This is a genomic window from Curtobacterium sp. MCLR17_007 (genome assembly GCF_003234655.2).
In the GTDB taxonomy this organism is placed as follows: Bacteria; Actinomycetota; Actinomycetes; order Actinomycetales; family Microbacteriaceae; genus Curtobacterium.
Map to the genome: position 1 here is coordinate 3,424,281 of NZ_CP126271.1, position 55,120 is coordinate 3,479,400.

The following is a 55,120-nucleotide window of genomic DNA, read 5'->3' on the forward strand; positions in this document are numbered from 1 at the left end:
TCCCGCAGGTCACCGCCGTGTACGAGGCGTCCCTCGCCGCACGCGAGGCCGGGGTGCCGATCATCGCCGACGGCGGGCTGCAGTACTCGGGCGACATCGCCAAGGCCCTGGTCGCCGGTGCGGACACCGTGATGCTCGGCTCGCTGCTGGCGGGCACGGACGAGTCCCCCGGGGACCTCGTCTTCGTCAACGGCAAGCAGTTCAAGGCGTACCGCGGGATGGGCTCCCTGGGCGCACTGCAGACCCGCGGCAAGAAGACCTCGTACTCGAAGGACCGCTACTTCCAGGCGGACGTCCCGAACGACGACAAGCTGATCCCCGAGGGCATCGAGGGCCAGGTCCCCTACCGCGGCTCCGTCGGCAACGTCGTCTACCAGCTCACCGGCGGGCTGCGGCAGTCGATGTTCTACGTCGGCGGCCGCACGGTCCCCGAGCTCAAGGCGCGCGGCAAGTTCGTCCGCATCACCGCCGCCGGGCTCAAGGAGTCGCACCCGCACGACGTGCAGATGGTCGTCGAGGCGCCGAACTACACCCGGTAGCGCCCACACGGCACGAACGCCAGCGGCGGTCCTCGACGAGGGCCGCCGCTGTCGTGTTCCCGGGGCTCGGATCGTTCCGGAGTGCTTGCACAGCTTCGTCACGGCTCGGTAACGAAACGTCCAGGTTCTGATTTCGACACACGGGCGAAACACAATCGCCCTACTTTTGCTCGCATCCACACGGAGGCGTCGCACTCGACCCGATGCGACTTCGGCCTCCGTGCCGAGAAAGGGTTCCACGGATGATCAGAACCACCCGCGTCACCACGGCGCTGGCACTGGCGGGAGCGGCCGCAGTGCTGCTCGCGGCGTGCTCCACGGCAGGCAGCAGCTCCGACCCCTCGTCGTCGGCGTCCTCCGCCAAGAAGGACCCGGCATCGAGCTGCAAGGCTCCGTCGACCCCGGGTACCGACGCGCTGAAGATCGGGACGATCCTGCCCCTCACGGGCTCGCTCGCGTACCTGAACCCCCCGGCCGAGTCGGGCGTGGGCCTGGCCGTCGAGGACATCAACTCGGCGGGCGGTGTCCTCGACAAGGACGTCTCCATCGACCCGCAGACCGACTCCGGCGACAGCACGGACATGACCGTGTCGAGCGCCGCGGCGAACAAGCTCGTCAACGCCAAGGTCCCGGTCGCGATCGGCGCCGAGTCCTCCTCGGTCACGCTCAACGTCATCGACCAGCTCACGAGCAACTGCATCGTCGAGATCTCGCCCGCGAACACCGCGAGCGACCTGTCGGGCTACTCGTCGTACTACTACCGGACCGCTCCGCCGGACTCGGTGCAGGGTTCCGCGCTCGGTCAGCTCGTCACGGGTGACGGCAACGCCAAGGTCGCCTTCCTGGTCTTCAACGACACCTACGGCACCGGTCTGCGCAACTCGGTGCAGGCAGCGGTCGAGGCCTCCGGCGGCCAGGTCGTCTACGGCGGCAAGGGCAAGGGCCAGGAGTTCCCGCCCGGGCAGACCACGTTCTCGTCCGAGGTGACGGCCGCACTCGCGACCAAGCCCGACGCGATCGTCGTCCTGGCCTTCGACGAGACGAAGTCGATCGTCCCCGAACTGAAGTCGCAGAACGCGGACATGGCGAAGATCTACATGTCCGACGGCAACACGGCGGACTACTCGAAGGACTTCGACCCGGGCACGCTCGAGGGCGCGCAGGGCACTATCCCCGGTGCCTCGCCGAAGGACGAGCTGAAGCAGCGTCTGGCCGACTACTACAAGAAGTCGTCCGGTAAGGACCTCGCCGACTACTCGTACGCAGCCGAGTCCTACGACGCCACCACCCTGGCCGCGCTGGCCGCGGTGAAGGGCAAGGGCACCGACGCCGGCACCATCCAGGCGAACATGGACAAGGTCTCCGGTGCAGACGGAGGCACCGAGTGCTCGACCTTCGCCGACTGCAAGAAGCTCCTCGACGACGGCAAGGACGTCCACTACACGGGCCCGTCCGGCATCGGTCCGTTCGACTCGAACAACGACCCGTCGAGCGCCTACATCGGCATCTACAAGTTCGACGGCGACAACAAGCCGGTCTACCAGAGCGCCATCCAGGGCTCGGTCAAGAAGTAACGCAGCACCACCAGGACGGCCCCGGCAGCACTGCTGTCGGGGCCGTCCCGCGTCACGGCACCGAACGGCACCGGACGGCACCGGACGGCACCGGATGGCACCGGATGGCGCCGGACAGCGCCGGATGGCGCCGGACGGCACCGGACGGGAGGCCCGGGTCGGCTCCGTCAGACCACTGCGGCGGGCAGCGGCGTGCGCCTGGTACGCCGGGACGCCACGAACGAGTCGGTGGTCAGGACCAGCAGCGCGAGCCACACGATCGCGAACCCGACCCAGCGCGACGTGCTCATCGCCTCGTGCTGGACGACCACGCCGACGACGAGCTGCATCACCGGGGTCAGGTACTGCGTCAGCCCGAGGGTCGACAGCGAGAGCCGCCTGGCCGACGACGCGAACAACAGCAGCGGCACGGCCGTCGCCGGGCCCGCGGCGACCATGAGCAGGGCGTGCCCCCACCCGGCGGCCCCGAACGTGATCCCGCCGCCGAGCCCGGTCGCACCCATCGCCACGAGCGCCACGACGGCGACCGGGGTCAGCCACAGCGTCTCCATCGTCAGGCCGCTCAGGGCGTCGACCGTGCCGCCGACGCGCTTCTTCACGAGGCCGTAGAGCCCGAACGAGAACGCCAGCACCAGCGAGATCCACGGCATCTGCCCGTACCCGACCGCGATGACGACGACGGCCACGATGCTGATGCCGACGGCCGTCCACTGCGCCGGACGCAGCCGCTCGTGCAACAGCACGACGCCGAGCGCGATCGTGACGAGCGGGTTGATGAAGTAGCCGAGCGCGGCTTCGACCGTGTGGCCGGTCGTGGTCGCGAGGACGTACACGGTCCAGTTCACGACGATGAGCACGGCCGCGAGCGCCATGACCGCCATCACGCGGCGCTGTGCGACCAACGAGCGGGTCCGGAGCCACGACCGGGTGACGGCGATGCCGACCGCGCAGAACCCGAGGCCGAACACGATCCGCCAGGCGACGATCTCGAACGCACCGGCCGGGGCCATCGCCGTGAACAGCAGCGGCATCAGCCCCCAGAGCCCGTAGGCCACGACGGCCTGCAGGACCCCGACGGATGCTTCGCTCCTGGCCACGCGCTCACTCACCCGGCAATGCTACGGACGTGCGCCGACAGGCGGACGCGGCCAGGGCCTCCAGGACGGTCAGCGACCGGGACGGCGAACGCCCCGGCAGCACGAGGCTGCCGGGGCGTTCGACGAGTGGAGCTGGGGTCAGTGCTCGATGACCGCGAGGACGTCGCGCGCGGACAGGACCAGCAGGTCCTCGCCCGAGTACTTGACCTCGGTGCCGCCGTACTTCGAGTAGATGACCTTGTCGCCGACGGCGACGTCGAGCGGCACGCGGTTGCCGTTGTCGTCGATGCGACCCGGACCCACGGCCACGACCTCGCCCTCCTGCGGCTTCTCCTTCGCGGTGTCCGGGATGACGAGACCGGACGCGGTGGTCTGCTCCGCCTCGACCTGACGGATGACGATGCGATCTTCGAGCGGCTTGATGGTGACGGCCACGGTGACCTCTTCTTTCTCGGTACTGACTCGGTACAGATGAAAACCGGTTGGCACTAGACACACGAGAGTGCCAGGTCCAACTGTAGGGGGCTGCTGGCACTCGGTCAATCCGAGTGCCAGAGCTCCTGGTGATGGAAGGATCGTCTCATGGACGCCACGGAACTCGCTCAGCTGCTGACGCCGGACGGCATGGCGCTGCTCGACCGGACGCCGGCCGTGTCCGACGGCGGCGAGATCGTGCGGGTCGTCGCTCGGCTGCGCCGTGAGGGGCACGACCCCGCGCTGGTCGCGGCGGTCCTGACCCAGGCGAAGCTGCGGCAGAAGGCCCGGGGCAAGTTCGGTGACTTCGCGAGCCGGATGCTCTTCACCGAGGCCGGCCTCGAGCAGGCGACCCGGCTCGCCGTCGCCGCACAGCACGCCGGCCGCTTCGCCGCCGCGGGGCTGCGTCGCGTGGCCGACCTGGGGTGCGGCATCGGCGGGGACGCGATGGCGATGGCCGCGCTCGACCTCGCCGTGACGGCAGTCGACCGCGACGAGGTCACCGCGGCGGTCGCGACGCACAACCTGGCACTCTGGCCCGACGCCCGGGTCGAGCTCGGCGACGCAGCGGCGTTCGACCTGTCCCGCGTCGACGGGGTCTGGATGGACCCCGCGCGTCGGACGTCCGGCCACAGCGACACCCGACGGCTGGCGGACCCGGACGACTGGTCGCCGTCACTCGACACCGTCTTCGCAGCCGCCACGAGGACACCGACCGGCGTGAAGCTCGGTCCGGGCGTCGATCGCGACCTCATCCCCGACACCGCCGAGGCGCAGTGGACCTCGGTCGACCGCGAGGTCGTCGAGCTCGCGCTCTGGTTCGGCCCGCTCGCACGGCCCGGCATCCGTCGCGCCGCGACCGTCATCGGCTCCCACGGCATCGCGGAGCTGACGAGCGATGCTGACTCCGAGGACGTCGAGGTCGGCTCGATCGGCGACTACCTGTACGAGCCGGACGGGGCGGTCATCCGAGCACGTCTGATCGGGGACCTGGCGCGTTCGTTCGACGGCCGCATGCTCTCGGACGGGATCGCCTACGTCACCGCCGACCGTCCCGTGACGACGCCGTTCGCGCAGGGCTTCCGGGTCCTCGACACGTTGCCGCTCGACGTCAAGCAGCTGAGCGCACGCCTGGCAGCCGACGGTGTCGGCACGGTGGAGATCAAGAAGCGCGGGGTCGACGTGGACCCCGCGCAGTTCCGCAAGCGGTTGCGGCTGCGTGGCGGCAGTCGCCAGGCGACGCTGGTGCTCACCCGACTGGAGGGCCGCCACACCGCCGTCCTGTGTGAACGGCTCCCTCAGGCGGTCGTCTGAGGCGCGGGGCGCCGCGGGTCAGCCGACGAGGGCGCCGGTGCCCGACCCGGTCCCGGTGCCGTAGTCCGAGTAGTCGTTGGCGTGGGCGCCGATCCAGAACAGGAACGCCACCCAGAGGATCCAGACGCCGAGCATCACCCATCCGGCGATGATGCCGGTCAGCGCCAGGCCGCGGCCCTGCTCGCCGTTGTGCTTGAGCCTGCCGAGGGCCACGTGCCCGAGGATCGCACCGGCCGGGCCGAGCAGCACCGCCATGAAGAACAACGGGATCGCGCCGAGGCCGAACACGATCGACAGGATGGCGAGGATGTTCGTCTTCGGCCGCTGCGCGTAGGGCTGGTACCCGCCGGCGGCGTAGGGGTTGTACTGGCCCTGCTGGCCCTGCTGGCCCTGCTGGCCCTGCTGCTGGGCGTAGGGGTTCTGCTGGCCCTGCTGCTGGGCGTAGGGGTTCTGCTGGGCGTACGGGTTCTGCGGAGCGCCGTACTGGGGCTGCTGCGACTGGCCGTACGGCTGCTGGCCGTACTGCTGGCCGGAGGGCTGCTGGCCGTACTGCTGGCCGGAGGGCTGCTGGCCGTACTGCGGCGTCTGTCCGGCCTGCTGGCCGTACTGCGGCGGCTGCTGGCCGTACTGCGGCGGCTGCGGAGTGTCCTGGCCGTACCCGTTCGGCTCGGCGGCGGACCCGGGCGCGGGAGCCGATGCGTCCGGCCGCTGCCCGTCCGACTGCTGCTCGCCCGGCTTCGGCCACTGGTTCTGATCGGACACGTTGCACCCCTCCCGACAGCCCGTGCGGCCATCGACAGCGATCCTCCCACACGCCGTGGACGGCGGTTTCAGACCTGGACGGTCGTCACCGGCAGGGTGGAGTCCGCCGCGATGCCCAGGTCGCTCGGCGCGTGCCCCTCCGCGACCAGGCGGGCCCCGACGGCCGCGATCATCGCGCCGTTGTCGGTGCAGAGGTCGAGCGGTGGGATCCGGAGCGCGATCCCAGCGGCCGCACAGCGCTCGGCGGCGACGGCACGCAACCGCGCGTTCGCCACGACGCCGCCGCCGAGCAGCAGCCGGTGGACTCCGGTGTCACGACAGGCGTTGAGCGCCTTCGTGAGCAGGACGTCCACGACCGCCTCGCGGAACGACGCGGCCACGTCGGCCACGGGGACCTCGCGCCCCTCGTCGCGGCAGCGTTCCACCCAGCGGGCGACCGAGGTCTTGAGGCCGGAGAACGAGAAGTCGTACCGGTGCGCCGCCATGTCCTTGGGCAGCGTCAGCCCGCGGGGGAAGCGGATCGCCGTGGGGTCGCCGTCCGACGCGGCCCGGTCGATCTGCGGGCCGCCGGGGTAGGGCAGTCCGAGCAGCCGAGCGACCTTGTCGAAGGCCTCGCCCGCGGCGTCGTCGATCGTCTCGCCGAGCAGTTCGACGTCCCCGACCAGGTCCCGCACGAGCAGCAGCGACGTGTGGCCGCCGGACACGAGCAGCGCGACCGTCGGCAGCTCGATGCTGCTGCCGTCGGCGCGCAGGACGTCGGCCCCGACGTGGCCGACCAGGTGGTTCACGCCGTACAGCGGCTTGCCCGTGGCCACGGCGAGCGCCTTCGCGGCACCGACACCGACCATCAGGGCGCCGGCGAGTCCCGGACCGGCGGTGACGGCGACCGCGTCGAGCTCGTCGAGCGTCACGCCGGCCTCGGCCAGCGCCTGCGTCAGCGTCGGCGTCATCGCCTCGAGGTGCGCGCGTGCTGCCACCTCGGGCACGACCCCGCCGTAGCGGGCGTGCTCCTCCATGCTCGAGGCGATGACGTTGGCGAGCAGGGTGGTGCCGCGGACGATCCCGATGCCGGTCTCGTCGCAGGAGGTCTCGATGCCGAGCACCAGGGGTTCACGCATCGAGGGTCTCCTGTCCGACGGGTCCGGGGCCGCTCGGGTGTTCCGGGGCGAGCGCGGCACGCATCACCCACGCGTCGACCCCGTCCGGCTGGTAGTAGCGCGGACGGGTCGCGATGTGCACGAACCCGAAGCCGGTGTACATGGTCTGGGCCACCGGGTTGTCGGCCCGGACCTCGAGGAAGACCTCGTGCACGCGGCGTCGACGGGCCTCGTCGAGCAGCTCGGTGAACAGGGCGCGCCCGATGCCGGCACCCCGGTGCTCGGCCGCGACGGCGATGGTCTGCACGTCGGCGACGGGGTTGCCCGGCAGCGACGACAGCCCGGCGTACCCGACGACCGTCGGCGCCGACCCGTCGGTCGTCTCGACCACCACGTAGAAGCCGTGCGGGGAGTACAGCTCGCCCGACATCTGCGAGGCCGACCAGGCGTCGGTCGGGAACGCGGCGTGCTCGAGCCACATCACGTCGTCCAGGTCCTGCGGATGGGCGCGCCGCAGGCGCAGCCCGTCCGGCAGTGTCACCGAGCCACCCGCTTGGGTGCGCCCGGCATCGTGACGTCGGGGTCGCGGAGGTACAGGGGGGTGTCCTCGGCGAAGGGACTGCCGGAGGCGAGCCGGTCCGCGGCGAGCTGGCCGAGCCTCCCGCCCGGCACGGTGACGGCGGTGACCCGCCGGAACCCACTGGAGGCCCCCAGCACGTCGTCCAGGTCGGCCGGCCTGGCGAGACCGGGACCCGCGGTGCGCGTGCCGGCCAGGTCGTGGACGCTGAAGTACACCTCGCGGCGGCGGGCGTCCGTCAGGACGACGAACGGGGCACCGTCGCCGGATGCGACGACGTCGGCCGCGACGGCGTCGTGGCTGACGAGCGGGTGCACGGGGACTCCCCGTGCGGCGGCGAACGTGCGTGCTGCCGCGATGCCGACCCGCAGCCCCGTGAACGGTCCGGGTCCCATGCCGGCGACGACGCCCGTGACGTCGGTGGCCGTGATGCCGGCGTCGGTCAGGACGTCCCGCAGGAAGGGGCCGATCACCTCGGCGTGGCGACGGGAGTCGTCGGTCGACCGTTCGGCGAGGACGCGGTGCGTCGTGGGGTCGACCACGGCCACGGAGGTCCCGGCGGAGGTGTCGATCGCGAGCAGCACCCGTCCATCGTAGGCGCGCGTCGCGAGGCCGACCGCTGCCGGCCGGACGTCGGGTCCGACGTGCCGGGACCCGTCTTCCCCGCGAGGGGTACGGCGACCGGCCGATCGCGGACAGACCAGGGGGTTCGCCCACGTACTGGGGGCAAGTCGCTGCTGTCGGATGGCCCGTGCCGACCGAGAGGACCCCGTGCAGGCTCGTCGGGACGTCTGCACCCAAGGGAGTGACACACGATGCAGGAACGCACCACGAAGGCGGCTCTCGCGGCCGTCGTCCTCAGCGCAGCGCTCATCGCTGCCCCGCTCGGGACCGCGACCGCGACCGCCGCGACGACGAGCCCGTTCAAGCTCTCGTTCGCGCAGAACTTCACCACCGCGATGCCAGCGAACGGGCCGTTCGCGCAGAAGTACGTCGACTCGTGGCAGCCGTACCCGGACGGGATGGGTGGCGGCATGTACTGGTCGGGCTCGCAGGTCAGCACCCACGACGGGATGATGGACGTGACGCTGGACGGCAAGCGCGGTGCGGCGGGCACCTTCGGGTCGCGGGTCGGCGCGTGGGGTGCCGTCGGCGGCAAGTTCACCGTCCGAGCCCGTGCCACCGGCGGCGACGGCAACGGCGCGGCGTTCATCCTCTGGCCGACCTCGAACGTCTGGTCCGAGGGTGAGATCGACTTCCCGGAGAGCAACTTCGAGGACTCGCCGATGCTGCACCAGCACTCGATGACCCCCGGCAAGGAGGACCTCGCGACGAGCGTCTCGACCCGGGCGTCGTGGCGCGACTGGCACACCTACGCGGTCGAGTGGATCCCGGGCAAGTCGGTCAAGTACTACCTCGACGACAAGCTGCTGACGACCGTCACCCGCGACGTGCCACGGACACCGCACCGCTTCATGTTCCAGGTCGGCAACTGGGGCGCGAAGGGCCACCTCTACATCGACTCGGTGAGCACCTACGCGTACAAGCCCTGACGAGCCCTGGCGCCGGGCGGGGGCGTCGGTCGTCGGTCGTCGGTCGTCGGTCGTCGGGGGCTAGAGCACCACGCCGTCCCAGCGCGGGCCCGAGCCGGTCACCACGACACGGCGGGGTTCGTCGGGGACGTCGTCCGGGTCGAGGTCGTCGACCGCGGGGACGGCGTCGGCACCGGTCGCGCGGGAGATCTCCACGTCGAGGACGCTGTCGCTGATGCCGTCGACCATCCCCCGACCCCACTCCACGACGACGATCGCGCCGTCCCAGTCGAGGTCGAGGTCGTCGAGCTCGACCGGGTCGGACAACCGGTAGGCGTCGACGTGCACGAGGTCCGGGCCGGCCGTCGTCGGATGGGTCCGGGCCAGGACGAACGTCGGGCTCGACACCTGCCCGCGAGCCCCGAGCGCGGCCCCGAGCCCACGGGTCATGGTCGTCTTGCCGGCACCGAGCGGCCCCGTCAGCACGACGAGGTCACCGGCGCGCAGGACCCCGGCGAGCCGGGCACCGAGCTCCCCCATCGCGTCCGTGCTCGCGATCGTGGTGTCGAGCAGGACGCTCACGCGTGGTCCCCGCGCAGGTACTCCCCGACACGCCCCTCGACGGAGTGCCCCTCGTACACCCGCTGCACGCGGGCGCCGATGCGGCAGACGATCTCCTCGCCGATGGTGTCGAGCGCCGAGCCCCACTCGAGCACGGTCATCTCGTCGTGCTCGCCCGTTCCGAACAGCACGACCGTGTCGCCGACCCGCACGTCGTCGTCGCCGACGTCGACCAGGAACTGGTCCATCGCCACACGGCCGGCGACCGGGTACCGCGTGCCGCCGATCGCGACCTCGACGCGGCCCTGCGCGAGCCGCGGCACGCCGTCCGCGTAGCCGACCGGGACCAGGGCGAGCGTCGTCTCGCGGTCGGTCCGGTATGTGTAGTCGTACGAGACGCCCGTCCCGACCGGCACCCGCTTGGTCTTCGCGACCGAGGCCGTCAGGGTCATCACCGGCTCGAGCCCGAGGTCCGCCGCCGAGACGCCGTCCGCGCCCGGGATCCCGAACAGGTTCGCGCCCATCCGGACCATGTCCCTGCGGTACTCCTTGCGCTCGAGGCCCGCGAGCGACGCCGCGACGTGCTCCATCGGCAGGTCGAGCCCGAGGTGCTCGGCGCGTTCCACGGCCTGGTCGAACCGGGACACGGCCGTGGCGTCGTCCTGGTCCGAGGACTCGGCCAGGTGCGTGTAGGCCGCGACGACCTCGATCCGACCTTCGCGCTGCGCATCGCGGGCGAGCTCGACCAGCGCGGGCCAGTCGTCGAGCGACGCACCGTCACGGTGCAGCCCCGTGTCGACGCCGAGGTGCACGCGCGCCGGCCGCTGGTCGACCGCGTCGACGATGCGCTGCAGCTCGGCGACGTTCGAGACGCCGAGGTCGACGGCCGAGTCGATCGCGTCGCGGAAGTCGAGTCCGGGGTCGTGCTGCCACGTGAACAGGTGGACGTCCTCGCCCACACCGATCGCCCGCAACCGGAGCGCGGCGGGCACGGTCAGCACCCCGATCCAGCGGACACCGGCGTCCACCGCGGCGAGCGCGATCGGCTCGAGTCCGTGCCCGTACGCGTCGGCCTTCATGATCGCCATCACCTCGACGGGGTCCATCCAGTCGCGGACCAGGTCGAGGTTGGCGCGGTAGGCGTCCAGGTCGATGACCGCCTGGCGCAGGGGCGCGCTCACGTCGTCCTCCGTTCGATGCTCTGCCCGAGTCGGGCGACCACCTCGTAGTTGATCGTCCCGACCGCGGCGGCCCACTCCTCGACCGCCGGGTCGCCGTTCGCGGGGTCGCCCCACAGCACGACCTCGTCGCCCACGCTGACCTCGGCGTCACCGATGTCGACGTGCATCGCGTTCATCGCGACCCGGCCGACCACCGGGAACCGACGGTCACCGATGCGGACGGAGACGCGGTTGCCGAACGCACGGTCGAACCCGTCGGCGTACCCGAGCCCGATGACGGCCAGTCGTGTGTCGGTCTGGGCACGCCAGGTGTACCCGTAGCTGACGCCGTCACCGGCCGGCACCACGACCGTCCGGAGGACCGAGGCGGTCAGGCGCATCGCGGGGCGCAGGCCGAGGTCGGCGGACGTCCGGTCGGCGAACGGGCTGAGGCCGTACAGCGCGATGCCGACACGGGCCAGGTCACGGCGGGTCTCGGGCAGCGCGATGCCCGCGGCACTGGCAGCCAGGTGCACGACGTCGGGGCGGATGCCGCGCGCGGCCAGTCCGTCGAGTGCCCGCTGCAGCGCGGCGTCCTGGTCGAGGTCGTCGGTGCGCGAGGCGTTCGACAGGTGCGACATCAGCCCCTCGACCCGGGTCCGGGCACCGCTGCGGGCGAGGGCACCGGCGCGGTCGAAGAGCTCGGGCCACTCGGACTCGACGGCACCGTTCCGGCTGAGTCCCGTGTCGACGCAGACGTGCACGGCGGGGACCTCGGCGTCGGCCGCGCTCGAGAGCTGCTCGACGCTCGACACCGCCGGGGTGATGCCGTACTGCGCGGCGCGCCGGAAGTCCTCGTCCGGGGCGTGCAGCCAGGCGAGGATCCGCACGCCCTCGTCGATGCCGGCCTGCCGCAGCGCGATGCCCTCGTCGATGTCGGCGACGCCGAGCCACTCCGCGCCGGCGTCGACGAACGCCCGGGCGGCGTCAGCCGCACCGTGTCCGTACCCGTTCGCCTTGACGACCGCGACGACGCCGGACGGGGCCACCTGGTCGGCGACGGTCGCGTAGTTGGCGATCAGGGCCTCCCTGTCGACCGTGATGCCCGTGAACGCACTCACTTCGCCCTCCCCCCGACGATCAGGGACAGAACCGCCGCCTGGCGATCGACCGTGATGCCCGTGAACGCACTCAAACCCTGTCCCCTGTTCCTTCCAACACCACGAACGCCGTCGCGATCCCACCGTCATGCGAGAGCGACAGGTGCACCGAGGTGACCCCACGCGCTGTCGCGACCTGCTGTGCCTCGGCGTGGAGCGCCAGTGACGGGTTCCGCTGGTCGTCCGAGACGACCTCGAGGTCCTGCCAGCTCAGCCCCGCGCTCGACCCGAACGCCTTGATCAGCGCCTCTTTCGCGGCGAACCGCGCCGCGAGCGAGGCGACCGGGCGCGGCTCGCCGTCCCGCACCTGCTCGGACGGGGTGAACAGACGTGTCCGCATGGCCGGCGTGCGCGTCAGCACCCGCTCGAACCGTTCCAGGTCGACGACGTCGACCCCGATGCCGATGATCACGACGCGACTACTCGACGGTGACCGACTTCGCGAGGTTGCGTGGCTGGTCGACGTCCAGGCCCTTGGCGGCCGCGAGCTCCATGCCGAACATGTGCAGCGGCGCGACGGCGAGCAGCGGCTCGAACAGCGGCGTCGCGAGTGGGATCCGCAGGACCTCGTCGGCGAAGGGCAGCACGGCGGCGTCACCTTCTTCGGCGATGGCGATCACCCGGGCGCCGCGTGCGCGGATCTCCTGGATGTTCGACACGACCTTCGGGTGCAGCGATCGGGCGTCACGGGGCGACGGGACGATCACGAAGACGATCTGCCCCGGCTCGATCAGCGCGATCGGACCGTGCTTCAGCTCGCCGGCCGCGAAGCCCTCGGCGTGGATGTAGGCGAGCTCCTTGAGCTTGAGCGCACCCTCGAGGGCGATGGGGTACCCGACGTGGCGGCCGAGGAACAGCACGCTGCGGGTGTCCGCCATCCACTTCGCCAGCTCGGCGACCCCGGCGGCGTCCTCGATGGTCTGCTGCAGCTTGGCCGGCAGCCCCTCGAGCTCCGTGACCTGCTCGGCGATCTGCTCGGCCGTCATCGTGCCGCGCAGCGTCGCCAGGTGCAGCCCGAGCAGGTACAGCGCGACGCCCTGCGCCAGGAAGGCCTTGGTCGACGCGACGGCGACCTCGGGGCCAGCGTGGGTGTAGATGACCGCGTCGGACTCGCGCGGGATGGTCGCCCCCTGGGTGTTGCAGATCGAGAGGACCTGCGCGCCCTGCTCTCGCGCGTACTTGACGGCCATGAGCGTGTCCATGGTCTCGCCGGACTGGCTGATCGACACCACGAGCGTGTTCTCGTCGAGCACCGGGTCGCGGTACCGGAACTCGTGCGCCAGCTCGACCTCGACCGGCACGCGTGCCCACTGCTCGATGGCGTACTTGCCGAGCATGCCCGCGTACGCCGCAGTGCCGCACGCGATGACGATGACGCGGTCGACGTGCTGCAGGCGCTCGGCGATCGGCTCGAGGTCCGTCAGGGTCACGGCCCCCTCGTGCACGCGGCCGAGGATCGTCTTGGCGACCGCCTCGGGTTCCTCGCTGATCTCCTTCGCCATGAACGAGGACCAGCCGCCCTTGTCGGCGGCCGAGGCGTCCCAGTTGACCTCGAACTCGCTCGGGGTGGCCGGGGTGCCGTCGAAGTGGATGACGTCGACGCCGTCGGGGCGGATCGTGGCGATCTCGTCCTGTCCGATCGACAGCGCGCGCTGCGTGTGGGCGACGAACGCCGCCACGTCCGAGCCCATGAAGTTCTCGCCGTCGCCGAGTCCGACGACGAGGGGCGAGTTGCGACGGGCGCCCACGACGACACCCGGCTGGTCGGCGTGCACGACCAGCAGCGTGAACGCGCCGTCGAGTCGCTGGACGGCCTGCTGCATGGCGGCGGTCAGGTCACCGGTGTCGCGGAACGCGCGGGCGACGAGGTGTGCGGCGACCTCGGAGTCGGTCTCGCTGAGGAACTCGACGCCCTCGGCGACCAGCTCGTCCCGCAGCGAGGAGAAGTTCTCGATGATGCCGTTGTGGATGAGCGCGAGCTTGCCGCCGTCGGCCAGGTGCGGGTGCGCGTTCTCGTCGGTCGGGCCGCCGTGGGTCGCCCAGCGGGTGTGGCCGATGCCGGTGCCGCCGTCGGCGATGGGGTGCGCGTCGAGTTCGTCGACCAGGGCCTGGAGCTTGCCCGCCTTCTTCGCCGAGGTCAGGTCACCGGCGGGGTCGATGACCGCGATGCCGGCCGAGTCGTACCCGCGGTACTCCAGCCGACGCAGACCCCCCAGGAGCACGTCCGTGCTGCTGTTGCTGCCGACGTAGCCCACGATTCCACACATGGCGACGATCCTACGATGCGCCCGGCGCAACGCACTGCGAAGGAGCAGGCCCCGGGGATACCGTGACCCACATGGGACGTTTCGACGAGATCGCCATCACCACGCTGCACGGCGAGCAGACCACCTTCGGCGAGTACGGCGACAAGGCGGTGCTCGTGGTGAACGTCGCGTCGCGCTGCGGGCTCGCGCCGCAGTACGAGCAGCTCGAGGAGCTCCAGAAGACCTACGGACCGCGCGGCTTCACGGTCCTGGGGTTCCCGAGCAACCAGTTCCTGCAGGAGCTCGGTTCATCCGAGGCCATCGACGAGTACTGCTCCACCACGTGGGGCGTAACGTTCCCGATGTCCGAGAAGGTCAAGGTGAACGGCATGGGCGCCCACCCCCTCTACAAGGAGCTCAAGCAGACGCCGGACGCCAGCGGCAAGGCGGGGCGCGTCATCTGGAACTTCGAGAAGTTCCTGGTCGCCCCGGACGGCACCGTCTCCCGCTTCCGCCCGACGACCAAGCCGGACGCCCCCGAGGTCATCGCCGCCATCGAGGCGGCGCTGCCCGCCTGAGCGGTCGCGCCCAGCGCGACCACGGCACCGGACGGGAGGCTCCGGTCACCCGCGCCGGTCGGCGCACGTGATCCTCCCCATCGGGCACGGCCGGCCCGCCGCTGGCGCGTCGGTCCGGAACCGGCCGACGTGGGCCCCGCCTCCCGTCTGTACGCTCGATCCCATGCCGATCCCGGAGACCACCGTCGCGCACCCCACCCCCTTCGTGGAGATCCCGCGCGCGGAGTGGGCGCAGCTCGCACCGAAGGAGCACCTCTCCCTGACCGAGACGGAGATCGTCCAGCTCCGGGGCCTCGGCGACCGGCTCGACATGCAGGAGGTGCAGGAGGTCTACCTCCCGCTCTCCCGGCTCCTGACGCTGTACGCAGCCGGTGCGCGCGACCTGCACGCCGAGACCAGCCGCTTCCTGGGCGAACGGGCGAGCCGGACGCCGTTCGTGATCGGTGTCGCGGGCTCGGTCGCCGTCGGCAAGTCCACCGTGGCGCGACTGCTGCGGGAGCTGACGAAGCGCTGGCCGGACACACCCCGGGTCGAGCTCGTGACCACGGACGGGTTCCTGTACCCGAACGCCGAACTCGAGCGCCGCGGGATCATGGACCGCAAGGGCTTCCCCGAGTCCTACGACCGGCGCTCCCTGCTGCGCTTCGTCAGCCAGGTGAAGAGCGGCGCGACCGAGGTCCGGGCGCCGTTCTACTCGCACCTGGTCTACGACATCGTGCCCGACGCCGAGGTGGTCGTGCGGCAGCCGGACATCCTGATCGTCGAGGGGCTCAACGTGCTCGCGCCGCCGCTGCACGGACGCCTGGCGCTGTCGGACCTGTTCGACTTCACGATCTACGTCGACGCGAAGACCCGCGACATCGAGTCCTGGTACGTCGACCGGTTCCTGGCGCTGCAGGAAGAGGCCTTCGCCAGCCCGGACTCGTTCTTCCACCGGTTCGCGAGCCTGTCCCGCGAGGACGCCGTGCGCACCGCGACCGACGTCTGGCGGGCGATCAACGAGCCGAACCTGGTCGAGAACGTGCTGCCGACGCGCTCCCGGGCGACCCTCGTGCTGAAGAAGGGCGCGAACCACAAGGTGAACTCGGTCCTGCTCCGCAAGATCTAGCGCGCGGGCGGCCGACGCCGTCGCGCGCGCAGCACCGCGGGCGCGCCGGGCCGCAGTGCGGACGGGGCCGCAGTGCGGACGGGGCCGCAGTGCGGACCGGCGGCGCACAACGAAGACCCGTTCGAACCACGGGCAGCCGTGGTTCGAACGGGTTCCGGTTGATCAGGTACGAACGGCACCGCGGGAGCACCGCCAGTGCGCAGTCCCTACGCCGCGTCGAGCGCCAGACGGTCCTCGACGACGGCGGCGAGCTCCTCAGCGATGCGCTGCGCGTCCTCCTGCGAGGCGGCCTCGACCATCACGCGCACGACAGGCTCGGTGCCCGAGGGGCGCAGCAGCACGCGGCCGGTGTCACCGAGCGCTGCCGAGGCGGCAGCGACGGCGTCCTGCACGCCCTGGTCGGCCAGCCCGTGCCGGTCCACGCCCTTGACGTTGAGGAGCACCTGCGGGAACACGGTCATGCACGCGGCGAGCTCTTGCAGGGTCTTGCCCGTCCGGGCCATCTCGGCGACCAGGTGCAGCCCGGTGAGGATGCCGTCGCCGGTGGTCGCGTACTCCTGGAAGATGATGTGGCCGGACTGCTCGCCACCGAGCGAGTAGCCGCCCTCGTTCATCTTCTCGAGCACGTACCGGTCACCGACGCCAGCTTCGACGACGGTGATCCCCGCGTCGGCCATTGCCCGCTTCAGTCCGAGGTTCGACATGATCGTCGCGACGAGCGTGTCGGACACCAGGTGTCCGCGTTCCTGCAACGACAGCGCCAGGATCGCCATGATCTGGTCACCGTCGATCGCGTTGCCCCGGGCGTCGACGGCCAGGCAGCGGTCGGCGTCGCCGTCATGGGCGATCCCGACGTCGGCGCCGGCTTCGAGCACGGCACGAGCCAGGTTGTCGATGTGGGTCGACCCGACACCGTCGTTGATGTTCCAGCCGTCCGGGTCGGCCCCGATCAGGGTGACCCGGGCACCGGCGTTCACGAAGACCTCGGGCGAGACACCCGCGGCGGCCCCGTTGGCACAGTCGAGCACCACGTGGATGCCGTCGAGCCGGTACGGGAGCGTCGCCAGCAGGTGCACGACGTAGCGGTCCTCGGCGTCCGCGAAGCGGGTGATCCGCCCGACGCCGATGCCCGTGGGCGTGGGTGCCGACTGGTCGTGCATCGCCGCTTCGATGCGGTCCTCGACCTCGTCGGGGAGCTTCTTGCCACCCGTGGCGAAGAACTTGATCCCGTTGTCGGGGGCCGGGTTGTGCGACGCGGAGATCATCACGCCGAAGTCGGCGTCGATGTCCGCGACCAGGAACGCGGCGGCGGGGGTGGGGATGACGCCGGCGTCGAGCACGTCGACCCCGGCGGAGGCGAGCCCGGCTGCCACAGCAGCGCCGAGGAACTCGCCAGAGACGCGCGGGTCGCGCGCCAGGACCGCGCGAGGGCGCGGTCGACCGGACGCCCGACGGGCGTCCGCATGGTGTCCGTGCGTGAGCACGGCCGCGCTCGCCTGGGCAAGGCCCAGTGCGAGCGCGGCCGTCAACTCGCCGTTGGCGAGGCCACGAACGCCGTCGGTTCCGAAGAGACGCGGCATTGCGATCGGGTTCGCCGTGCGACTAGCGCTTCGAGAACTGCGACGCCTTGCGGGCCTTCTTGAGACCGGCCTTCTTGCGCTCGATGACGCGGGCGTCACGGGTGAGGAAGCCGGCCTTCTTGAGGGTGGCGCGGTTGTTCTCGCGGTCGATCTCGTTCAGCGTGCGCGCGATGGCCAGGCGGAGCGCGCCGGCCTGGCCCGAGGGGCCGCCACCCGTGATGCGGGCGGTCACGTCGTAGGAGCCGAGGAGCTCGAGCACCTTGAACGGGTCGTTGATGAGCTGCTGGTGCAGCTTGTTCGGGAAGTAGTCCTCGAGCGTGCGGCCGTTCACGACGAACGTGCCGGAGCCCGGGACCAGCCGGACGCGCGCGATTGCTTCCTTGCGGCGGCCGACGGCACCGCCGGAGACGTTGAGGATCTGACGGGGAGCGGCCTCGGCAGCGGCGGGTGCGCTCTCCGTGGTGAAGCTCTCGGGGGTCTGGTCGAGGGAGTCAGCGATCTGAGCCATGAGTTTTCTCTCGTTCTTGGAAGTCGTCGTGGCCGCTGTTACTGCGAGACCTGGTCGAAGATGTACGTCTTGGGCTGCTGCGCGGCGTGGGGGTGCTCGGGACCCGCGTACACCTTGAGCTTCTTGAGCTGCTCGCGGCCCAGCGTGTTCTTCGGGAGCATGCCGCGGATCGCCTTCTCGACGGCGCGGGTCGGGTGCTTCTCGAGCATCTCCGGGTAGGAGGTCGCGGTGAGGCCGCCCGGGTAGCCCGAGTGGCGGTAGTAGACCTTCTTCGCGAGCTTGGAGCCGGTGAGGGCGACCTTGTCCGCGTTCACGATGATGACGAAGTCACCCATGTCCATGTGCTGGGCGAAGGTGGCCTTGTGCTTGCCGCGGAGCAGGGCGGCGACGTGCGAGGCGAGACGGCCGAGGACGACGTCGGTCGCGTCGATGACGATCCAGTCGTGCTGGACGTCTGCCGGCTTCGGTGAGAACGTGCGAGTCACAGGAGTGCTGCTTTCGTGTCGAGGTGAGGAGTCCGTGAATCCCACTCCGGTGAGGTGTTCTGGCGGGCGACACCCGCTGAACGCCCCGGTGGAGGGCTCATCTGACTGTCTGGCGCACAACGGCGCGCAGACCAAGGTGAGAGCCTACCGGACGCCGCTTGCACGGGTCAACCGCAGCGTGCCCCGGGACGGACAGGAGGCCCGGTGCCAGCCGGCACCGAGCCTCCTGTCCGCTGTTGCTACGCGGCGCTGACGCGGCGACGACGCGCGACGAGCACGCCCGTCCCCGCGACGAGCAGCAGCAGCGCGGCGGCGATCCCGCCACCGAGCTCCGCACCCGTGAACGCCAGCTCGCCGGTGGCCGGGTCGATCGTGATGGTCGTCCACCCGATCAGGGACCCGTCGGCCGCGGTCACGGCGAGACGGTGCGGACCGGAGGACGCGTCCGCGGGGATGGTCACCCGGACCGTCCCGTCGGCGGCCACCGTCTCGGTGCCCAACAGCACCGTGTCGGAGAACAGCCAGACCGACACGCGCTCACCGGCGTGTGCGGTGCCGACACCGACGGTGATCGTCTCGCCCGGACGGGCCGACGCCGGCGCCGTCACGCCCCCGCGGTCCGCGTCCGTGAGGGACGACTCCGACGGCGCGACCGGCGCGGGGACCGGCGTCGTCCCGCCCGGCGTCGGGGTCGGGGTCGGCGAGCCACCGTCGCCCGGCGTCCCACCGTCGCCCGGCGTCCCACCGTCGCCCGGCGTCCCACCGTCGGCCAGGTCGAACCCGACCAGGATCGGGTCGTGGTCACTCGCCCGGTACACGTCGTCGGTGTACAGGTCCGTGACGTTGTAGTTGTAGCGGCTGTACTCCAGGCCCACCGACTCGACCGAGTTGATGTTCCAGATGTCCACACCGGTCACGGTCGCGAGGGCAGCAGGCGACGCGAGCACGTGGTCCAGCGACCCGCTCAGGCCGGAGAACACGTACGACCACTCCGACGAGTCCAGCGCCGGACCGAGGTCCGTGTAGCCCGCGTCGCCGAGGACGACCATCGGGTCCTCCTTGCTGTAGGCGTTGAAGTCGCCGAGCATGAACACCTTGTCCGTGCCGTACTGCTGCTGCATCGCGGTGGAGAAGGTCACGAGGGCCTTCGCCTGCCGCACGCGGTCCGCGTTCGAGGCGCCCTGGCCGTCGCCCTGGTCGGCGTTCTCGCCGGTGCCGGAGCCCTTCGACTTGAAGTGGTTCGCGATCACCAGGAACTCGTCGTCCGCGCTGCCGCCGACCGGGCGGAACGCGTCCGCGACGGGCTGCCGTGCGTTCGTGAACGCGGAGTCCAGCAGGATGGTCGACTCGCCGGTGGGCGCGACCCGGGCCGTCTTGTAGATCAGGGCGAGACGGATGACGTCCTCGCTGGCGGGCAGCGTCTTCGGGGACGGAACGTACGCCCAGGTGTCGCTGCCGGTCGCCGCGTTCAACGCGCCGACGAGGGTGGCGACGGCCGCGTCACGGTCCTGCCCGAACTCGCGGGAGTTCTCGATCTCCTCGAGCGAGACCACGTCCGCGCCCAGGCCGTTGATGGCCTTGACGATCTTGACCTGCTGGCGCTCGAGGTCCTCCTGCTCGGCGGCACCGCGGGCGTCGCAGCCCGAGTTCACCGTGACCGGGTCGCCCTCGCGGTCGGTGTAGTACGAGCAGCCGGTCAGCTCGTCACCCGTGGTCGGGAAGTAGTTCAGGACGTTGAAGCCGGCGAGCTTGACGTCACCGCCGACGTCGGCGGGCTTCGCGGTGCGCACGTTCGAGAACGTCGTCGGCAGGTCGGCCTTCGGGGTCGCCCCCGTGATCGGCGACGTGGGCTGGAACTTCCACGCGTTGTTGCGGTAGTCCATGACGACGGGCTTCGTGAAGGTGGCGGCAGCGCCGACCGTGACCGGAGCGTCGTTCGTCAGCCACGAGACCGGGATCGACTGGTTCGCCTTCGACAGGAAGTTCGTGCTGCCGCCGTCGTCGAGCGTGACCTTGCGTGCGGCGTTGTCCGCGGCGACGGCGAGCGCCGCCGGGGTTCCGGGACGCGCGACCTCGGTCGGCTGGACGAGCCGCTTCGTGCCGCTGGCCAGGACGACCTCGCCGTACTGGTTGGTCGTGTAGTTGTCCGCGACCGTGTAGTCGCCCTGCGGTGCGACGAGCATGCTCTCGAGCGACTCGCGCTGGGCGTCGGTGGCGGGGAAGGCGACGGCGGCGGGCTGCGGCGCGGCGACCGTGTCGGCCAGCTTCGTCATGCCGCCGGCGGCCACGGTCAGCTCGGTCAGGCCGGAGTACTCCGACACCGCGCCCGTGAGCTGCACGTGGTCGCCCTCGCGGACGTCACCGGCGGTGGCGGCCGAGTACACGAACACCGCGTCGGACGCCGTGTGCGCGGTCAGGTCGAGGGCGCCCCCGGTGCCGGGGGTCTGCACGGTGTAGCCGTCGAACCCGCCGGTGGCGTAGACCGCGGTGACGACGCCGCTCGTGACGACGTTCCTGCCGACGAACGGCGAGGTGTCCGTCGTGCCCTGGAGCTGCGCGATCGTGACCGCCTCGGCGGGGTCGGTCGGTGCGGGCGTGCCCGGGTCGGTCGGTGTCGTCGGGTCGGTCGGGGCTGCCGTCTCGCCCGCCGAGTTCGTCGGGGTGACCGACGACGACAGCGTGAAGTCCGCCGCGTTGTCGTCGGTGTCCACGGCGCCGGGGGCCCGGACGAGGGCGTCCGGCACGCCGTTGGCGGTGCCGGTCGTCGCGGGCGCGGTCTCGAACGTGTTCGAGGTGCCGTAGCCCAGGACGTCGACGACACCGGTGGTCCCCGCGGACACCGAACCCACGGGCAGCGTCAGCGCCGACGCCTGGTCGGAGAGCACGAGCGTGCCCGACGAACCCGAGGCGTTCAGCGTCGACACCACGTCGGGCGTCGGGAGTGCTGCACCGTTCGTGCCGTTCGAGCCGCCCTGCACCAGGTAGGTGCCGTGCGCCGGGACGGACCCGGTCAGGGGCACGACGGTGGTGGACCCCGCGGAGGCGGCGGCGGCGCGGTACTGCAGCGACCAGCCGTCGACCGCCACGCTGGCGTCGGTCGGGTTGGCGATCTCGACGAACTTGTTCGTGAACGGCTGCTTCGCGCTGCCGCCCTTCAGGTAGGCCTCACCGATGACGAGACCGGTGCCCGCGGTGTCCGCGCTGGCTGTGGTGGCGGTTGCGAGTGGTGCGGCGAGGAGTGTCGCGGCGACCGTGGCGCACAGCAGGGTGCGCCGGACGTTCGTGGGCATGCTGACCTTCTGGTCGGGGGCGGGGAACCCTCAGACCGTACAGACCTGCAGGGTCCTTCAGGTTTCGACCAGGTGAACCATTGCAGACGGCAACATCCGCGGACGGGTCGTCAGGTGCCGACCGGCAGCCACTCCCGACCCACCCGGTGCACCGCGGGACCGTGCCCCGGCAGCACGATCTCGGGGATCGGCAGCGCGCCGGCCGACTCGACCGCCCGGGCCTGGTCGTGCGTGAAGAACGGCGTGATCATCCGCGGGCGGGGGCTCCACGACCCGGGTTGCGTGTCGTGGTGCGAGACGACCGCGTCCCCGGTGACGATGGCGTCGGCGGCCGGCAGCAGGTAGGCCGTGGAACCGTCGGTGTGGCCGGGCGCGGGGAACGGCGTGATCGCGCGTCCCTCGAAGTCGTGACCGGTGAAGGCGCGGGCCGAGGACACGGCGACCGGTCGCAGTGCGTCGGACCGGACGGCCCGCGCCAGCCACCGCAGCACCCGCGGCGACGCGAGCCGCCCGCCGATCCCGGCCGGGGTGACCTGCTGACGCGCCGGCCCGCGGACGTTGTCGAGCTCCGCCGCGTGGGCGAGGACCTCGACGTGCGGGAACAGCTCGAGGATGCCGGGGATGCCGCCGACGTGGTCGACGTGCCCGTGGGTGACGTACACGCGACGGAGGTCCCCGAGGTCGTGGCCGGCGTACCGGACGGTGTCGAGCACGAGCCCGGTGTCGGCCGGGTACCCGGCGTCGATCAGGGCGACACCGTCCTCTTCTGCCAGGACGACCCAGTTCGACACCGGACCCTCGACGAAGACCACACCGGGAGCGACGGAGACGACGGACCGGGGTTCGCGGGAGCTCATCCCCCGACGCTATCCGAGGACCCGGGCTCGGTCCGACGTGCCCGGGTCTGCGCGGCACGTCCGGCGAGCTCGTGGTCGGACGGGTACCCGACCTCGGTCAGCGTCAGCCCCCGTGCGGGTGCGACCTTGAACGCGCTGGTCCGCTCCCCCGCCACGCGGAGTTCCTGCAGTCGGTCGGCGCCGAACCGGCCCTCGCCGACGGCGATGGTCGCCCCGACCATGGCCCGCACCATGGAGTGGCAGAAGGCATCGGCCTGGAGGCTCGCCACCAGCACGCCGTCCGGCTCGCGGTCCCAGCGGAACGCCTGGAGCGTCCGGATCGTCGTCGCACCCTCGCGCGGCTTGCAGAACGCCGCGAAGTCGTGCAGCCCCAGCAGTGTCAGCGCACCGCGCTCCATCGCCGCCGGGTCCAGACGCCCCGGGTACCAGAGCGTGTGCCCGCGACGACGGGGGTCGTGCACGGCGTCGGTGTCCGCGACGCGGTACTCGTAGCGTCGCCAGAGCGGCGAGAACCGGGCGTCGAAGCCGTCCGGAGCGACCGTCGCCCCCGTGACGACGACGTCGCCGTCCGCCCCGGCGATCCCGTTCACGCGCTTGACGAGCCCGTCGAGCGGTCCGCGCTGCGCTCCGTCGGCCGTCGCACGCCGCGGCCGCGCCAGTGCCGCCCACTGCGCGGCGTCGAGGTCGAGGTGCGCGACCTGCCCGGTGGCGTGCACACCCGCGTCGGTGCGGCCCGCGACGGTCAGCTGCGGCGGCTCGCCCCACCGCGTGAACACCGTGGCCAGAGCGGCCTCGAGCGCGCCCTGCACGGTCCGCAGTCCGGGCTGCCTGGCCCACCCGGAGAACGCCGCCCCGTCGTACGCGACGTCCAGCCGGAGCCGCACGGTTCCTCCACTCACACCGCAACGGTACCGACGTCAGCGCCGCGTCAGCGCCACGTGAGTGCCCGGCGGCACGATCGACCTCGACATCGACGCGACCGTCGACGTCCCACCGGAGAAAGGAACCGACGATGACCACGACACCCCTCGCGGTCGAGGCGATCGGCCTCGTGAAGACGTTCGGGCAGAACCGTGCCGTGGACGGCGTCGACCTCCGCGTCGAGGCCGGCACCGTGTACGGCGTGCTCGGGCCGAACGGCGCCGGCAAGACCACCACGATCAGCATGCTCGCGACGCTCCTCAAGGCCGACGGCGGCGAGGCCCGCGTGTTCGGGCACGACGTGCGCCGTGAGGCCCAGCAGGTCCGTCGGCTCATCGGCGTCACCGGCCAGTACGCCAGCGTCGACGAGACCCTGAGCGCGACCGAGAACCTCGTCGTCTTCGCGAGGCTGCTCGGGCTCAGCCGGGCCGAGTCGAAGCGCAAGTCGCACGAGCTGCTCGAGCGCTTCGGCCTGACCGAGGCGGCGAACCGTCCGCTCAAGGCGTTCTCCGGCGGCATGCGCCGGCGGCTCGACCTGGCGGCGAGCCTCATCGCGCAGCCCCCGCTGATCTTCCTCGACGAACCGACCACGGGTCTCGACCCGCGCACCCGGGCGCAGATGTGGGACACCATCCGCGAGCTCGTCGCGACCGGGTCGACGGTCCTGCTCACGACGCAGTACCTCGACGAGGCCGACCAGCTCGCCGACCGCATCGCGGTGATCGACCACGGCCGGGTCGTCGCCGAGGGCACGAGTGACGAGCTCAAGGCCTCGATCGGCACGGCCTCACTGCAGCTCCGGCTGGCGGACGCGCTGCGGCTCGACGCCGCGCGCACCATCGTCCGCACGGCGCTCGGCGTCGACGCGGTCGTCAGCCCCGAGGGTTCCCGGCTGACCGCCCCGATGACCGACCCGGACCGGGTGACCGACCTGCTGGTCTCGTTCCGCGACGCCGGCATCTCCCTCGCCGAGATGAGCGTGCAGAAGCCGACGCTCGACGAGGTCTTCCTGACCATCACCGGCTCGCCGACCGCCGACGCGGCTGACGACGCCGACCGCGAGCTCGAAGGGAGCCTCGCATGACCACCCTGACCCCCACTGCTCCGACCACGCCCCGCATCGCACCACGACCCGGCGTCGGTGGGACCGGCCTCGGCGCGACCGTGCGCCAGTCCCTGACGATGGCGTACCGCGGGCTGATCAAGGTCCGTCGCACGCCCGAGCAGCTGTTCGACGTCACCCTGATGCCGATCGTCTTCACCGTGATGTTCACGTACATCTTCGGCGGCGCGATCGCCGGCAACGTGGCGGCCTACCTGCCGATCATCATCCCGGGCATCCTCGTCCAGACGAACATCACGTCGTCCATCGTCACGGGCGTGCAGCTCCGCGAGGACATGGACAAGGGCGTGTTCGACCGGTTCAAGTCGCTGCCGATCGCCCGGATCGCTCCCCTGGCCGGAGCGCTGCTGGCCGACACGGTCCGCTACGCCATCGCCACGACGATCACCTTCGTGGTCGGCATCGTGATGGGGCTCCGTCCGGCGCACGGCGTGTGGACGGTCGTCGTCGCCGGGCTGCTCGTCATCGTCGTCGCCTGGTCGATCAGCTGGGTCTTCGCCTACTTCGGTGTCGTCGCCCGCACCGCGTCCAGCGTCTCCGGCATCTCGAACCTGGTGCTGTTCCCGCTGACGTTCCTGTCGAACGCGTTCGTGCCGGCGGACACCCTGCCGAGCTGGCTGCGCTGGTTCTCCGAGGTGAACCCGATCTCGCACCTCATCACCGCCGTGCGCGAGCTCGTGAACCACGGGGTCGTCGGCGGCGACCTGGTCTTCTCGCTGGTGGGCGCAGCGGTGGTCGTCGCGGTGTTCGCCCCGCTGACCGTCCGCGCCTACATGCGGAAGGCGTGACGGACGCCCAGCTCCTCGAACAGCAGGCGTGCCCGCGCGACGGCCTCGGCCCGGTCCCACCCGGTCGAGGCCGTCTCGGCGTCCGCGACCGTCTGCTCGCCGACCACGTCGACCACCAGGGGCCGCAGGCGGTCGTGTGCGAGCACCGCGAAGTCCTGCCGCGACCCGAAGCGCCGGGCCAGCGCCCAGCACCGCGCAGCCTCGCCGTGCCGTCCGCTCCGCGCAGCCGCGACGGCGAGACCGAGCAGCGCCGTCCCGACCACGGGCAGGTCGAGCCACCGCGGGTGCAACCGCAGCATCACGAGCGCCTGCACGCGGAGAGTGCGGGCAACGGCCTGGAGGTCCGGTGCGGTCCCGGCGGTCCGGCCGGCCGCCGCCTCGTCCTGCGCCGCGATCCGGGCCGCGCCCGCCATCAGGACCCAGTGCGGCACGGTCCGGCGGCTCGGGAGCACGACGTCCCACGCCTGGACGTACGCCGTCGCAGCGGCGTCGAGGTCCCCGGTGCTGCGGGCGCACTCGGCGCCGATGGCGATCGCCAGCACCGCGGTCTGCGCCGCGTCGCCGTCCGGCCCACCCCGGTTCGCGACCGGCTGGTGCGCGAGGTCGGCGGCGATCGCCCGGGCCTGGACGACGTCCCCGGTCGCTGCGGCGCACAGGCCGACGGTCCAGCCGATCTCGTACAGGTCGTCCTCGGCCCCGAACACCTCGAGCTGGTCCCTGGCCAGGTCCGCGACGGCCAGCGCCTCGGCGTGACGGCCCGTCTGCGCGAGCAGCTGGGTCCTGGTGACCGCCCCCGAACCGAGCGCCCAGGCGTCGTCGACCTGTCGGGCCAGCGCGATGGCGCGGTCCGAGAAGGCGAGGGCCCTGGCGGACTCGCCGTCGTTCTCGGCCAGGGGTGCGCTGAGTGTGTACGCCAGACACGACACCGCGGGATCCGGGGAGTCACGGTACCGGCCGAGCAGGTCGAGCCCGCGCTCGGGGCGGCCGAGGGTCAGGAGCAGTGCGGCCTGGGCGTCGAGCACCGGCAGGCCCGTCGAGCCCTGCCGGGTGATCCGGCGGAGGGTCGAGATCGCGAGAGCGGCCGTGCGCCGGTCGCTGAACGCCGCTGACCCGCCGACCAGCACGAGTCCCAGGACCGTGGCCGCCCGGTCCCCGGGGGCCGGGTCGGCCGTCCGCAGGACCGCGACCACCTCGGGCGCGAGGGCGACCACCTCGCCGTGTGCGCCGCGGAGCGTCCAGTACCCGCCCAGCGCCGAGAACACCTGCGCGACGCTGGTGCGGTCACCGTCCTGCAGGCTCCAGCGCAGCAGCGTGACCAGGTTGTCGGCCTCGCGGGCGATCTCGCGGAACCACCGGCGCTGGGCATCGCCCGTCGCGGTGAACAGGGGCCGGGACCCGGCGAACGTCCGACCCCAGTGCACCATCGCGTCCCGGACCGCCCGGGTGGCGTCGCGGTCGCGCAGCCGTGCGGCACCGAACTCCCGGACGGTCTCGAGCAGCCGGTAGCGCACGGGCTCCCCCTCGTGCTCGACGAGCTGGACGAGGGACTGCTCGACCAGCTCGGCCAGGTCGTCGAGCGCGTCCTGCCGGCGGTCGGGAGCCGCGACGGCCTCGACCGCGTCCACCGCGAGCCCGTCCGGGAAGAGCGCCAGGCGTGGCAGCAGGTCCTCGGCCCCCGCGTCGAGCAGCCGCCAGCTCCACTCGATCACCGCGAGCAGCGTCCGGTGTCGCTCGGGGGCGCTCCGGTCACCGCCGCGGAGCAGGGCGAACCGGTCGTCCAGGCGCCGCTCGATCTCGTCCGTGCTCATGCCGCGGATCCGGGCGGCGGCGAGCTCGATCGCGAGCGGTGACCCGTCCAGCCGTGTGCAGATCCGACGCACGGCGTCGACGGGCAGGACCGCTCCGGGCCGGGCTGCCCGGGCACGGTCGGTGAACAACCGGACCGCGGCCCCGTCGGCGTCGACGGGCAGGGGCGCGAGCGGGGCGACGACCTCGCCGGCGATCGCGAGCGGCGCCCGCGAGGTGGTCAGGACGCGCAGCGACGGCAGCACCGCGAGCAGGTCCGCGACGACGGAGGCGACGTCCTCGACCAGGTGTTCGCAGTTGTCCAGCACGAGCACGGTCGGTTCGTCGCCGAGCGCGCGGAACACTCGGCCGCGCAGGTCGGCGACGACGGCGTCGCGCAGGGACCGGGCACCCCGGACCTCGGCGATCCCCAGCAGGGCCCCGAGGGCGGGGACGATGTCCTCGCCCGAGGTCAGCGAGGCCAGCTCGAGGACGACCACCCCGTGGTCCTCGCGCACGGCTGCCGCGACCGCCTGCGCCAACCGGGTCTTGCCGAGCCCACCGGCACCGAGGACCGTCACCAGCCGCTCGTGGGACAGGAGCTCCGTGACGGCGGCGACCTCGGCCTCCCGTCCGACCAGCGCGTTGGGCGATGCCCGCAGCCCGACCCGGCGGACGGATCCCGAGGCGGACGTGGACCGGCGCAGCAGGTCGGCGTTCAGCCGGACCAGGTCGGCGGACGGGTCGGCGCCGAGCCCCTCGGCCAGGTGTTCCCGGTGCGCGGCGAACACGGCGAGCGCCTCGGTGGTCCGACCGGCGGCGGCCAGCGCTCGCATCGCGCCCCCGACCGCGACCTCGTCGAAGGGGTCGCGTTCGGCTTCCTCGCGCCAGAGCGCGGCTGCGGAGCCGGCGTCGCCCGACGCCGTCAACGCGGCGCCGAGCGCCCGACGCAGACCGGTCCGCGCCGCGGACGCCCGGCCTGCGAGCGTCTCGCCCAGGTCGCCCTCGACGTCGGCACCCGGGTCGCCCTGCCACAGGTCCAACGCGTGTTCGACGTCCCGCCGGTCGCGCTCGACGCCGCCGGCGACCCGCTCGGCGCGGGTCAGGTCGACGTCGTCGGCCGGGACGCCCAGGGCGTACCCGGTGCTGGTCGACGTGACGAGGCCGTCCGCCGTGCTCCGGCGCAGCCGCGAGACCAGTGTCTGCAGTGCCGCGCGAGCGCCCCGTGGCGGGGCGTCACCCCACAGCTCGTCGATGAGCGTCTCGGTGCTCAGCGCGTGCCCGCGTGCCAGCACGAGCGCCACCAGGAAGGTCCGTGCGAGTGCCCCCGGCACCGGCGCCAGCGCACCGTTCCGGTCCTCGGCGAGGACAGGCCCGAGGACGGCGAGGCGGGGGTGCTGCGGCACGGGACGAGTCTACGGAGCCGGTGGTTCGACCGTGGCCCACGCACCGGTCCGGTACCGTCAGTGCGGTGTCTGCGCCGACCTGGCGGAACCGAACGGTCCGGTCTTCGTGTCGATGTCGGCGGTGGCCCGGCGCTCCGACTCGACGATCCCGCGCAACGACACCAGCGCCGCTGACGTGACCGCGACGTGCGACGGGTTCGAGCGGGAGGCGTCCAGGGCGCGCTCGACCTCCGCGATCGCCCGGTCGGCCTCGTCCTCCGGGCTCTCGCCGCGGATCACGCAGGCGATCTGGTCGAGCGCCGTCGCCAGGGGGTCGGCGAACTCCGGATCGGGGCGCCCGATCCCCTCGGCCACGGGTCCCGACCGGGCCACCAGCTCGGTGAGGTCCGTCGTGTACCAGGCGACCCGCTCGAGGGCGCGGAACCGGGCCCCGTCCTGCTGCAGGCGGGCCCGCGAACCGCGGAGTGCGCCACGTGGGTTGATCTTCCGGCTCTCGTGCGCGATCGACACCCGCGAGCGCACGTCGGCGATCGCGCGGTCCAGCCGGTCCTGCTGCCGGTCCCAGGCGGCGACGTCACGCTTGCCCTCCCGCAGCACCCCCGCGAGGCCGTCGAGGTGGTCGGCGAGGACCCCGTTCACCGCGTCGATCCGGTGCTCGGCGTCCCAGAAGTGCAGCGGCGGGAACACCAGGAAGTTCACGAGCAGGCCGACGACCACGCCGACGGCCATCTGCACGAGGTACCCGAGCGAGTAGCCCTCCGCGTGCGCACCTCCGACGAGCAGCACGAACAGCGCCGCGGTCGACACCCACGAGCTGCCTTCCCCGAGGACCCGGAACCCGCCGACCAGCACGCCGATGCCGACGGCCAGAGCGACCGCCAGGATCCCCGGGTCACCGACCCACATCGTGAACCCGGCGACGCCGATCCCGAGCGCGATGCCGACGAGTGTCTGGATCCCGCTGCGCAGACCGGCGAAGACCGTCGTCTGCATGGCGATCACCGCCCCGAGCGGGGCGTAGTAGGGGTACTCGGAGGCGACCCCTGGGACGTGTCGGGCCACGAACCACGCGAGCGCAGCGGCCCCCGCGGCCTTGGCGGCGTGCAGCAGGCGCGGCTGTGTGCCGGAAGTCCGGCTCCATCGCCAGAGCCGTGTCCCCACCCCCGCGACGTGATCGAATCCCATGTGTGTCCTCCGTGGTGTCGGCCCCCACCCGGTAGGCCGACCGGTCACCATACGTGCGCCCCGCTGGGAGCGCGGCTGGCCCCGCACTCCCCGGATGCGCGGTGCTCCCCGGGAAGCGCGGTGCTCCCCGGGAAGCGCGGTGCTCCCCGGACGCGGAACGACCCCCGCAGCGTGCGCTGCGGGGGTCGTTCCGGTGGTGCAGGTGCGACTACTTGGCGTCGTCGGCCTTCTCGGCGGCGTCGGCCTCGACCTCGGCGGCAGCCGGGGTCTCGGACTCGGACTCGACGGGAGCGGACTCCTCGGTGGTCTCGGTCGACTCGACCGGGGCCTCCTCGGTGGTCTCGGCGTCGGTCTCGTCCGCGGTCGGCTCCGTGGCGGGCGCAGCGGCGGCCGGAGCAGCGTTGCGCGTCACCGGTGCCGGCGTGCTCGAGACGGGCTCGAGGACGAGCTCGATCGACGCGAGGGGCGCGTTGTCGCCCTTGCGGAAACCGAGCTTCGTGATGCGGGTGTAGCCGCCCTGGCGCTCGGCCACCTGGGGCGCGATCTCCGTGAACAGCGTGTGCACGACGGTCTTGTCACGCAGGGCCGCGATGACCCGACGACGAGCGTGCAGGTCGCCACGCTTCGCGAACGTGATGAGACGCTCGGCGACCGGACGCAGGCGCTTGGCCTTGGTCTCGGTGGTGGTGATGCGGCCGTGCGTGAACAGGGCGTTGGCGAGGTTGCTCAGGAGCAGGCGCTCGTGGGCGGGACCGCCACCGAGGCGGGGGCCCTTGGTGGGCTTCGGCATGTCAGTTCTCCAGTGGTGAAAGAGTGGTGCGCGCCGTGACGACGCGCGTGCGCATCAGCGCGAGGTCAGTTGCTGGACTCGTCCTCGTCGTACCCGCTGTAGAAGTGGGCGCCGTCGAATCCGGGGACGGTGTCCTTGAGGGACAGGCCGAGCTCGGTGAGCTTGTCCTTGACCTCGTCCACCGACTTCTGACCGAAGTTGCGGATGTTCATGAGCTGCGTCTCCGACAGGGCGACGAGCTCGGACACCGTGTTGATGCCCTCCCGCTTCAGGCAGTTGTAGCTGCGGACCGACAGGTCGAGGTCCTCGATCGGGGTCTGCAGTTCGTTCGAGAGCACGGCGTCGACCGGCGCGGGGCCGATCTCGATGCCCTCGGCGGCCGTGTTGAGCTCGCGGGCGAGCCCGAACAGCTCGACGAGCGTGCGACCGGCCGACGCGATGGCGTCGCGCGGCGTGATGGCCGGCTTCGACTCGACGTCGACGACCAGGCGGTCGAAGTCCGTGCGCTCACCGGCACGCGTCGCCTCGACGCGGTAGGTGACCTTGAGGACCGGGGAGTAGATCGAGTCGATCGGGATCTGACCGGCCTCGCTGAACTCCGAGCGGTTCTGCGTCGCCGAGACGTAGCCGCGGCCACGCTCGATGGTCAGCTCGAGCTCGAAGCGCGCGGTGTCGTTCAGGGTCGCGATGACGAGGTCCGGGTTGTGGATCTCGACACCGGCCGGGGCGGAGATGTCCGCCGCGGTGACCTGTCCGGCACCCTGCTTGCGCAGGTACGCGGTGATCGGCTCGTCGTGCTCGCTGGAGACGACCAGGCTCTTGATGTTGAGGATGATCTCGGTGACGTCTTCCTTGACACCGGGGACGGTGCTGAACTCGTGGAGGACGCCGTCGATGCGGATGCTGGTGACAGCCGCGCCGGGGATCGAGGAGAGGAGCGTGCGGCGCAGCGAGTTGCCGAGGGTGTAGCCGAAGCCAGGCTCGAGCGGCTCGATGACGAAGCGCGAGCGGTGCTCGGAGATCGACTCCTCGGTCAGGGTGGGGCGCTGTGCAATGAGCACTGTGGGATTCCTTTCGGCGAAGTGTCCGCTATATGACACTTGGCGGTACGACGGGGCCGACCGGGCCCCGACGGGTCTGTTGAGTTGTGATCACGCGTACTGACGTACGCGATCGAACGACCAGGAATGGCCGCCCCCGCTCGCTCCTGCGGGGAGACGTCCCGCTCCGCTGGAGGGAACGCCTCATCCGGTCAGGGGACGAGCGGGGAACGGCCGGTTGCTCCTCGCGTCAGACGCGGCGGCGCTTGGGCGGGCGGCACCCGTTGTGCGCCTGCGGCGTGACGTCGTTGATCGAACCGACCTCGAGGCCAGCGGCCTGCAGGGAACGGATCGCGGTCTCGCGACCCGAACCCGGGCCCTTCACGAAGACGTCGACCTTCTTGACGCCGTGCTCCTGCGCCTGACGCGCAGCGGACTCGGCGGCGAGCTGCGCCGCGAACGGCGTCGACTTGCGCGAGCCCTTGAAGCCGACGGCACCCGAGGACGCCCAGCTGAGGACGGCACCCGACGGGTCGGTGATGCTGACGATCGTGTTGTTGAACGTGCTCTTGATGTGGGCCTGGCCCACGGCGACGTTCTTCTTCTCCTTGCGGCGCGGCTTGCGCGCGGCAGTCTTGGGGGTAGCCATGATGATCTCCTATCGGGCCTTCTTCTTGCCTGCCACGGTGCGCTTCGGTCCCTTGCGGGTACGCGCGTTGGTCTTCGTGCGCTGACCGCGCACCGGGAGACCGCGACGGTGACGAAGCCCCTCGTAGCTGCCGATCTCGACCTTGCGGCGGATGTCGGCTGCGACCTCGCGACGGAGATCACCCTCGACCTTGTAGTTGCCCTCGATGTGGTCACGGAGGGCGACCAGCTGGTCGTCGGTGAGGTCCTTGACGCGGATGTCACCGGAGATACCGGTGTCCGCGAGCGTCTTGACCGCGCGGGTGCGGCCGACGCCGTAGATGTACGTGAGTGCGATCTCCACGCGCTTCTCGCGCGGGATGTCGACGCCTGCTAGACGTGCCATGTGATGGCTGCTCCTGTTGTCGATGGAGGTGTGGCGCAGTACCGGTGCTCGGGCCTCCGCCCCGAGGTGTCCCCCGCCGTCCGGCACTGGGCCGGACGAGGGTTCTGGTACTGCGTGTTCGATGTTGAGTTGTGCTCCTGCGCAGGCCGTCCTGAGGACGATCCGGTCAGGCAGTGCAGGACTAGCCCTGGCGCTGCTTGTGACGCGGGTTGCTCTTGCAGATCACCATGACGCGGCCCTTGCGGCGAATGACTCGGCAGTGCTCGCAGATGGGCTTGACGCTGGGGTTGACCTTCATTGCTGATTCCTCGTGCTCGCTGGCTTCGTGCTCGGCGGGTTCGCCGAGTCGTTCCTTTCCAGCTCGCGGATCACTTGTAGCGGTAGACGATCCGGCCGCGGGTCAGGTCGTACGGGCTCAGCTCCACGATCACGCGGTCCTCGGGGAGGATGCGGATGTAGTGCTGGCGCATCTTCCCGGAGATGTGCGCGAGGACCTTGTGCCCATTGGTCAGCTCAACGCGGAACATCGCGTTGGGCAGAGCTTCGAGCACCGAGCCTTCGATCTCGATGACGCCGTCTTTCTTGGCCATAGCCTCACTGTCGCTTGATTAGATTACCGGTGTGATCCCCGAGCCGGTCTGCGGGTCGGGCGCCACACCCGTCAGGGCATGGCACACCAAAGATCGATCTTATGGGACAGCCGCCCGTTTGCCAAGTGCACGCGCGGCGCCCCCAGAGCTGGGGTGTTCCTGAAGGGGCCTCCAGCGTTCCACAGTGGTTCCACGGCGTGCTCCGGGGGACGGAGCGGTCGCCGGCCCTACGGTGGCAACGCATCCTGCCGAACGGAGACCCTGTGCCAGCCACCCGCCCACCGCGGACGATCGCCCGTCACGGACGTCTCGCGCGCCGTCGCGGCTGGACGACCCTGGTGTCGGTCGTCGCCTCGGCCCTCGCGGTCGTGCTCGTCAGCGGCACCAGCGTCGCCGCCATCGCGGGCGCCCAGCTCGCGACGGCCCCGCACACCGTGCAGTTGAGCAAGGACGACCAGAGCACCGCGAAGACCGCTGACATCACGGCGATCAAGGGCGGCGCCAACATCCTGCTCATCGGCAGTGACACCCGCGTCGGCCAGTTCGACTCCGACGAGGACGTCGAGGGCGCTCGCAACGACGTCACGATCCTGGTGCACGTCTCCCAGGACCACCAGCAGCTGACGGCGGTGAGCTTCCCGCGTGACCTGAAGGTGCCGATCCCGGCGTGCACGAACCCGCAGACCGGGACCACCTACCCCGCGGTCAGCTCGCAGCTCATCAACGAGTCGCTCGGGCACGGCGGTGTGTCCTGCGTCGTCGACACCGTCGAGAACCTGACCGGGCTCACCATCCCCTACGCGGGACTCATCACCTTCAACGGCGTGATCGAGATGTCGAACGCGGTCGGCGGGGTCGACGTCTGCGTCGCGAAGCCGATCAACGACTCCTACACGGGCCTGCAGCTCGCTGCCGGGCAGCACACGCTGGCCGGTCAGGACGCACTGGCCTTCCTGCGCAGCCGGCACGGCGTCGGGGACGGCAGCGACCTCGCCCGCATCAGCTCCCAGCAGGTGTTCCTCTCCGCCCTGCTCCGCAAGGTCACGTCGGACGGCACGCTCTCCAACCCCGTCACGCTGTACAAGCTCGCCGGCGCCGCGCTCTCCAACATGACGCTCTCCGACGGTCTCGCCCAGACCCGCACCCTCGTCGGGCTGGCGTCGGCACTGCGCGGCATGAACACGTCGAACATGCTGTTCGTGCAGTACCCGGTGATCGACGACCCGGACGACCCCGCCCACGTGCTCGTCTCGCAGGACGCCGCTCATGCGCTGAACCTGGCCCTGCAGACCGACCAGAGGACGACGCTCGGCGACTCGTCGACCGGGCGCGCGTCCGAAGAAGCCGGCACCGCGAGCGGCACCGGCGACAGCGCGGCACCGAGCGCACCGAGCGACACGCCCTCGGCCGCGGCGTCCTCGCCGGCCGCAGCGGCACCGTCGGCGTCGGCCACGGCGCTGCCGTCGACGATCACCGGGCAGAGCGCGGCCGAGGAGACCTGCTCCGTCGGCAACTGACACCGACGGGGCGGGCCCGTTGCGGGCCTCCAAGCCGGCTGTCGCCGACGATCCGGACGGGAGGCCCGACCTACGGGATCGGGACCGGCGTCACACCCAGCGGGGCCAGGCCGGACGCGCCGCCGTCGCTGGCCGTGAGGACCCAGACGCCCCCGGCGTGCACGGCGACGCTGTGCTCCCAGTGGGCGGCGTCGGACCCGTCCAGGGTCCGGACGGTCCAGTCGTCGTCGTCCGTCGAGCTGTCGATCGACCCCGCGGTCACCATCGGCTCGATCGCGACGACCAACCCGGGCCGCACCGACGGACCAGCGCCACGGATGCGGTAGTTGAAGACGGGCGGGTCCTCGTGCATCGACCGTCCGATGCCGTGCCCGGTGAAGTCCTCGACGATGCCCCAGGTCCCGGTCTCGTCGACGGCGTCCTCGACCGCGTCCCCGACCTCGTTGAGGTTCGCGGCGCGGGAGAGCGCGGCGATGCCGTGCCACAGGGACCGCTCGGTGACGTCTGTGAGACGCTGCCGCGCGGCCGTCACCGGGGCGTCGCCGCCGGGGACGACCATGCTGAACGCGCTGTCGCCGTTCCAGCCGTCGACCTCGGCGCCGGCGTCCACCGACACCAGGTCCCCCGGCTGCAGTGCCCGTTCACCGGGGATCCCGTGAACGATCTCGTCGTTGACCGACACGCACAGGGTGTGCCGGTAGCCGGGCACGAGCTGGAAGTTCGGGACACCGCCGCCGTCGCGGATGGTGCGCTCGGCGATCGCGTCGAGCTGGCCCGTGGTGATGCCCGGGCGGATCGCGGCGCGCACCGCGACGAGCGCGGCCTCGGTCAGCAGACCGGGCCGCACCATCGCGCGGAGCTCGTCCGGCGTCTTGTAGATCGAGGGCTTGCGGAAGCGGACCACGCGGGTCAGACGCCGGCGGTCAGCCCGCGGGACGCGAGCGCGGACTGGATCCGGTCGCCCACCTGGTCGATGCCGCCGAGACCGTCGACCTCGACCACGAGACCGCGCTGCTGGTAGGCGTCGACGATCGGCGCGGTCTGCTCGACGTAGACGTGCTGGCGACGACGGATCGTCTCCTCGTTGTCGTCACTGCGGCCCTGCTGCTCGGCGCGTTTGAGCAGGCGCCCCACCAGGGCGTCCTGGTCTGCCACGAGTCGGATGACCGCGTCGATGCCGGTCCCCTGCTCGGCCAGCAGCCCGTCGAGGTACTCGACCTGGCCGACGGTCCGCGGGTACCCGTCGAGCAGGAACCCGCTCTCGGCGTCGGCCTCGTTCAGGCGGGCCTTCACGAGCTCGTTCGTCAGCGAGTCCGGAACGTAGTCCCCGGCGTCCATGATCGCCTTTGCCTGGACCCCGAGCGGGGTGCCCTCCGACACGTTCTTGCGGAAGATGTCCCCCGTCGACACCGCCGGGATGCCGAAGGACTCGGCGATGCGTCCGGCCTGCGTGCCCTTCCCGGCTCCGGGAGGTCCGACGATGATGAGACGTGCGCTCAACGGAGAAGCCCTTCGTAGTGACGTTGCTGCAGCTGCGAGTCGATCTGCTTCACGGTCTCGAGACCGACACCCACGATGATGAGGATGCTCGCGCCACCGAACGGGAAGTTCTGGTTCGCGCCGAACAGCGCCAGTGCTGCCAGCGGGATGAGCGCGATGAGACCGAGGTAGAGCGAACCGGGCAACGTCACCCGAGTCAGGACGTAGTCGAGGTACTCGGCCGTCGGGCGACCGGCACGGATGCCCGGGATGAACCCGCCGTACTTCTTCATGTTGTCGGCGACCTCTTCGGGGTTGAAGGTGATCGCGACGTAGAAGTACGTGAAGCCGACGATGAGCAGGAAGTACAGGACCATGTAGAACCAGTTGTCGCCCGAGGTCAGGTTGCTCTGGATCCAGGTCACCCACGCCGCCGGCGCGGAGCCGTCGGAGGGCTGGTTGAACTGCGCGACCAGGGCCGGCAGGTACAGCAGGGACGACGCGAAGATGACGGGCACGACGCCGGCCATGTTCACCTTGATCGGGATGTACGTGTTGTTGCCGCCGAAGGTACGACGCCCCACCATGCGCTTGGCGTACTGCACGGGGATCCGCCGCTGCGACTGCTCGACGAACACGACGGCCATCATGATGACCAGGCCGACCAGGATGACGAACAGGAAGAGCTCGAAGGACTGCGACTGCTCGATCTGCCAGAGCGCGGAGGGGAACTGCGCTGCGATGGACGTGAAGATGAGCAGGGACATGCCGTTGCCGATGCCGCGCTCGGTGACGAGCTCACCCATCCACATGATGAGGCCGGTACCGGCGGTCAGGGTGACGACCATGAGCATGATCGCGTACCAGCTGTCGTTCGAGATGATCGACGAGCAGGAGGCGCTGGCGTTCGTGCCGAAGAGCTGACCGGAGCGCGCGACGGTGATCAGGGTGGTGGACTGCAGCACACCGAGCGCGATGGTGAGGTAGCGCGTGTACTGGGTCAGCTTCGCCTGACCGGTCTGGCCTTCTTTGTAGAGGGCGTCGAAGTGCGGGATCACCACGCGCAGCAGCTGCACGATGATCGACGACGTGATGTACGGCATGATCCCGAGCGCGAACACCGAGAGCTTCAGCAGCGCGCCGCCGGAGAACAGGTTGATCAGGTCGTAGAGCCCGCCGGAGGACGAGGCGCTCGCCAGACAGGTCTGCACCGCCGTGTAGTCGACGTACGGGGCCGGGATGTAGGACCCCAGGCGGAACAGCGCGATGATCGCGAGGGTGAAGCCGATCTTCTTCCGAAGATCGGGGGTGCGCATGATGCGCGCGACCGCTCTGAACACGAGAACTCCGAACTTCTGGGGACCGGTCTTGCCGATCGTGCCGGGCGGAACCGCCCGTGGCCGGAAGCGCCGACCGCGTGGCCCGGGTCCGCTGGTACGGCGATCCGGGCCTCCATCAAGGAAACCGTAACGGCGGCCCGTGCGCAATGCACGGGCCGCCGACGGGACTACTCGGTGACGGTGCCGCCCGCAGCCACGATCTTGTCCTGGGCGGAGCCCGAGACCTTGTCGACCGTGATCGTGAGCTTCACGTTGATGTCACCCTGACCGAGAACCTTGACCTTCTCGTTCTTGCGGACCGCGCCCTTGGCGACGAGGTCAGCAACGGTGACGTCGCCACCGTTCGGGTAGAGCTCCGCGAGCTTGTCCAGGTTCACGACCTGGTACTCGACGCGGAACGGGTTCTTGAACCCGCGGAGCTTCGGGGTGCGCATGTGCAGCGGCATCTGCCCACCCTCGAAGCCGACGCGGACCTGGTAACGGGCCTTCGTGCCCTTGGTACCGCGGCCCGCGGTCTTGCCCTTCGAGCCCTCACCGCGACCCACACGGGTGCGGTCCTTCTTGGAGCCTGCGGCCGGACGAAGGTGGTGCACCTTCAGGATCTGGACGCGCTCGTTCTTCTCGTCGCTCATGCGTCGACCTCCTCGACCTTCACGAGGTGCGCCACCGTCGCGATGTACCCGCGGTTCTGGGAGTTGTCCTCGCGCAGGACCGTACGGCCGATGCGCTTGAGACCCAGGCTGCGGAGCGTGTCGCGCTGGTACTGCTTCTCGCTGATGACGGACTTCGTCTGCGTGATCTTCAGCATGGCCATCAGGCACCTGCCTTCTCGGTCGCTGCGGCACGTGCTGCCGCCTCGGCCTTCAGGAGGCGAGCCGGCACGACGTGGTCCACGTCGAGGCCACGACGTGCGGCGACGGCGCGGGGCTCCTCGAGCTGCTTGAGGGCCTCGACCGTGGCGTGCACGATGTTGATGGTGTTCGACGAACCGAGCGACTTGCTCAGGACGTCGTGGATGCCGGCGCACTCGAGCACGGCGCGGACCGGACCACCGGCGATGACACCGGTACCGGCAGCCGCCGGACGCAGGAGCACGACGCCGGCTGCGGCCTCGCCCTGCACCGGGTGCGGGATCGTGTTGCCGACGCGCGGGACGCGGAAGAAGTTCTTCTTCGCCTCTTCGACGCCCTTGGAGATCGCCGTGGGGACCTCCTTGGCCTTGCCGTAGCCGACGCCCACGAGCCCGTTGCCGTCACCGACGACGACGAGCGCGGTGAAGCTGAAGCGACGACCACCCTTGACGACCTTGGAGACGCGGTTGATGGTCACGACGCGCTCGAGGAACTGGCTGTCGCCACCGCGCTTGTCGCGGTCGCGGCCCTGCTGACGGTCACGACCGCCACCACGACGGCCACGGTTGTCGGCGGAGTCGCGGTTGTTCGACGCGGAGCCCGCAGCGGTCTCGACCGGACGCTCGGCGACGGGGGCAGCAGCCTCCGCCTTGGCGTCGGCCTTCGGGGTCTCGTCAGTGCTGGGGGTCTCCTCGGCGCTGGTGGCCTCGGTCGCCTCGGCGCTGGTGGCCTCGGTCGTCGCAGCGCTGGTGACCTCGGTCGTCTCCTCGACGGCCGGGGTCTCCTCGGCGTTGCTGTTGTTCGCGATGTCGCTCACAGGTTCAGCCCTCCTTCACGGGCACCATCGGCGATCGCGGCGACGCGACCGGCGTACTTGCTACCACCGCGGTCGAACACGACGGCGTCGATGCCGGCGGTCTTCGCACGCTCGGCGAGGAGCTCGCCGACACGACGTGCCTTGGCGGTCTTGTCGCCGTCGAACGCACGGAGGTCGGCCTCCATCGTCGACGCGCTGGCCAGGGTGTGACCCTTGGTGTCGTCGATGACCTGGACGAACACGTGGCGTGCCGAACGGGTGACGGCGAGACGCGGACGAGCCTCGGTGCCGGTGATCTTCTTGCGGAGACGGTTGTGGCGGCGGGCCTTGGCGGCCGCCTTGCTCTTGACTCGGGTACGAGTTCCGATGGCCATGATCACTTACCTGACTTTCCGGCCTTGCGGCGCACGTTCTCGCCGGCGTAACGGACACCCTTGCCCTTGTAGGGCTCGGGCTTCCGCAGCTTGCGGATGTTGGCCGCCACTTCGCCGACGGCCTGCTTGTCGATGCCGTTGACGGTGACCCGGTTGTTGCCCTCGACGGCGAAGCTGATGCCCGCCGGCGGCTCGACCGTGATCGAGTGGGAGTACCCGAGCGCGAACTCGAGGTTCGAGCCCTTCGCCTGGACGCGGTACCCGGTACCGACGACCTCGAGGCCCTTGGAGTAGCCCTGGGTCACGCCGATGATCTGGTTCGCGATGAGGGTACGGGTCAGGCCGTGCAGCGAGCGCGAGGTGCGCTCGTCGTCGGGACGCGTGACGAGGACCTGGTTCTCCTCGACGCTGGCCTGGATGGGCTCGGCGATGACGAGCGCGAGCTCGCCCTTCGGGCCCTTGACCGCGACGTTCTGGCCGTCCACAGAGACGGTCACGCCAGCGGGGATGTCAATGGGGAGACGTCCGATTCGAGACATGTTCGATCACCAAACGTAGGCGAGGACTTCCCCACCCACGCCCTTCTGCTCGGCTTCGCGGTCGGTCAGGAGACCCGAGGAGGTCGAGAGGATCGCCACGCCGAGGCCACCGAGGACCTGGGGGATCTCCGTCGACTTCGCGTAGACCCGGAGGCCGGGCTTCGAGACGCGCTTGATGCCGGCGATCGAACGCTCACGCTCGGGGCCGTACTTCAGCTCGATGGTGAGGGTCTTGCCCACGCGGGCGTCCTCCACCTTCCACTCGCTGATGTAGCCCTCGCGCTTGAGGATGTCGGCGATGGTCGTCTTGAGCTTGGAGCTCGGAAGCGAGACGGCGTCGTGGTGCGCCGAGTTCGCGTTCCGCAATCTGGTCAGCATGTCTGCGACCGGATCGGTCATCGTCATGATGTGATTCCGTTCTCCGCCTGGTTTCGACACCCGTTCCACGAATGCCGACCTGAGCGATCGAGTGACCCCGGAGCGAATCCCCGAGGTCTGTGTGTTCGTGCGTGCGGGCCGGAGGACTTGCATCCTCCGGCCCGCGTCGCCCGATGTAGCTTAGACCGTCTGCTCGCCCGAGCGGAACGGGAAGCCCAGCTGCTTGAGCAGTGCGCGCCCCTCGTCGTCCGTCTTCGCGGTGGTCACGACAGTGATGTCGAACCCGCGGACACGGTCGATCCGGTCCTGGTCGATCTCGTGGAACACGCTCTGCTCCGTGAGACCGAAGGTGTAGTTGCCGTTTCCGTCGAACTGGCGGTCGCTGAGACCACGGAAGTCGCGGATACGGGGGAGCGCCAGCGAGAGCAGGCGGTCCAGGAACTCCCACGCACGGTCGCCACGCAGGGTGACGTGTGCGCCGATGGCCTGTCCCTCGCGCAGCTTGAACTGCGCGATGGACTTGCGGGCCATCGTGACCTGGGGCTTCTGACCCGTGATCGCGGTCAGGTCCTTGATGGCCCCGTCCATGATCTTCGAGTCGCGAGCGGCCTCGCCGACACCGGTGTTCACGACGACCTTGACCAGGCCGGGGACCTGGTTGACGTTGCCGTACCCGAACTGCTCGGTCAGCGCCGTCTTGATCTCGTTCTTGTACTTCTGCTTGAGGCGCGGCTGGGGCTTGGTCGTCGACTCAGCCTCAGTCGTCGCGGCAGTCGTGTCAGTCATCAGAGCTTCTCACCAGACTTCTTGGCGTAGCGGACGCGGACGGTCTTCTTGACGCCGTCCTTCTCCACCTCTTCGGTGCGGAAGCCGACGCGCGTCGGCTTCTTCGTCTTGGGGTCGACGATCGCGACGTTCGAGACGTGGATCGAAGCCTCGTGCTGCTCGATGCCACCCGTCTTCGAACCACGCTGCGTCTGGCCGACGCGGACGTGCTTCGTGACGAAGTTCACGCCCTCGACGACGACACGGTTCTTGTCCTTGAGGACCTCGATGACCTTGCCCTGCTTGCCACGGTCGCCGCCACGCTCCTGCGTCGCGCCCGTGATGACCTGGACGAGGTCACCCTTCTTGATGTTCGCCATGGCTTACAGCACCTCCGGCGCGAGCGAGATGATCTTCATGAACTTCTTGTCGCGAAGCTCACGACCGACCGGCCCGAAGATGCGCGTTCCGCGCGGGTCGCCGTCGGCCTTGAGGATCACTGCCGCGTTCTCGTCGAACTTGATGTAGGAGCCGTCGTTGCGACGGGTCTCCTTCTTGGTGCGAACGATGACCGCCTTGACGACGTCACCCTTCTTCACGTTGCCGCCGGGGATCGCGTCCTTGACGGTGGCGACGATGACGTCACCGAGTCCGGCGTAGCGACGACCCGAACCACCGAGCACGCGGATGGTCAAGATCTCCTTGGCACCCGTGTTGTCGGCGATCTTCAGGCGGGATTCCTGCTGAATCACTGCTGTCTCCTATTTCCCCAAGCGGGCCCGGGGGCCTACTTGGCCTTCTCGAGGATCTCGACCAGGCGCCAGCGCTTGGAGGCGCTGAGGGGACGGGTCTCGCTGATCACGACGAGGTCGCCGATGCCGGCCGAACCGGCCTCGTCGTGCGCCTTCACCTTGGAGGTGCGGCGGATGACCTTGCCGTAGAGGGCGTGCTTCACGCGGTCCTCGACCTCGACGACGATGGTCTTGTCCATCTTGTCGCTGGTCACGTAACCGCGGCGCGTCTTGCGGTAGCCGCGGGTGAGGGCGGCGGAGTCCTTCTCTTCGTTCGCCATCAGTTCTCCTCGGCGGTCTCGGCCTCGGCCGACGCGGCGGGCTTGTCAGCCTTCTTCGTCGACTTCTTGGCCTTGGTTGCGGTCTCGACGGGCGCAGGAGTGGCACGGATGCCGAGCTCGCGCTCACGCAGGACGGTGTAGATCCGGGCGATGTCGCGCTTGACGGCACGAAGTCGACCGTGGCTCTCCAGCTGGCCGGTGGCCGACTGGAAACGGAGGTTGAAGAGTTCCTCCTTGGCCTTCTTCAGCTCGTCAGCGAGACGCTCGTTCTCGAACGTGTCGAGCTCCGTCGGACGGAGCTCCTTGGAACCGATCGCCATTATGCGTCGCCCTCCTCGCGCTTGATGATGCGTGCCTTGAGGGGCAGCTTGTGAATGGCACGGGTGAGTGCCTCGCGAGCGACCTCGTCGCTCACGCCGGAGAGCTCGAAGAGCACACGGCCCGGCTTGACGTTCGCAATCCACCACTCGGGCGAACCCTTGCCGGAACCCATGCGGGTCTCAGCAGGCTTCTTGGTGAGCGGACGGTCCGGGTAGATGTTGATCCACACCTTGCCGCCACGCTTGATGTGCCGCGTCATGGCGATACGAGCGGACTCGATCTGACGGTTGGTCACGTAGGCGGGGGTCAGGGCCTGGATGCCGTAGTCACCGAAGGAGACCTTGGTGCCACCGGTGGCCTGACCCGAGCGCTTCGGGTGGTGCTGCTTGCGGTGCTTGACTCGACGGGGGATAAGCATGGTTACGCCTCAACTCCTGCGCCGGCCGGCGCGTCCTGCGGGGCCTGCTGCTCGCGGCCGCCGCGGTCGCCGCCGCGACGGTCACCGCGGTCACCACGGTCGTTGCGGTCGCCACGAGGGCCACCGCGACGCTCCGGGCGAGACGAACGCTGGTTCGCCTGCTCGCGAGCGAGCTCCTTGTTGGTGATGTCGCCCTTGTAGATCCAGACCTTCACGCCGATGCGACCGAAGGTGGTGCGCGCCTCGTAGAAGCCGTAGTCGATGTTCGCGCGGAGGGTGTGCAGCGGCACACGGCCTTCACGGTAGAACTCCGAGCGCGACATCTCGGCGCCGCCGAGACGGCCGGCGACCTGGATGCGGACACCCTTCGCACCGGCGCGCTGTGCACCCTGCAGGCCCTTGCGCATGGCACGACGGAACGCGACACGGGCGGAGAGCTGCTCGGCGATGCCCTGCGCGACGAGCTGGGCCTCGGTCTCGGGGTTCTTGACCTCGAGGATGTTGAGCTGGATCTGCTTCTTGGTGAGCTTCTCGAGCTCACCGCGGATGCGCTCGGCCTCGGCGCCGCGGCGGCCGATGACGATGCCCGGACGCGCCGTGTGGATGTCCACGCGGACACGGTCACGGGTGCGCTCGAGCTCGATGCGGGCGACGCCGGCACGGTCGAGGGTCTTCTTCAGGTACTGACGCACCTTGATGTCCTCGGCGACGTAGTCGGCGTAGCGCTGGCCGACCTTCGTGCTGTCGGTGAACCAGTGCGAGACGTGGTCCGTCGTGATCCCGAGACGGAAGCCGTACGGGTTGACCTTCTGGCCCATTACTTGCTCGCCTTCTTGCTCGTCGCGGCGGCCTCGGCCTCGTCAGGGGTCGCGAGGACCACCGTGATGTGGCTGGTGCGCTTGTTGATCCGGAAGGCACGGCCCTGGGCACGCGGCTGGAACCGCTTGAGGGTCGTTCCTTCGTCGACGAAGACGCGGCTCACGTAGAGGTCGCGCTCGTCCAGGAAGCTGTTCGTCGAGTCCGCCTTGACACGTGCGTTGGCGATCGCCGAGGCGACCAGCTTGTACACGGGCTCCGAAGCGCCCTGCGGGGCGAACTTCAGGATGGCGAGCGCCTCGTGGGCCTGCTTGCCGCGGATCAGCTCGATGACGCGACGGGCCTTCTGAGGCGTGACGCGGATGTGTCGCACGCGTGCGATCGACTCCACCATTTCGTTCCTCCTCTGCGTCGCCGCCCTAGCGGCGACGGCCCTTCTTGTCGTCCTTCACGTGGCCGCGGAAGGTACGGGTCGGCGCGAACTCGCCGAGCTTGTGACCGACCATCGACTCGGTGACGAACACCGGGATGTGCTTGCGCCCGTCGTGCACCGCGATGGTGTGACCGAGCATGTTCGGGACGATCATCGAACGACGCGACCACGTACGGATCACGTTCTTCGTGTTGGCCTCGTTCTGCGTGACGACCTTGCGGAGCAGGTGCTCGTCGACGAAGGGGCCCTTCTTCAGACTGCGTGGCATCTTCTGAACTCCTACTTGCGCTTCTTGCCGGCGTTACGGCGACGGACGATGAGCTTGTCGCTCGGCTTGTTCGACTTGCGCGTGCGGCCCTCGGACTGGCCCCAGGGGCTGACCGGGTGACGGCCACCGGACGTCTTGCCCTCACCACCACCGTGCGGGTGGTCGACCGGGTTCATCGCGACACCACGGACGGTCGGGCGGACGCCCTTCCAGCGCATGCGGCCGGCCTTGCCCCAGTTGATGTTCGACTGCTCGGCGTTGCCGACCTCGCCGATCGTGGCGCGGCAGCGGGCGTCGACGTTGCGGACCTCGCCCGACGGCAGACGGAGCTGCGCGTAGGGACCGTCCTTGGCGACGAGTCGCACCGAGGCACCGGCCGAACGCGCGAGCTTCGCGCCGCCACCGGGGCGGAGCTCGATCGCGTGGATGACCGTACCCACGGGGATGTTGCGCAGCGGCAGGTTGTTGCCGGGCTTGATGTCGGCGCCGGCGCCCTGCTCGATGACGTCGCCCTGCTTGAGCTTGTTCGGAGCGAGGATGTAGCGCTTGGTGCCGTCCACGAAGTGCAGGAGCGCGATGCGCGCCGTGCGGTTCGGGTCGTACTCGATGTGCGCGACCTTGGCGTCCACGCCGTCCTTGTCGTGACGACGGAAGTCGATCACGCGGTACTGGCGCTTGTGGCCACCACCGATGTGGCGGGTGGTGATCCGGCCCGAGCTGTTGCGGCCACCGGTCTTCGGCAGCGGACGAAGCAGGGACTTCTCCGGGGTCGAACGGGTGATCTCGGCGAAGTCGGAGACCGAGGAGCCACGACGACCCGGGGTCGTCGGCTTGTAGTTACGAATAGCCATGATTTATCCCTCTGGTCCTCAGCCGACAGCCGTGAAGATGTCGATCGAACCGGACTTGAGCGTCACGATGGCACGCTTGGTGTCCTTGCGCTTGCCCAGACCGAACTTGGTGCGGCGGGTCTTGCCAGGACGGTTCAGCGTGTTGATGCCGGCGACCTTGACGTTGAAGATCTTCTCGATCGCGAGCTTGATCTCGGTCTTGTTCGCACGGGGGTCCACGATGAACGTGTACTTGCCCTGGTCGATGAGGCCGTAGCTCTTCTCCGAGACGACCGGCGAGATGATGATGTCGCGCGGGTCCTTGTTGAAGCCGCTCATGCGGTGACCTCCTTCACGGTCTTCGACGCGATGAAGGCGTCGAGGGCGCTCTTGCTGAAGACGATTGCGTCCGACACCAGGACGTCGTAGGCGTTGAGCTGGCCGTACGACAGGGCGTGGACGTTCGGCAGGTTGCGGATCGACTTGAGCGTCAGCTCGTCGTCCGACTCGAGCACGACGAGCACGTTCTTGACGGGCGCGACCTTCTCGAGGAGCGTGCGGGCGGTCTTGGTCGACGGCACCTCGGCCGCGACGAAGCCCTCCACAGCGGAGATGCGGCCACCGCGGGCGCGGTCCGAGAGCGAGCCGAGCAGCGCTGCGGCGATCATCTTCTTGGGGGTGCGCTGCGAGTAGTCACGCGGGGTCGGTCCGTGGACGACGCCACCACCGGTGTGCTCCGGCGCGCGGACCGAACCCTGACGGGCGCGGCCGGTGCCCTTCTGCTTGAACGGCTTGCGACCGGCACCGCGGACTTCGCCGCGGTTCTTGGTCTTGTGCGTGCCCTGACGCGACGCTGCGCGCTGCGCGGTGACGACCTGGTGGATCAGCGGGACGTTGGTCTCGACGTCGAAGAGAGCTGCGGGGAGCTCGACGGTGCCGGAGACGGCACCCGAGGCGTCGAGGATGTCGATCGTGGTGGCCATGATCACTTACCCTTCACGGCGGTGCGGACGAAGACGGAGCGGCCACGAGCACCGGGGACGGCGCCCTTGACGAGCAGCAGACCCTTCTCGGCGTCGACGGCGTGCACCGTGAGGTTGAGGACGGTGACGCGGTCGCCACCCATGCGACCAGCCATGCGCATGCCCTTGAAGACACGCGACGGGGTCGAGGAGGCGCCGATCGAACCGGGCTTGCGGTGGTTGCGGTGCGCACCGTGCGAGGCGCCGACGCCGTGGAAGCCGTGGCGCTTCATGACACCCGCGAAGCCCTTGCCCTTGCTCGTGCCGACGACGTCGACCTTCGCGCCGGCCTCGAACGTGGCGTCCACGGTGAGCTCCTGGCCCAGCGTGTACTCGCCTGCGTCCGACGTGCGGATCTCGGTGAGGGTGCGGCGCGGGGTGACCCCGGCGGCCTCGAAGTGGCCAGCGGCCGGCTTGTTCACCTTGCGGGGGTCGATCTGGCCAGCGGCGATCTGGATCGCCTCGTAGCCGTCGCGCTCGACGTTGCGGATCTGGGTGACCACGTTCGGGCCGACCTCGATCACGGTGACGGGGATGAACTTGTTGTTCTCGTCCCACACCTGGGTCATCCCGAGCTTCTTGCCGAGGAGGCCCTTGACGGTCTTGGTTGTGTTCGCCATCAGTGCAGCCCCCTTACAGCTTGATCTCGATGTTGACGTCGGCCGGCAGGTCGAGACGCATGAGCGAGTCGACGGCCTTCGGCGTCGGGTCGACGATGTCGATGACGCGCTTGTGCGTGCGCTTCTCGAAGTGCTCGCGCGAGTCCTTGTACTTGTGAGGGGAACGGATCACTGCGATCACGTTCTTCTCGGTGGGGAGCGGCACCGGGCCGACCACGGTCGCACCGGCACGGGTCACCGTGTCGACGATCTTCCGGGCCGACGTGTCGATGACCTCGTGGTCGTACGACTTGAGCCGGATGCGGATCTTCTGTCCCGCCATGTGTTCTCTGTCCTCTCTGCGCCGCGCACCCTCAGGCCGCCTGACACCGCCTGGCTCCGCCCTGTGCGGACCTGGCTGTTTACGTGGATCAACGCATCCGCTGGGGATGACCGCTGTTCTCCTGTCAACCGCGCGGACGGTCATGCCGTGGTGCACACGACGGCCCGCGTGGACGTGTCGTTCCCGCCACACCGGCTGACCGGCACGGTGATGGGACTCGAACTGTTCTGCTGCCTGCGGCCCAACCCAGCTCTGCTGGACAGAGGGGTTGTGCACTGCCAGAGCAGTGATCCTTGCGGGCGCGAACCCGCTGGAATTCCGGAACCGGACAAGTCTCCCATAGGGTCACCATCCGTGCAACCCGGGCGTGTCGCGCCGGTTCGGGCGTGTCGGGATGGCCCTGCTTTCGCGGCCCGCCGCGGAAGTGCCGCCCTGGAGGCCCGACCCGGTCCCGTCCCGCACGGTGCGTCCGCAGCGCCCCCGGACCAGCCCGGCGGCGGCTCCGACGGTCCGCTCGCGTCCACCGGGCGACACCGGCGCGTCGGAGGCGAACAGGGCCTCCCGTCCGCCGGTCGCCGGTGGCGACGGACCGCGCCCCCGCACGGTCCGTCGTTCCCTGGGGCGGGTCGACGTCGGTACGGGGGCGCGGTGCCGCTGGAACGGGCGGTCAGTCCTCGTCGGGCACGACGGGCGGGACGAACCACGGCGGGAACACCGCGACGCGGGGCGCGTGGCCGCCGTGCTCGGAGAGGATGTCCTTGACCGCGTGGCGCGTGCGGTCGTTCGGGACGCCGATGACCGCGACCGAGGAGAACGGCACGCTCGGCCCGGCGAGCAGCTCGAGACCGTGCATCTCCGGGTCCGTCAGGTCCGTCCGGCGCAGCAGGTTCGCCGCAGCCTCGGGTCCCACGGCGAAGCGGGCGTCCTCGGCGTCGGCATCCGTGTCGGCGAGGATCACGGACGCCCCGAAGGCTGCCGTCGGGACGACGAGGACCACGTAGTCGATCCCACGGGCACTGCGGGCGGCATCGGACCACTGCGACTCGTCGTGCGCGCCACGGCGGACCTCGTCCCACCGGGCGCCGTCGGGCGAGAGCAGGAACGGCACGTGGCCGGACACCGACGTGCCGTCCGGGGCCGTGGCAGCCGCTCGACGCTCACGCAGGGCCGGCGAGCTGATGTCGTACGAGGGGGTGACCCGGTCGGCGGCCGAGATGGCCTGGTCGGCCACGATCCCGTCGAAGTTGTCGATGTGCGTGACGTGGTGCGCGCGCAGGGTGCCGAACACGCGCGCCGCTGGCATGTCGGGCTCGGCGACGCGGAGCGCGGTCGCCTTCGCCCGCGCTGGGGAGCCTCCCGGGGTCGAGCGGAGCGAGGTGCTCACGCGCGTGCGCCGTGGGGCTGGGGTCTTGGGGGCTTCCGGCACGTCACGCTGGCGCGGTGCGCAGATGTCGCAGAGCTCGGTGGGGAATCCGTGGATGCACTCGTCTGTCACGACTGGTGTGTGTCCTTCCGTGCCGCGTGGGGGTGGAACGGCACAAGGGCCAACGCTACGTCATCCGGACGGACTTGCGGCGCCGATCCCCTCATTGGCGGTACAGCAACGCCCGCACTTCGGACTCCGCGGCGTGGATCCGTTCCGGGTCGATGGTCTCGCCGTGCTCGTAGGCGTCGAGCAGGCGGGGGTCGACGTAGCTCGCCCTGGCGACGGTCGGGGTGTTCCCGAGGACCTCGCTCGCGGCCTTGACGGCGTGCGAGACCGCCTGCTTCCGCTTCGTCGCGGCGCCGAGGAACCCCGTCTGTGCCAGGTCGATCGCCGCCGCCACCGTGCCGTGCAGGGTCCGGAAGTCCTTCGCCGTGAAGTCGTCGCCCGCGCGTTCCTTGACGTAGGCGTTGATGTCCTCCGCCGTCAGTGGCTCCCACTCCGCGCCGCGGGACTCGCGGTACGACAGCAGCCGCGCGTTCGGTCCCCGGCGCTTCATCCCCACGATCACGGTGGCGAGGTCCGGATCGTGGATCGACGACGACCACTCCTGGTGGCTCTTGCCGGGGAACGAGAGCTCGATGTCGTCGCCGGACACCTTCGCGTGGGCACACAGCAGGGTCGAGAGCCCCCGGCTGCCGTGCTCCGTGGCGTACCGCTCGGACCCGACCCGCAGCGACCCCTGGTCGAGCATGCGGAACGCCGCGGCGAGGGACCGTCGCTGGTCCGGCTCGGGTCGGCGCAGGTCCTGGGTGACCATCCGACGTGCCGCGGGGAGCGACTCTGCCAGCGCCAGCGCACGGTCGTACTTGATCTTGTCCATCCGGTCGCGCCAGGACGGGTGGTACATGTACTGGCGTCGACCGGCACCGTCGATCCCCGTCGCCAGGATGTGCCCGTTCTCGTACGGCGAGATCCACACGTCGTCCCACGCGGGCGGGATGACGAACTCCTCGAGGCGCGCGCGGATGACGGGGTCGGTGACGGTGTTGCCGTCGGGGTCGCGGAAGCTGAAGCCGCGCCCGCTGCGGACCCGGTGGTACCCACGACCGTTGGTCTTGGATCTGCGGAGACGTGTCACTCGTCGAGCAAACACGGCGCGGGCTGGGCGTCACCACGGGCAGGTCCGCCAGCCGGCGGTCACTCCTTGCCGATGTGCCCGTCGACGTTGTCCGCGGCCTCGTCGATCTGCTCGTCGAACCGGCTGCCGGTGACCTTCTTGATGCCGTCGGCCAGGCCGTGGATGATCTTGTCCGAGACCTCCTCGACCCGGTCGCTCTGCAGGGCCGCCTCGATCTTGTCCCGGTTCGCGTCCACGAACTCCTTGGCCCTGTCGGTCACCGCTTCGGCCTTCGCGGAGACGTCCTTCTGGATGTCGTCGAACCCGGTCATGATGCCTCCTCGTCCGCGGTCGGGACCTCCGGCCGTCTGGGACACATCGTGCTCCGCCGGGAGCGTCCTGTCCGGGAAGCGCGGGAGAACACGACAGCGGGGCCGAGCCCGAAGGCCCGACCCCGCTGTACCTGGTGAAGCGAGTTACTTGATGATCGACTCGACCGTACCGGCGCCGACCGTACGACCACCCTCACGGATGGCGAAACGGAGGCCCTCTTCCATGGCGATCGGCTGGATCAGCTCGACGGTCATGGAGACGGTGTCGCCGGGCATGACCATCTCGGTGCCCTCGGGCAGCGTGATGACGCCGGTGACGTCCGTGGTGCGGAAGTAGAACTGCGGGCGGTAGTTCGCGTAGAACGGGTTGTGACGACCGCCCTCTTCCTTGTTCAGGATGTACGCGTTCGCCTTGAACTCGGTGTGCGGCGTGACCGAACCCGGCTTCACGACGACCTGGCCGCGCTCGACGTCCTCGCGCTTGAGGCCACGGATGAGCAGACCGGTGTTGTCACCGGCGACTGCCTTGTCCAGCAGCTTGCGGAACATCTCGATGCCCGTGACCGTGGTCTTCTGGGTCGCCTTGATGCCGACGATCTCGACCTCGGAGTTGAGGTCCAGCTCGCCACGCTCGACACGACCGGTGACGACGGTGCCACGACCGGTGATCGTGAAGACGTCCTCGATCGGCATCAGGAAGGGCTGGTCGGTGGCGCGGATGGGGTCCGGCACGCTCTCGTCGACAGCGGCCATCAGGTCCTGGACGGACTTGACCCACTTCTCGTCGCCGTCGAGCGCCTTCAGCGCCGACACCTGCACGACGGGGGCGTCCTCGTCGAACTCCTGCGAGCCGAGGAGCTCGCGGACCTCGAGCTCGACGAGCTCCAGGATCTCCTCGTCGTCCACCATGTCGGACTTGTTCAGCGCGACGACGATGTAGGGCACGCCGACCTGGCGAGCGAGCAGCACGTGCTCACGCGTCTGGGGCATGGGACCGTCGGTGGCGGCGACCACGAGGATCGCGCCGTCCATCTGGGCCGCACCGGTGATCATGTTCTTCACGTAGTCGGCGTGACCAGGAGCGTCGACGTGCGCGTAGTGGCGCTTCTCCGTCTGGTACTCGACGTGCGAGATGTTGATCGTGATGCCGCGCTGGCGCTCTTCGGGAGCGTTGTCGATCTGAGCGAAGTCGCGGGCCTCGTTGAGGTCCGGGTACTGGTCGTGCAGAACCTTGGTGATCGCCGCCGTGAGCGTGGTCTTGCCGTGGTCGACGTGACCGATGGTTCCGATGTTGACGTGCGGCTTGGTGCGCTCGAACTTGGCCTTGGCCACTGTGGGTCCTCCTCAGGACTCGGATGCGGCACCCCCGGGGGCATCCCGGTCGGGATGCGAGCGAGTGGTCCGCGGTGTGTGTGTCTTTTACTGTAGTTGGTGGCGAGGGGCCCGTCGCCGGGCTCCCCCGCCTGTGGAGAACACGCTCTGGAGCGTTATTCGCCCTTGGCCTTCGCGACGATCTCCTCGGCGACGTTCGACGGGACCTGGTTGTAGGTCTCGAAGGTCATCGAGTAGACGGCACGACCGGAGGTCTTCGAACGAAGGTCTCCGACGTAGCCGAACATCTCGGACAGCGGCACGCTCGCGCGGACCACCTTGACGCCCGAGGCGTCCTCCATCGCGGCGATGTTGCCACGACGGGAGCTGAGGTCACCGATCACGTCGCCCATGTACTCCTCGGGCGTACGGACCTCGACGGCCATGATCGGCTCGAGGATGACCGGACCGGCCTTGCGAGCCGCTTCCTTGTACGCGATCGAGCCGGCGATCTTGAACGCCATCTCGGACGAGTCGACGTCGTGCGCCGCGCCGTCCTTGAGGGTCGCCTTCACGCCCACCGTCGGGTAGCCGGCGAGGATGCCGACCTGCATGGCGTCCTGGATGCCAGCGTCCACCGAGGGGATGTACTCACGGGGGACGCGACCACCGGTGACGGCGTTCACGAACTCGTAGACCTTCTCGGAGGTGACCTCCATCGGCTCGAGCGCGATCTGCACCTTCGCGAACTGACCGGAGCCACCGGTCTGCTTCTTGTGGGTGTAGTCGTAGCGCTCGACGACCTTCGTGAGGGTCTCGCGGTAGGCCACCTGGGGCTTGCCGACGTTCGCCTCGACGTGGAACTCACGCTTCATGCGGTCGACCAGGATGTCGAGGTGGAGCTCGCCCATGCCCTTGATCGTGGTCTGACCGGTCTCCGGGTTGAGCTCGACGCGGAACGTCGGGTCCTCTTCGGCGAGCTTCTGGATGGCCGTGGAGAGCTTCTCCTGGTCAGCCTTGGTCTTCGGCTCGATCGCGACCTCGATGACCGGCTCCGGGAACGTCATCGACTCGAGGACGACCTGGTCCTGCGGGTCGCAGAGCGTGTCGCCCGTGGTCGTGTCCTTGAGGCCGATGACCGCGTAGATGTGACCGGCGGTGACGTTGTCGACCGGGTTCTCCTTGTTGGAGTGCATCTGGAAGATCTTGCCGATGCGCTCCTTCTTGCCCTTGGTCGAGTTGATGACCTGTGCACCGGACTCGATGTGGCCGGAGTACACGCGGACGTAGGTCAGGCGACCGAAGAACGGGTGCACGGCGACCTTGAAGGCCAACGCCGAGAAGGGCTCGGAGGAATCCGGCTTGCGGATGATCTCCTTCTCTTCGTCCTTGACGTCGTGGCCGATCATCGGCGGGACGTCGAGCGGCGAGGGCAGGTAGTCGATGACCGCGTCGAGCATCGGCTGGACGCCGCGGTTCTTGAACGCCGAGCCACAGAGGACCGGGTAGATCTCGCTGTTGACGGTCAGCGTGCGGATCGCGGACTTGATCTCGGCGACCGAGAAGTCCGTGTCGCCCTCGAGGTAGCGCTCCATGAGCTCGTCGTTGGCCTCGGCCACGCGCTCGATGAGCTTCTCGCGGTACTCGGCAGCGCGGTCGGCGAGGTCAGCCGGGATCTCTTCGATCTCGTACTTCGCGCCCATCTGGACGTCACCCTTCGCGTCGCCGCGCCAGGTGAGTGCACGCATCTCGACCAGGTCGACGACGCCCTCGAAGGAGGACTCCGCACCGATCGGGAGCTGCAGCACGAGCGGCTCGGCGCCGAGGCGGTTCACGATCGTGTCGACGGTGAAGTAGAAGTCCGCGCCGAGCTTGTCCATCTTGTTGACGAAGCAGATGCGCGGGACGTTGTACTTGTCAGCCTGACGCCACACGGTCTCCGACTGGGGCTCGACGCCCTCTTTCCCGTCGAACACGGCGACGGCACCGTCGAGGACGCGGAGCGAGCGCTCCACCTCGACCGTGAAGTCGACGTGACCCGGGGTGTCGATGATGTTGATCTGGTTGTTGTCCCAGAAGCAGGTCGTCGCGGCCGACGTGATCGTGATGCCGCGCTCCTGCTCCTGCGCCATCCAGTCCATCGTGGCTGCGCCGTCGTGGACCTCACCGATCTTGTGCGTGATGCCCGTGTAGAACAGGATGCGCTCGGTCGTCGTGGTCTTGCCAGCATCGATGTGCGCCATGATGCCGATGTTGCGGACCTTGTTCAGGTCGGTGAGCACGTCCTGTGCCACAGGGTTCCTCCGGAAGAGTTGTAGGAGAGATGGCGTCCGTCCGGGCGCCGGGGTTCTTGACCGCCGGCGCCCGGACGATGCCGGTGACTACCAGCGGTAGTGCGCGAAGGCCTTGTTCGACTCGGCCATCTTGTGGGTGTCTTCACGACGCTTGACAGCGGCGCCGAGACCGTTCGACGCGTCGAGGATCTCGTTCATGAGACGCTCGGTCATCGTCTTCTCGCGGCGGGCCTTGGCGTACGAGGTCAGCCAGCGCAGGGCCAGCGTGTTCGCACGGTGCGGCTTGACCTCGACCGGGACCTGGTAGGTCGAGCCACCGACACGGCGGCTGCGGACCTCGAGGGTCGGTCGGACGTTGTCGAGCGCCTTCTTGAGCGTGACGACGGCGTCCTGCTGGTTCTTGGCGGTCACGCCTTCGAGTGCGTCGTAGACGATGCGCTCAGCGAGACCCTTCTTGCCGTCCAGCAGGATCTTGTTGACGAGCTGGCTGACGATCGGTGCGCCGTAGACGGGGTCTGCGACGACGGGGCGCTTGGGGGCCGGTCCCTTACGAGGCATGTGCTCAACCCTTCTTCGCGCCGTAGCGGCTACGGGCCTGCTTGCGGTTCTTGACGGCCTGCGTGTCGAGGGCGCCGCGGATGATCTTGTAGCGCACGCCGGGGAGGTCCTTCACACGACCGCCGCGGACGAGCACCATCGAGTGCTCCTGCAGGTTGTGGCCCTCACCCGGGATGTAGGCCGTGACCTCGGTGCCGTTCGAGAGCTTGACACGAGCGACCTTGCGCAGTGCCGAGTTCGGCTTCTTGGGGGTGGTGGTGTAGACGCGGGTGCACACGCCACGCTGCTGGGGGTTCGCCTTCAGCGCCGGTGCCTTGGTCTTGACGACCTTGGGGCTCCGACCCTTGCGAACGAGCTGCTGGATGGTAGGCAACTGTTCTCCTGGTTCTCGCTCGTGTTCTCTGGCCGACGCGGACCGTCGGCATCCTCGCCCACGCAGACGACCGCCGAACCGGCGGACGTGGATTGGGGGCGGACTGTCCGGATCGAGGTCTTCGACCCGCCGGACTTCGCGGCGCGCCCGAAGGCGCACACCCGAGAGAGCCTACCTGTGGGACCCGGCGAAATCAATCCCGGGCACCCGCCCACGGTGACTGTCCGCCGGGAGCGGAGCCGGGCCTCCTGTGCGGTGCCCAGGCCGGTGGGCCGGGCGCGTGGGCCGGACTCAGGAACCGGTGTCTGAGGACCCGTTGCCGATCGCGGACTCGAACGTGGCGCCGGTGTCCGAGAAGCCGGTGACG

At 70.0% G+C, this 55,120-nt stretch carries 65 protein-coding genes (2 of these 65 only partly in view); 9 read left to right on the forward strand and 56 right to left on the reverse strand.

Annotated features, from left to right (window positions below; genetic code table 11):
- A protein-coding gene (gene guaB, locus DEJ13_RS16130) for an IMP dehydrogenase (RefSeq protein ID WP_056121504.1) crosses the window boundary here: on the forward strand, positions 1–539 show its end. The gene continues 964 nt to the left of window position 1, outside the view; 539 of the gene's 1,503 nt are visible here — the last part of the coding sequence; its start codon lies beyond the left edge, outside the window; it ends in the stop codon at positions 537–539.
- A 242-nt stretch (positions 540–781) separates the two neighbouring features.
- Complete coding sequence (locus tag DEJ13_RS16135) at positions 782–2,113, forward strand: ABC transporter substrate-binding protein (RefSeq protein ID WP_056121501.1); 1,332 nt, start codon at positions 782–784, stop codon at positions 2,111–2,113.
- 167 nt (positions 2,114–2,280) lie between these two features.
- Here DEJ13_RS16135 and rarD read toward each other — a convergent pair whose 3' ends face one another.
- Positions 2,281–3,222: an EamA family transporter RarD gene (rarD, locus tag DEJ13_RS16140; protein ID WP_111105924.1), complete on the reverse strand. Its 942-nt coding sequence runs from the start codon at positions 3,220–3,222 to the stop codon at positions 2,281–2,283.
- A gap of 126 nt (positions 3,223–3,348) precedes the next feature.
- On the reverse strand, positions 3,349–3,645 hold the full coding sequence (groES, locus tag DEJ13_RS16145) for a co-chaperone GroES (protein WP_056121496.1): 297 nt from the start codon (positions 3,643–3,645) through the stop codon (positions 3,349–3,351).
- Between the two features lie 147 nt (positions 3,646–3,792).
- Between groES and DEJ13_RS16150 the strand changes: the two genes are divergently transcribed.
- Positions 3,793–4,998 (forward strand): class I SAM-dependent methyltransferase, encoded by a 1,206-nt coding sequence (locus DEJ13_RS16150; protein WP_111105925.1) that lies wholly within the window; start codon positions 3,793–3,795, stop codon positions 4,996–4,998.
- An 18-nt stretch (positions 4,999–5,016) separates the two neighbouring features.
- Here DEJ13_RS16150 and DEJ13_RS16155 read toward each other — a convergent pair whose 3' ends face one another.
- The 4 genes from DEJ13_RS16155 to tsaB all read right to left on the reverse strand — a co-directional run bounded on the left by DEJ13_RS16155 (position 5,017) and on the right by tsaB (position 8,018).
- Entirely contained in the window at positions 5,017–5,760 is a 744-nt protein-coding gene (locus tag DEJ13_RS16155) for a DUF4190 domain-containing protein (protein WP_111105926.1), read from the reverse strand.
- 68 nt (positions 5,761–5,828) lie between these two features.
- The gene (tsaD, locus tag DEJ13_RS16160; protein WP_056121490.1) at positions 5,829–6,878 is read right to left on the reverse strand and encodes a tRNA (adenosine(37)-N6)-threonylcarbamoyltransferase complex transferase subunit TsaD; all 1,050 of its coding nucleotides are present in this window, start codon (positions 6,876–6,878) and stop codon (positions 5,829–5,831) included.
- Positions 6,871–7,398, reverse strand: a complete 528-nt coding sequence (gene rimI, locus DEJ13_RS16165) for a ribosomal protein S18-alanine N-acetyltransferase (protein WP_111105927.1) — start codon at positions 7,396–7,398, stop codon at positions 6,871–6,873. Before rimI ends, tsaD begins: the two co-directional genes overlap by 8 nt.
- Complete coding sequence (gene tsaB, locus DEJ13_RS16170) at positions 7,395–8,018, reverse strand: tRNA (adenosine(37)-N6)-threonylcarbamoyltransferase complex dimerization subunit type 1 TsaB (protein WP_111105928.1); 624 nt, start codon at positions 8,016–8,018, stop codon at positions 7,395–7,397. The genes rimI and tsaB overlap by 4 nt, the downstream gene beginning before the upstream one ends.
- A gap of 231 nt (positions 8,019–8,249) precedes the next feature.
- On the opposite strand from tsaB, the gene DEJ13_RS16175 reads away from it, so the two are divergent.
- Entirely contained in the window at positions 8,250–8,987 is a 738-nt protein-coding gene (locus tag DEJ13_RS16175) for a glycoside hydrolase family 16 protein (protein ID WP_111105929.1), read from the forward strand.
- A gap of 60 nt (positions 8,988–9,047) precedes the next feature.
- Here DEJ13_RS16175 and tsaE read toward each other — a convergent pair whose 3' ends face one another.
- The 5 genes from tsaE to glmS form a co-directional block, all read right to left on the reverse strand.
- Complete coding sequence (gene tsaE, locus DEJ13_RS16180) at positions 9,048–9,506, reverse strand: tRNA (adenosine(37)-N6)-threonylcarbamoyltransferase complex ATPase subunit type 1 TsaE (RefSeq protein ID WP_111106170.1); 459 nt, start codon at positions 9,504–9,506, stop codon at positions 9,048–9,050.
- A gap of 38 nt (positions 9,507–9,544) precedes the next feature.
- Positions 9,545–10,708: an alanine racemase gene (gene alr, locus DEJ13_RS16185; protein WP_181436935.1), complete on the reverse strand. Its 1,164-nt coding sequence runs from the start codon at positions 10,706–10,708 to the stop codon at positions 9,545–9,547.
- Positions 10,705–11,808: an alanine racemase gene (gene alr / locus DEJ13_RS16190; RefSeq protein ID WP_111105931.1), complete on the reverse strand. Its 1,104-nt coding sequence runs from the start codon at positions 11,806–11,808 to the stop codon at positions 10,705–10,707. The genes alr (DEJ13_RS16185) and alr (DEJ13_RS16190) overlap by 4 nt, the downstream gene beginning before the upstream one ends.
- A gap of 70 nt (positions 11,809–11,878) precedes the next feature.
- Positions 11,879–12,259, reverse strand: coding sequence for a holo-ACP synthase (locus tag DEJ13_RS16195; RefSeq protein WP_111105932.1), 381 nt, complete (start codon positions 12,257–12,259; stop codon positions 11,879–11,881).
- 7 nt (positions 12,260–12,266) lie between these two features.
- Entirely contained in the window at positions 12,267–14,114 is a 1,848-nt protein-coding gene (gene glmS, locus DEJ13_RS16200) for a glutamine--fructose-6-phosphate transaminase (isomerizing) (protein ID WP_111105933.1), read from the reverse strand.
- Positions 14,115–14,185: 71 nt separating this feature from the next.
- Here glmS and DEJ13_RS16205 point away from each other — a divergent pair, with 71 nt between their 5' ends.
- Positions 14,186–14,671: a glutathione peroxidase gene (locus DEJ13_RS16205; RefSeq protein WP_056121478.1), complete on the forward strand. Its 486-nt coding sequence runs from the start codon at positions 14,186–14,188 to the stop codon at positions 14,669–14,671.
- A gap of 163 nt (positions 14,672–14,834) precedes the next feature.
- Entirely contained in the window at positions 14,835–15,779 is a 945-nt protein-coding gene (gene coaA, locus DEJ13_RS16210) for a type I pantothenate kinase (protein ID WP_111105934.1), read from the forward strand.
- Positions 15,780–15,985: 206 nt separating this feature from the next.
- Here coaA and glmM read toward each other — a convergent pair whose 3' ends face one another.
- From glmM to DEJ13_RS16240, 6 genes are all read right to left on the reverse strand, one after another.
- Positions 15,986–17,359, reverse strand: coding sequence for a phosphoglucosamine mutase (gene glmM, locus DEJ13_RS16215; protein ID WP_111105935.1), 1,374 nt, complete (start codon positions 17,357–17,359; stop codon positions 15,986–15,988).
- Positions 17,360–17,381: 22 nt separating this feature from the next.
- Positions 17,382–17,867: a 30S ribosomal protein S9 gene (gene rpsI, locus DEJ13_RS16220; protein WP_056121472.1), complete on the reverse strand. Its 486-nt coding sequence runs from the start codon at positions 17,865–17,867 to the stop codon at positions 17,382–17,384.
- 38 nt (positions 17,868–17,905) lie between these two features.
- A complete protein-coding gene (gene rplM / locus DEJ13_RS16225) occupies positions 17,906–18,352 on the reverse strand; it encodes a 50S ribosomal protein L13 (protein WP_056121470.1) in 447 nt (148 codons plus the stop codon).
- Positions 18,353–18,591: 239 nt separating this feature from the next.
- Positions 18,592–21,642 (reverse strand): ExeM/NucH family extracellular endonuclease, encoded by a 3,051-nt coding sequence (locus DEJ13_RS16230; protein ID WP_111105936.1) that lies wholly within the window; start codon positions 21,640–21,642, stop codon positions 18,592–18,594.
- Positions 21,643–21,752: 110 nt separating this feature from the next.
- The gene (locus tag DEJ13_RS16235; RefSeq protein ID WP_111105937.1) at positions 21,753–22,499 is read right to left on the reverse strand and encodes an MBL fold metallo-hydrolase; all 747 of its coding nucleotides are present in this window, start codon (positions 22,497–22,499) and stop codon (positions 21,753–21,755) included.
- Positions 22,496–23,398 carry a tRNA pseudouridine synthase A gene (locus DEJ13_RS16240; RefSeq protein WP_258374011.1) on the reverse strand — a complete coding sequence of 301 codons (903 nt, stop codon included), beginning with the start codon at positions 23,396–23,398 and terminating at the stop codon, positions 22,496–22,498. Before DEJ13_RS16240 ends, DEJ13_RS16235 begins: the two co-directional genes overlap by 4 nt.
- A 113-nt stretch (positions 23,399–23,511) precedes the next feature.
- Between DEJ13_RS16240 and DEJ13_RS16245 the strand changes: the two genes are divergently transcribed.
- Both DEJ13_RS16245 and DEJ13_RS16250 read left to right on the forward strand, forming a co-directional pair.
- Complete coding sequence (locus tag DEJ13_RS16245) at positions 23,512–24,504, forward strand: ATP-binding cassette domain-containing protein (RefSeq protein WP_056121462.1); 993 nt, start codon at positions 23,512–23,514, stop codon at positions 24,502–24,504.
- Positions 24,501–25,331, forward strand: a complete 831-nt coding sequence (locus DEJ13_RS16250) for an ABC transporter permease (RefSeq protein ID WP_111105939.1) — start codon at positions 24,501–24,503, stop codon at positions 25,329–25,331. The genes DEJ13_RS16245 and DEJ13_RS16250 overlap by 4 nt, the downstream gene beginning before the upstream one ends.
- Here the strand turns inward: DEJ13_RS16250 and DEJ13_RS16255 are convergent.
- The 8 genes from DEJ13_RS16255 to infA all read right to left on the reverse strand — a co-directional run bounded on the left by DEJ13_RS16255 (position 25,313) and on the right by infA (position 33,160).
- Positions 25,313–28,522, reverse strand: coding sequence for an AfsR/SARP family transcriptional regulator (locus DEJ13_RS16255; protein ID WP_111105940.1), 3,210 nt, complete (start codon positions 28,520–28,522; stop codon positions 25,313–25,315). The two genes, DEJ13_RS16250 and DEJ13_RS16255, sit on opposite strands and share 19 nt — an antisense overlap.
- Before the next feature lie 57 nt (positions 28,523–28,579).
- Positions 28,580–29,707, reverse strand: coding sequence for an FUSC family protein (locus tag DEJ13_RS16260; protein WP_146245159.1), 1,128 nt, complete (start codon positions 29,705–29,707; stop codon positions 28,580–28,582).
- A gap of 208 nt (positions 29,708–29,915) precedes the next feature.
- A complete protein-coding gene (gene rplQ / locus DEJ13_RS16265; RefSeq protein WP_056121455.1) occupies positions 29,916–30,497 on the reverse strand; it encodes a 50S ribosomal protein L17 in 582 nt (193 codons plus the stop codon).
- Between the two features lie 65 nt (positions 30,498–30,562).
- A complete protein-coding gene (locus DEJ13_RS16270; RefSeq protein ID WP_056121453.1) occupies positions 30,563–31,558 on the reverse strand; it encodes a DNA-directed RNA polymerase subunit alpha in 996 nt (331 codons plus the stop codon).
- Positions 31,559–31,787: 229 nt separating this feature from the next.
- Positions 31,788–32,186, reverse strand: coding sequence for a 30S ribosomal protein S11 (gene rpsK / locus DEJ13_RS16275; RefSeq protein ID WP_017885507.1), 399 nt, complete (start codon positions 32,184–32,186; stop codon positions 31,788–31,790).
- A gap of 9 nt (positions 32,187–32,195) precedes the next feature.
- A complete protein-coding gene (gene rpsM, locus DEJ13_RS16280) occupies positions 32,196–32,570 on the reverse strand; it encodes a 30S ribosomal protein S13 (RefSeq protein WP_056121451.1) in 375 nt (124 codons plus the stop codon).
- A gap of 181 nt (positions 32,571–32,751) precedes the next feature.
- Entirely contained in the window at positions 32,752–32,868 is a 117-nt protein-coding gene (rpmJ, locus tag DEJ13_RS16285; RefSeq protein ID WP_022903266.1) for a 50S ribosomal protein L36, read from the reverse strand.
- A gap of 70 nt (positions 32,869–32,938) precedes the next feature.
- Positions 32,939–33,160 (reverse strand): translation initiation factor IF-1, encoded by a 222-nt coding sequence (infA, locus tag DEJ13_RS16290; RefSeq protein ID WP_017885509.1) that lies wholly within the window; start codon positions 33,158–33,160, stop codon positions 32,939–32,941.
- Between the two features lie 263 nt (positions 33,161–33,423).
- On the opposite strand from infA, the gene DEJ13_RS16295 reads away from it, so the two are divergent.
- Positions 33,424–34,677, forward strand: a complete 1,254-nt coding sequence (locus tag DEJ13_RS16295) for an LCP family protein (RefSeq protein WP_258374012.1) — start codon at positions 33,424–33,426, stop codon at positions 34,675–34,677.
- 70 nt (positions 34,678–34,747) lie between these two features.
- Here the strand turns inward: DEJ13_RS16295 and map are convergent, their stop codons facing one another.
- From map to DEJ13_RS16450, 31 genes are all read right to left on the reverse strand, one after another.
- Positions 34,748–35,581, reverse strand: coding sequence for a type I methionyl aminopeptidase (gene map, locus DEJ13_RS16300; RefSeq protein WP_111105943.1), 834 nt, complete (start codon positions 35,579–35,581; stop codon positions 34,748–34,750).
- 5 nt (positions 35,582–35,586) lie between these two features.
- Positions 35,587–36,177, reverse strand: coding sequence for an adenylate kinase (locus DEJ13_RS16305; protein ID WP_111105944.1), 591 nt, complete (start codon positions 36,175–36,177; stop codon positions 35,587–35,589).
- Positions 36,174–37,496 (reverse strand): preprotein translocase subunit SecY, encoded by a 1,323-nt coding sequence (gene secY, locus DEJ13_RS16310; RefSeq protein WP_056121446.1) that lies wholly within the window; start codon positions 37,494–37,496, stop codon positions 36,174–36,176. Before secY ends, DEJ13_RS16305 begins: the two co-directional genes overlap by 4 nt.
- Positions 37,497–37,663: 167 nt before the next feature.
- Positions 37,664–38,128 (reverse strand): 50S ribosomal protein L15, encoded by a 465-nt coding sequence (gene rplO / locus DEJ13_RS16315; protein WP_056121445.1) that lies wholly within the window; start codon positions 38,126–38,128, stop codon positions 37,664–37,666.
- A complete protein-coding gene (gene rpmD, locus DEJ13_RS16320; protein ID WP_082517835.1) occupies positions 38,125–38,310 on the reverse strand; it encodes a 50S ribosomal protein L30 in 186 nt (61 codons plus the stop codon). The genes rplO and rpmD overlap by 4 nt, the downstream gene beginning before the upstream one ends.
- Positions 38,310–39,164 carry a 30S ribosomal protein S5 gene (gene rpsE / locus DEJ13_RS16325; protein ID WP_111105945.1) on the reverse strand — a complete coding sequence of 285 codons (855 nt, stop codon included), beginning with the start codon at positions 39,162–39,164 and terminating at the stop codon, positions 38,310–38,312. Before rpsE ends, rpmD begins: the two co-directional genes overlap by 1 nt.
- Positions 39,161–39,538 carry a 50S ribosomal protein L18 gene (gene rplR, locus DEJ13_RS16330; protein ID WP_111105946.1) on the reverse strand — a complete coding sequence of 126 codons (378 nt, stop codon included), beginning with the start codon at positions 39,536–39,538 and terminating at the stop codon, positions 39,161–39,163. The genes rpsE and rplR overlap by 4 nt, the downstream gene beginning before the upstream one ends.
- Positions 39,539–39,540: 2 nt before the next feature.
- Positions 39,541–40,077 (reverse strand): 50S ribosomal protein L6, encoded by a 537-nt coding sequence (gene rplF, locus DEJ13_RS16335; RefSeq protein ID WP_056121442.1) that lies wholly within the window; start codon positions 40,075–40,077, stop codon positions 39,541–39,543.
- Positions 40,078–40,083: 6 nt separating this feature from the next.
- Positions 40,084–40,482 carry a 30S ribosomal protein S8 gene (gene rpsH, locus DEJ13_RS16340; RefSeq protein WP_071276748.1) on the reverse strand — a complete coding sequence of 133 codons (399 nt, stop codon included), beginning with the start codon at positions 40,480–40,482 and terminating at the stop codon, positions 40,084–40,086.
- Between the two features lie 153 nt (positions 40,483–40,635).
- A complete protein-coding gene (gene rplE / locus DEJ13_RS16345) occupies positions 40,636–41,241 on the reverse strand; it encodes a 50S ribosomal protein L5 (protein WP_056121438.1) in 606 nt (201 codons plus the stop codon).
- Positions 41,241–41,600: a 50S ribosomal protein L24 gene (gene rplX / locus DEJ13_RS16350; RefSeq protein ID WP_056121433.1), complete on the reverse strand. Its 360-nt coding sequence runs from the start codon at positions 41,598–41,600 to the stop codon at positions 41,241–41,243. Before rplX ends, rplE begins: the two co-directional genes overlap by 1 nt.
- A 3-nt stretch (positions 41,601–41,603) precedes the next feature.
- Positions 41,604–41,972 (reverse strand): 50S ribosomal protein L14, encoded by a 369-nt coding sequence (gene rplN / locus DEJ13_RS16355; RefSeq protein WP_056121432.1) that lies wholly within the window; start codon positions 41,970–41,972, stop codon positions 41,604–41,606.
- A gap of 35 nt (positions 41,973–42,007) precedes the next feature.
- Positions 42,008–42,292 carry a 30S ribosomal protein S17 gene (rpsQ, locus tag DEJ13_RS16360; RefSeq protein WP_056121429.1) on the reverse strand — a complete coding sequence of 95 codons (285 nt, stop codon included), beginning with the start codon at positions 42,290–42,292 and terminating at the stop codon, positions 42,008–42,010.
- Positions 42,292–42,612 carry a 50S ribosomal protein L29 gene (rpmC, locus tag DEJ13_RS16365; protein ID WP_056121427.1) on the reverse strand — a complete coding sequence of 107 codons (321 nt, stop codon included), beginning with the start codon at positions 42,610–42,612 and terminating at the stop codon, positions 42,292–42,294. The genes rpsQ and rpmC overlap by 1 nt, the downstream gene beginning before the upstream one ends.
- Positions 42,612–43,031, reverse strand: a complete 420-nt coding sequence (gene rplP, locus DEJ13_RS16370; protein ID WP_056121425.1) for a 50S ribosomal protein L16 — start codon at positions 43,029–43,031, stop codon at positions 42,612–42,614. The genes rpmC and rplP overlap by 1 nt, the downstream gene beginning before the upstream one ends.
- 2 nt (positions 43,032–43,033) lie before the next feature.
- A complete protein-coding gene (rpsC, locus tag DEJ13_RS16375) occupies positions 43,034–43,849 on the reverse strand; it encodes a 30S ribosomal protein S3 (RefSeq protein ID WP_056121423.1) in 816 nt (271 codons plus the stop codon).
- On the reverse strand, positions 43,849–44,241 hold the full coding sequence (gene rplV, locus DEJ13_RS16380) for a 50S ribosomal protein L22 (protein WP_056121420.1): 393 nt from the start codon (positions 44,239–44,241) through the stop codon (positions 43,849–43,851). Before rplV ends, rpsC begins: the two co-directional genes overlap by 1 nt.
- A gap of 25 nt (positions 44,242–44,266) precedes the next feature.
- The gene (rpsS, locus tag DEJ13_RS16385; RefSeq protein WP_017885529.1) at positions 44,267–44,548 is read right to left on the reverse strand and encodes a 30S ribosomal protein S19; all 282 of its coding nucleotides are present in this window, start codon (positions 44,546–44,548) and stop codon (positions 44,267–44,269) included.
- 11 nt (positions 44,549–44,559) lie between these two features.
- Positions 44,560–45,399: a 50S ribosomal protein L2 gene (gene rplB / locus DEJ13_RS16390; protein WP_056121417.1), complete on the reverse strand. Its 840-nt coding sequence runs from the start codon at positions 45,397–45,399 to the stop codon at positions 44,560–44,562.
- Between the two features lie 18 nt (positions 45,400–45,417).
- On the reverse strand, positions 45,418–45,717 hold the full coding sequence (gene rplW, locus DEJ13_RS16395; RefSeq protein ID WP_056121415.1) for a 50S ribosomal protein L23: 300 nt from the start codon (positions 45,715–45,717) through the stop codon (positions 45,418–45,420).
- Positions 45,714–46,361, reverse strand: coding sequence for a 50S ribosomal protein L4 (rplD, locus tag DEJ13_RS16400; protein WP_056121413.1), 648 nt, complete (start codon positions 46,359–46,361; stop codon positions 45,714–45,716). Before rplD ends, rplW begins: the two co-directional genes overlap by 4 nt.
- 2 nt (positions 46,362–46,363) lie before the next feature.
- Positions 46,364–47,020: a 50S ribosomal protein L3 gene (rplC, locus tag DEJ13_RS16405; RefSeq protein WP_056121411.1), complete on the reverse strand. Its 657-nt coding sequence runs from the start codon at positions 47,018–47,020 to the stop codon at positions 46,364–46,366.
- Positions 47,021–47,033: 13 nt separating this feature from the next.
- Positions 47,034–47,342 (reverse strand): 30S ribosomal protein S10, encoded by a 309-nt coding sequence (gene rpsJ / locus DEJ13_RS16410; protein ID WP_017885534.1) that lies wholly within the window; start codon positions 47,340–47,342, stop codon positions 47,034–47,036.
- Between the two features lie 667 nt (positions 47,343–48,009).
- A complete protein-coding gene (locus DEJ13_RS16415) occupies positions 48,010–48,726 on the reverse strand; it encodes a DarT ssDNA thymidine ADP-ribosyltransferase family protein (RefSeq protein WP_056121408.1) in 717 nt (238 codons plus the stop codon).
- Between the two features lie 202 nt (positions 48,727–48,928).
- Positions 48,929–49,906, reverse strand: coding sequence for a DNA topoisomerase IB (locus DEJ13_RS16420; RefSeq protein ID WP_056121405.1), 978 nt, complete (start codon positions 49,904–49,906; stop codon positions 48,929–48,931).
- 59 nt (positions 49,907–49,965) lie between these two features.
- Positions 49,966–50,217 (reverse strand): antitoxin, encoded by a 252-nt coding sequence (locus DEJ13_RS16425; protein ID WP_111105947.1) that lies wholly within the window; start codon positions 50,215–50,217, stop codon positions 49,966–49,968.
- A gap of 144 nt (positions 50,218–50,361) precedes the next feature.
- Entirely contained in the window at positions 50,362–51,549 is a 1,188-nt protein-coding gene (gene tuf / locus DEJ13_RS16430; protein ID WP_056121401.1) for an elongation factor Tu, read from the reverse strand.
- 155 nt (positions 51,550–51,704) lie between these two features.
- A complete protein-coding gene (gene fusA, locus DEJ13_RS16435; RefSeq protein WP_056121398.1) occupies positions 51,705–53,822 on the reverse strand; it encodes an elongation factor G in 2,118 nt (705 codons plus the stop codon).
- Positions 53,823–53,909: 87 nt separating this feature from the next.
- Entirely contained in the window at positions 53,910–54,380 is a 471-nt protein-coding gene (gene rpsG / locus DEJ13_RS16440) for a 30S ribosomal protein S7 (RefSeq protein WP_056121395.1), read from the reverse strand.
- Between the two features lie 4 nt (positions 54,381–54,384).
- On the reverse strand, positions 54,385–54,753 hold the full coding sequence (gene rpsL, locus DEJ13_RS16445; RefSeq protein ID WP_056121393.1) for a 30S ribosomal protein S12: 369 nt from the start codon (positions 54,751–54,753) through the stop codon (positions 54,385–54,387).
- Between the two features lie 291 nt (positions 54,754–55,044).
- A protein-coding gene (locus DEJ13_RS16450) for a hypothetical protein (protein ID WP_056121391.1) crosses the window boundary here: on the reverse strand, positions 55,045–55,120 show its final stretch. 1,094 nt of this gene lie beyond the right edge of the window; 76 of the gene's 1,170 nt are visible here — the last part of the coding sequence; its start codon lies off the right edge, out of view — the gene reads right to left on this strand; its stop codon occupies positions 55,045–55,047.

Bases quoted from the DNA above. Each gene is read 5' to 3' on its own strand.
- rplW (WP_056121415.1), bottom strand. From the start codon at position 45,717: ATGAGCGGCTTCAACAAGGACCCGCGCGACATCATCATCTCGCCGGTC.
- DEJ13_RS16245 (WP_056121462.1), top strand. From the start codon at position 23,512: ATGACCACGACACCCCTCGCGGTCGAGGCGATCGGCCTCGTGAAGACG.
- rpsH (WP_071276748.1), bottom strand. From the start codon at position 40,482: ATGACGATGACCGATCCGGTCGCAGACATGCTGACCAGATTGCGGAAC.
- DEJ13_RS16175 (WP_111105929.1), top strand. From the start codon at position 8,250: ATGCAGGAACGCACCACGAAGGCGGCTCTCGCGGCCGTCGTCCTCAGC.
- rpsK (WP_017885507.1), bottom strand. From the start codon at position 32,186: ATGGCTACCCCCAAGACTGCCGCGCGCAAGCCGCGCCGCAAGGAGAAG.
- rplD (WP_056121413.1), bottom strand. From the start codon at position 46,361: ATGGCCACCACGATCGACATCCTCGACGCCTCGGGTGCCGTCTCCGGC.
- rplC (WP_056121411.1), bottom strand. From the start codon at position 47,020: ATGGCGAACACAACCAAGACCGTCAAGGGCCTCCTCGGCAAGAAGCTC.
- infA (WP_017885509.1), bottom strand. From the start codon at position 33,160: ATGGCCAAGAAAGACGGCGTCATCGAGATCGAAGGCTCGGTGCTCGAA.
- rpsC (WP_056121423.1), bottom strand. From the start codon at position 43,849: ATGGGCCAGAAGGTCAACCCGTACGGCTTCCGTCTCGGGATCACGACG.
- rpsM (WP_056121451.1), bottom strand. From the start codon at position 32,570: ATGGCACGTCTAGCAGGCGTCGACATCCCGCGCGAGAAGCGCGTGGAG.
- rplE (WP_056121438.1), bottom strand. From the start codon at position 41,241: ATGACTGACACGACTGCCGCGACGACTGAGGCTGAGTCGACGACCAAG.
- DEJ13_RS16235 (WP_111105937.1), bottom strand. From the start codon at position 22,499: ATGAGCTCCCGCGAACCCCGGTCCGTCGTCTCCGTCGCTCCCGGTGTG.
- rpsG (WP_056121395.1), bottom strand. From the start codon at position 54,380: ATGCCTCGTAAGGGACCGGCCCCCAAGCGCCCCGTCGTCGCAGACCCC.
- rpsQ (WP_056121429.1), bottom strand. From the start codon at position 42,292: ATGGCGAACGAAGAGAAGGACTCCGCCGCCCTCACCCGCGGCTACCGC.
- rplV (WP_056121420.1), bottom strand. From the start codon at position 44,241: ATGGTGGAGTCGATCGCACGCGTGCGACACATCCGCGTCACGCCTCAG.
- rpmC (WP_056121427.1), bottom strand. From the start codon at position 42,612: ATGGCGATCGGTTCCAAGGAGCTCCGTCCGACGGAGCTCGACACGTTC.
- DEJ13_RS16250 (WP_111105939.1), top strand. From the start codon at position 24,501: ATGACCACCCTGACCCCCACTGCTCCGACCACGCCCCGCATCGCACCA.
- rpsJ (WP_017885534.1), bottom strand. From the start codon at position 47,342: ATGGCGGGACAGAAGATCCGCATCCGGCTCAAGTCGTACGACCACGAG.
- DEJ13_RS16230 (WP_111105936.1), bottom strand. From the start codon at position 21,642: ATGCCCACGAACGTCCGGCGCACCCTGCTGTGCGCCACGGTCGCCGCG.
- rplQ (WP_056121455.1), bottom strand. From the start codon at position 30,497: ATGCCGAAGCCCACCAAGGGCCCCCGCCTCGGTGGCGGTCCCGCCCAC.
- rpmJ (WP_022903266.1), bottom strand. From the start codon at position 32,868: ATGAAGGTCAACCCCAGCGTCAAGCCCATCTGCGAGCACTGCCGAGTC.
- rplP (WP_056121425.1), bottom strand. From the start codon at position 43,031: ATGCTTATCCCCCGTCGAGTCAAGCACCGCAAGCAGCACCACCCGAAG.
- DEJ13_RS16205 (WP_056121478.1), top strand. From the start codon at position 14,186: ATGGGACGTTTCGACGAGATCGCCATCACCACGCTGCACGGCGAGCAG.
- DEJ13_RS16150 (WP_111105925.1), top strand. From the start codon at position 3,793: ATGGACGCCACGGAACTCGCTCAGCTGCTGACGCCGGACGGCATGGCG.
- rplX (WP_056121433.1), bottom strand. From the start codon at position 41,600: ATGGCGAACATCAAGAAGGGTGACCTCGTCCAGGTCATCACGGGCGCG.
- rpmD (WP_082517835.1), bottom strand. From the start codon at position 38,310: ATGGCCATGCTGAAGATCACGCAGACGAAGTCCGTCATCAGCGAGAAG.
- glmS (WP_111105933.1), bottom strand. From the start codon at position 14,114: ATGTGTGGAATCGTGGGCTACGTCGGCAGCAACAGCAGCACGGACGTG.
- DEJ13_RS16425 (WP_111105947.1), bottom strand. From the start codon at position 50,217: ATGACCGGGTTCGACGACATCCAGAAGGACGTCTCCGCGAAGGCCGAA.
- rplR (WP_111105946.1), bottom strand. From the start codon at position 39,538: ATGGCCATCGGAACTCGTACCCGAGTCAAGAGCAAGGCGGCCGCCAAG.
- coaA (WP_111105934.1), top strand. From the start codon at position 14,835: ATGCCGATCCCGGAGACCACCGTCGCGCACCCCACCCCCTTCGTGGAG.
- glmM (WP_111105935.1), bottom strand. From the start codon at position 17,359: ATGCCGCGTCTCTTCGGAACCGACGGCGTTCGTGGCCTCGCCAACGGC.
- rpsI (WP_056121472.1), bottom strand. From the start codon at position 17,867: ATGGCTCAGATCGCTGACTCCCTCGACCAGACCCCCGAGAGCTTCACC.
- rplB (WP_056121417.1), bottom strand. From the start codon at position 45,399: ATGGCTATTCGTAACTACAAGCCGACGACCCCGGGTCGTCGTGGCTCC.
- rplO (WP_056121445.1), bottom strand. From the start codon at position 38,128: ATGAGCGACGAGAAGAACGAGCGCGTCCAGATCCTGAAGGTGCACCAC.
- tsaD (WP_056121490.1), bottom strand. From the start codon at position 6,878: ATGCGTGAACCCCTGGTGCTCGGCATCGAGACCTCCTGCGACGAGACC.
- rplF (WP_056121442.1), bottom strand. From the start codon at position 40,077: ATGTCTCGAATCGGACGTCTCCCCATTGACATCCCCGCTGGCGTGACC.
- rpsS (WP_017885529.1), bottom strand. From the start codon at position 44,548: ATGCCACGCAGTCTGAAGAAGGGCCCCTTCGTCGACGAGCACCTGCTC.
- DEJ13_RS16135 (WP_056121501.1), top strand. From the start codon at position 782: ATGATCAGAACCACCCGCGTCACCACGGCGCTGGCACTGGCGGGAGCG.
- DEJ13_RS16260 (WP_146245159.1), bottom strand. From the start codon at position 29,707: ATGGGATTCGATCACGTCGCGGGGGTGGGGACACGGCTCTGGCGATGG.
- tsaE (WP_111106170.1), bottom strand. From the start codon at position 9,506: ATGGGGGAGCTCGGTGCCCGGCTCGCCGGGGTCCTGCGCGCCGGTGAC.